This is a genomic window from Pseudomonas sp. 14P_5.3_Bac1, assembly GCF_025466135.1.
GTDB lineage: Bacteria > Pseudomonadota > Gammaproteobacteria > Pseudomonadales > Pseudomonadaceae > Aquipseudomonas.
In genome coordinates this window covers 1-53,929 of sequence record NZ_JANLOF010000073.1, presented here as the reverse complement: position 1 = coordinate 53,929, position 53,929 = coordinate 1, and the positions used below count along the sequence as shown (strand labels likewise).

Sequence of the window (53,929 nt, the reverse complement as noted above, 5' to 3'; positions counted from 1 at the left end):
GCATCCCTTACCGCTAAAGAGTGCGCAGAAGACCTGCTCACCGTCATGGAGGTCTGCTAATGACTGCTGTTCAACACCTCAAGCGCACCCTGATCGGCCTGTCCCTGCTGGGCCTTGCGGCGCACGCCAGTGCCCAGGTGCTGGTGACCGACGCGTGGGTTCGCGCCTCTGTGCCGGGCCAGCCGTCCAGCGGCGCGTTCATGACCGTGACCGCCGACACCGACAGCAAACTGCTCAGCGTGGCAACGCCGGTGGCCAAGGACGTGCAGATCCATGAGATGAGCATGAAGGACGACGTAATGCGCATGGGCCCGGTGGACTCGGTCGCGCTGCCGGCAGGCAAAGCGGTCAAGCTCGACCCCAACGGTTACCACGTAATGCTGATGGGCCTGACCGGGCAGATCAAGGAAGGCGACCAAGTGCCGCTGACCCTGACGGTGGAGAACGCCAAGGGCGAGAAGCAGTCGATTGAAGTCAAAGCGCCAGCCCGTGGGCTGGACGGTATGGACCACAGCACGATGCACTAAGCCACCGTGTGGCGAGCCGGGATTTTTGTAGCGAGCGGGCTTGTAGTGGCGAGCGGGCTTGCCCCGCGTTGGGCTGCGCAGCGGCCCCAGTCAATCCACCACAGTACATCAGTGAAAGCGCGGCGCCCTGGTTTCAGGGCCGCTTCGCGCCCCAACGCGGGGCAAGCCCGCTCGCCACTACAAGCCGGCTTGCAACACAAGCCCGCTCGCCACAACCGGCCCCTGCCAGCCCCCGCCAACGCCATATCCAAAAGCTCTGCCCTCATCACTTTCTCTATATCTGCAAACACACCCGATAGCCTGATTCTGCGCCGCGAAAGCGTGGTGTACTGCCGGATCAGCAACGCCAGCCCCAAGCTGCTGGCGCCGATGACCCTGGTGCGGCGCGCGTTCAACCCGTCGGCGCCGCTGCAGAACTTTATTGACCTGGCGCGGGCGTCTGCTGGGGTGTATCGCAAAGGGTGAGGCTCAATCCACGATAAACAGCTTCGCGCCGGTGTGGGTGAATGAGCGATGCCCTTCCATGTCATTGCCCACCTGGTAACTCATCCCGGCCGTCAGGGTGAACTCGCGGCCGTCTTCCAATTGCGTGTGCAATTGCCCTTCCAGACACAGCAACACATGCCCGCGCCAGCACCAGTGATCGGCCAGGTAACCGGGCGTGTATTCGACCATGCGCACGCGGGTGGTGCCGAAGTGGCAGGTGCGCCACAGGGCACTGCCGGTCACGCCTGGGTGCAGTTCGGGTTCGAGGGTGGACCAGTCGGTGATGGCAAACGGGACAGCGGTCAGTTGCATGGTGGGCTCGGTCGTCAGTTAACGTGGCTCGACCCTATCCGCCCGCCACGCGCAGCGATAGACACAGATCGCCGGCTTTTGTGGGATACAGGGGCTCGCGCTTGTTATCCTGCCCGCCCGGCTCTCATGGATGCGTGCTTATGCCGATCGACCCCGCTTTCATCCTTCACGACACCGAGCACTGGCGGCTCAATCATCACCTGGCGTCAACGCTGCCGGGCTACCTGATGCTGGGTGCCAAAGCGCCAATCGGCTCGCTCGCCGACATGCCGGAAGCCGCGCTGACTGAGCTGGGTGGCTTGCTGGCTAAAACCCAACGGGTGATCGAGGCGCAGCTGCAGCCCAAATGGCTGTACATCAGCCGCTATGGGCACATGCCCGGCTTCCCGCTGCACTTTCACTTCATCCCGGTGTACGACTGGGTCGAGCAGGCGTTTTGGCAGGACCCGCGCTACCGCGTGCTGAAAGGTTTTGGCGCGCAGGCGCCAGCACAGACGCTGACCGACGGCGCCGAGTTGACGCTGTTTGTGTGGCGCGAGTTTGGCGAAAGCCCAACGCCGCCGGCGGTTCAGGGGGACTCGGTTAAGCAGGTTATCGAGCGACTGCGCACGGCCTTCCAAGCCTGACCCCAATCCCCTGTGGGAGCTGTCGAGCTTTAGCGAGGCTGCGAAGGCGGCGGCACTGCTGAAATAGTTGTCGCCTGATCCACCGCTTTCGCAGCCTCGCCGGGGCTCGACAGCTCCCACACGGACCGCGCCCATGCCCAGACGCCGCAGAGGCTTCGTTTGATCCGCTGCGCACGCCCCTTCAAGCCCGCCCCCAATCCCCTGTGGGAGCTGTCGAGCTTTAGCGAGGCTGCGAAGGCGGCGGCACTGCCGAAACAATTGTTGCCTGACCCACCGCTTTCGCAGCCTCGCCGGGGCTCGACAGCTCCCACAAGGAGCGCGCCCGTACCCAGACGCCGCCGAGGCCTCAGTTGATCGGCTGCGCACACCCCCTTCAAGCCCGCCCCCGATCCCCTGTGGGAGCTGTCGAGCTTTAGCGAGGCTGCGAAGGCGGCGGCACTGCTGAAATAGTTGTTGCCTGACCCACCGCTTTCGCAGCCTCGCCGGAGCTCGACAGCTCCCAAAGGGATTGCCTGTGTTAACCGGAGCTAGTCGCGTCTTCAGCAATCAGTCGCTTGGTCATCGGTATACACGCCAGGGTCAGCCCCGACGGCGAGTGATACACCGCTTGTTTGTCGCCCACATAACCGCACGCTCTGTAGAAGCTCGCCGCGTTGAGCGTCGAATCCAGCACCACGTGCTCAATGGCCAATTCCCGCGCAACGTTTTCCAAGTGATCAAGCATCGCCTTGCCATACCCACGTCCGGCGAATTCAGGGAGCACAAACAGCGCGCCCACTTCGTGGTTATCCGGGTCGAGCATCCCGGTGACCACGGGCTCGCCATTCACCCAGCCCAGGTAAAACGGTTTGTCCATCAGCGCGCTGTAGCCGTCTTCGGCGCGGCCGCGGGTCCACAGCAGCATCTGTTCGCGGCTGTAAGCGCCGATGCATTGGCTGCGGATGGCCAACAGGCGAATGTCGAACGCCGCCTGGGCGTCCGCTTGGGTGGCGCGTTTAATCTGCAGCATGCTTCTCTCCGTCCATGACCTCATCGTGCCATTAGCACACTTGTGCTAATCGACCCCTTTGCCCGTCGGCGCTATATTCCACGGCACTTCCAACGCTCCCCCCGGCACCGCACGCCTGTTGCGCGAGGGTGCCTTGCGCGCTGGAAAAACCCTGACAATCCCAAGGAAGAAGCCTCATGAACCTGCACGCCCCCGTTACCCGTCTCACCCTGCTTGGCGCCCTGATCATCGGCATAGCCGGTTGCAGCAACGTCAAGCCCAATGAAGACCATCTCAAGACGCTGTCGGAAACCAACCTCGGTGAGCCGGTCAAGCGTATCTCCAACGTGCGCAATGACTCCATGACCACCTACTACATCGCCAGTACCGCGTCCGGTGATTACAACTGCACCGTGCCCAGCGGTGCCAGCGGCGGCTTGTTCACCGTGGCCAGCTTTGGCCTGATGAAACCCAGCGCCTGGTGCATGCCCAAAGGCGCCAAAGGCGGTCAGGCCGCACCGTTCATGCAGTGACGCTTGGCTGGCTGAGGTCACGCAGCGTGCCGCGTAGCTCTGCAGGCCGCACCGGTTTGGACAGAATCGCAATCTTGCGGTCATGCAGGGCAGCGTGGATTTTTTCCACGTCGTGCCCGGTCAAAATCAGCGCCGGCACCGCCCAGCCGCGTTGCTGGCGCAGGGCATCGATGCACTCGATGCCGGTGGCGTGGTTGCCCAGGTCATAGTCGGCGACGATGATGTCGCAGTCGCTGACCAGGCCCTGCCCGCTGGATTCGGCCTGCACCTCGCAGCCCCAGCGCTCCAGCAAGGCCTGGGTGGCCAACAGCACGTTGTGGTCATCTTCCACCAGACAGACTTTCAGACCCGTCAGCAAGCCGGCCTGGCGCGGGTCGTCTCGCGCAGCCGGTTGGCGCGGCACCGTCGCCAGTGCCAGGCCGTACAGGCTCACGGAGGTGCCATGGCCCAGCCGCGAACGCAGGCTCACGTGCACGCCCATCAACTGCCCCAACCGCTTGACGATGGACAGCCCCAGGCCCACGCCTTCGACGTCCTTGTCACGCAGTTGGCGCACCCGATAAAACTCCTCGAAGACCTTCGCCTGATGCTCATCGGCAATGCCCCGCCCCTGGTCATGCACCTGTACCGACACGCCGCCGTCGCGAACGCGCGCGCCGATCAGTACCGGCCGCTGCGCGCCATATTTGAAGCAATTGGAGAGCAGGTTTTGCACCATCGTCGCCAACATCGCGGGGTCGACCTGCACCCAATACGCACACGGCCGCAGGCGCAGTTCCACGCCGGCCCAGTGCGCCGCCTCGGCGTGCTGGTGCACCAGGTCGGCGAGGAATTCGCCCAGGTGAATCACTTGGTATTTGGGCAACAGCCGGCCGTTGTCGAGGGTGTAGAGGTCGAGAATCGAACGGAACAGCTGCGACACGTTGAGCAGCGAGCGGTCGATATTGTCCACCAACCGCTGTTCGTCATGCCCAAGCTTTGCTTCACGCAAACACGCCGTGAACAAACCGATGGAGTGGATCGGCTGGCGCAGGTCGTGACTGGCCTGGGCCAGGAACCGCGATTTTTCCAGGTTGGCCGCGATGGCTTCTTCAGAAGCCTTGCGCGTGCGTTCGAGCAAAATATGCGCGTACACCGGGATCACCGTGCTGGTGATCATCAGCATCAGCACCATGAACGGTTGCGCCTGCCACAGGGGCGTCAGCCGGTACACGATCAGCAGCGCGAGCAACGCCAGCCCTGTGGCAATCGCCAGGTAGCGCGAGCCGTAGCGCATGCCGTTGCCCAGGTTGACCCACACCATCACGGCATACAGCGGCAATGCCGCTTCACCGCCCACCACCAGCCCGAACGAGGTGCCGGTGTAGTCGTGGATCATGCCCAGCACCCGCCGCGCCAGGTAATGCCCGGGCCAGCGCGCGATGACCTGGCGCAGCGCGATGGAGGCCAGCAGGAACGCGACGATGTACAGGATCACCGGCACGTAGGTGTCCACCGACTGACCGGGAAAGAACCCCAGCGCGCCGATGTAGACAATCGCGATGGCGGCCACCACGATGCGCAGGTTGGCCTGATCGAGTTCGGAGTTGGTCTCATGACTCATGGATGACGTCCTTGTGCGGCAATCGATCTGTCCGGTACGCGCCAGCAGCGTCCCTGTGGCGCGGTGCTAAAGTAGCATGTCACAGCACTCTCTTGCCCAAGGAAGGCGCACACCATGACTGGCGGAATCATCATAGCCGACGACCACCCGATGTTTCGCGAAGGCATGCTGCGCACCGTGCAGCGCCTGCTGCCCGAGGCCGTGGTGCAAGAGGCCGGCGACCTGGACGCGGTGCACGCCTTGACCCGCGACAGCAGCGATGTCGACACACTGATCCTCGACCTGCGCTTCCCCGGCCTGACCTGCATGAGCCAGCTGGCCGAGCTGCGCCAGCACTTGCGGCGCACCACCTTGATCGTGGTGTCGATGGTGGATGACCCGGCGCTGATCGAGCAGGTGATGGCGCTGGGTGCCGACGGGTTTATCGGCAAGAACATCACCCCGGACGAAATCGGCCAGGCCCTCCTGGCGATTCGCGACGGCGAAGTGCTGGTCAAGTTCGCGCCCTCCGGCCTGCTGCCCTTGGGCACCCCCGCCCTCACCGCGCGCCAGCAAGAAGTGCTGCGCCTGATCGCCCAAGGCAAGACCAACAAGGAAATCGCCAAAGCCCTGGCGATCTCGCCGTTCACAGTGCGCATTCACGTGTCGTCGCTGCTGCGCAGTTTGAAGGTGCCCTCGCGCGCGGCGGCGGCCGTTAAGTACTCAGCAGAACTCTAGGCGTTTTCGTTGCCGGGGCGGGTGAAGGAGTAACGGTCGATGTCCGTTCGCAGCGTCCAGCCCTGCCCTTGCCAATACGCGGCGGCATGGGTGTTGGTCTTGAACACGTCGAGGTGGCATTTGCCGATGCCCAGTTGCTCCAGCGCATCGAGGCAGCGCTCGACCAGTGCCTGGGCGATGCCTTGGCGGCGATAGTCCGGCAGCACCAGCAGGTGTTGCAGGTAGCCACGCCGGCCATCATGGCCGCACATCACGCAGGCGATCACCCGGCCGTCAGCTTCAGCGACAAAACTCATCTCAGGGTTGCGCGCCAGGTAGCGTTCGGTGGCCTCGCGGGAGTCGGCATCGCGCAGGGAAATGCCAGGGGTGTTTTGCATGAGGGCGAGGACGGCGTCGTAGTCGGCAGGGGTCATTGCGCGAAGCGCGGGCATGGCATAAACCTTGTGGGAGCGGGCTTGCCCGCGATGGCGTTGGGTCAGATATGACGCTATCACCCGGCAGATTGCAATCGCGGGCAAGCCCGCTCCCACATTTGATCTGTGGGGTTACGCACACCGCTCTGCATCCGATATTTATGCTCTGTTCCCAGCTTAATAATATTTTATTAAAAATCGCCCTCCCCCTAGCCTTGACGCCATGCCCAAGCTGAATCCAACTGCATTACGCAAGGACAGACACATGACGCAAGCAATAACAAAAACAGACACCCTGGTCGTGGGAGCCGGTCAAGCTGGCGTGGCCCTGAGCGAGCACCTGAGCAAGCACGGTGTGCCGCACCTGGTGCTGGAGCGCAGCCGCATCGCCGAGCGCTGGCGCACCGGGCGGTGGGATTCTCTGGTGGCCAATGGGCCGGCCTGGCATGACCGTTTTCCAGGCCTTGAATTTGATGACGTCGCCGCCGATGGCTTCGCGCCTAAAGAGCGCGTGGCCGATTACTTTGAAGCCTATGCGCGCAAATTCAACGCGCCGATCCGCACCGGCGTGGAGGTGACCTCTGTGGTGCGCAATGTCGGCCGCCCGGGCTTTACCGTGCACACCAGCGAAGGCGTGATCGAAGCCAACCGCGTTGTCGCCGCCACCGGACCGTTCCAGAAACCGGTGATTCCAGCGATTGCGCCCAAAGACACCGCGCTGCACCAGATTCATTCCGCCGACTATCGCAACCCTGCGCAACTGCCCGCCGGTGCCGTGCTGGTCGTGGGTGCCGGCTCGTCCGGCGTGCAGATCGCCGATGAATTGCAACGCTCTGGCCGCCAGGTGTACCTGTCGGTCGGCGCTCACGACCGCCCGCCGCGGGCCTACCGCAACCGCGATTTCTGCTGGTGGCTGGGCGTGTTGGGCGAATGGGATCAAGCCGCGATGAAGCCTGGCCGCGAGCACGTGACCATTGCGGTGAGCGGCGCCCACGGCGGCAAGACCATCGATTTTCGCGAGCTGGCCCAGCAAGGCATGACCCTCGTCGGCCTGACCCAATCTTTCAACGGCAGCACCGCCACCTTCCAGGCGAACCTGGTGGAAAACCTGGCACGCGGCGATGAGAACTACCTGGCCCTGCTGGATGCGGCGGATGCCTACATCGAGCGCAATGGCCTCGACCTGCCGATGGAACCCGAAGCACGCCGCGTGTTCCCCGACGCCGAATGCATCAAACACCCGATCCTGGAACTGGACCTGGCAGAGGCCGGTATCACCTCGATCATCTGGGCTACCGGCTTTGCCGTGGATTACAGCTGGCTGAAGGTCGATGCCTTTGACGCCGCCGGCAAGCCGCAGCACCAGCGCGGCGTGGCCCCCGAATCGGGGATCTACTTCCTCGGTTTGCCTTGGCAATCGCGCCGTGGCTCGTCGTTTATCTGGGGCGTTTGGCATGACGCCAAGTACGTGGCCGACCACATTGCCATCCAGCGCCAATACCTTGAGTACCGTGAACCCGCACCGGTTGTTCAACCGTCACCTGTCAGCGCCTGATCACTTTTTTCTGGAGTTTTTTGATGCCTACTCACACTCGCATTCGCATGTTCAACACCAAGGAAACCTATCCCAACCAGAGCCTGGACAACGACCTGTGCCAGGCCGTGCGCGCCGGCAATACCGTGTACGTGCGCGGCCAGGTGGGCACTGATTTTGACGGCAACCTGGTTGGCCTCGGCGACCCGCGCGCGCAAGCCGAGCAAGCCATGCGCAACGTCAAGCAACTGCTTGAAGAAGCCGGTTCCGACCTGAGCCACATCGTCAAGACCACCACCTACCTGATCGACCCGCGCTACCGCGAGCCGGTGTACCAGGAAGTCGGCAAGTGGCTCAAAGGCGTGTTCCCGATTTCCACCGGGTTGGTGGTGTCGGCCCTGGGCCAGCCGCAGTGGCTGATGGAAATTGACGTGATCGCCGTCATCCCCGAATAAGGAGCCGCACATGACCTTTTCAATCGTCGCGCGCTGCGCAGACACCGGCCAGCTGGGCATCGCCATCAGCTCATCGAGTATCGCCGTGGGCGCACGTTGCCCGTGGCTGCGGCCCGGCGTGGGCGCGGTCTCGACCCAGAACATCACGCTGCCGGCCCTGGGCCCGGACGTGCTCGACCTGCTCGAACAAGGCCTCGCGCCGGCCGAGGCCGTCGACCAGGCCCTGACCCGCAACGGCTACAGCCAGTACCGGCAATTGACGGCGATTGATCACCTGGGCCGCAGCGTGCATTTCAGCGGCAGCGAAACCCTCGGCACGCACCACGCGGTGGCGGGCGAGCAATGCGTGGCGGCGGGCAATATGCTCGCTGACCGCGCGGTGATCGAGGCGATGGTCACGGCCTTCGAGCAAGGCGAAGGCCAACTCGCCGACCGCCTGCTGGCCGCCATGCACGCGGCCATCGCTGCCGGTGGCGAAGCCGGCCCGGTGCACTCTGCCGCGTTGGTGGTGGTGGGCGAACTGACGTGGCCGATCATCAACTTGCGGGTGGACTGGGCCGATGAACAGCCGATCGGCGAACTGCAAAAACTGTGGGACGCCTACCGCCCACAAGTGCAGGACTACATCGACCGCGCGCTCGCCCCCGACCGCTCGCCCGGCTACGGCGTGGCCGGGGACGAGCGATGAGCCCCAGCCGCCAATTGCTGCAGACGCTGGTGGGCTTTGACACCACCAGCCGCGAATCGAACTTGCAGTTGATCACGTTCGTGCGCGACTACCTGGCCGAATTCGGGGTGACCAGCGAGCTGGTCTACAACGCGCAGCGCAGCAAGGCCAACCTGTTTGCCAGTGTCGGCCCCACGCAACTGCCGGGCATTGTGCTGTCGGGGCACACCGATGTAGTGCCGGTGGATGGCCAGCCGTGGACCGTGCCGGCGTTTGAGTTGACCGAGCGCGACGGCAAGCTGTTCGGTCGCGGCACGGCGGACATGAAGGGGTACATCGCCTGTGTGCTGGCGCTGGTGCCGGCATTGGTGGAAGCCGACTTGCGCCTGCCGGTGCATATCGCCCTGTCTTATGACGAGGAAGTCGGCTGCCTGGGCGTGCGCTCCTTGCTGGCGGTGCTGGAGCAGCGGCCGGTGAAGCCGATGCTGTGCATCATCGGCGAGCCCACCGAACTCAAACCGGTGCTCGGCCACAAGGGCAAATTGGCGATGCGCTGTGATGTGCATGGCGAGGCCTGCCATTCGGCGTATGCGCCGTCTGGCGTGAATGCGATTGAGCATGCCGCCGAGTTGATCGGTGAGCTGGGGCGAATAGGCCAGCGACTACGCGAGCAGCAGGACCCGCGGTTTGATCCGCCGTTCAGCACGGTGCAGACCGGGGTGATTTCGGGTGGCAAGGCGCTGAATATCGTGCCGGCAGACTGTCGGTTTGATTTTGAGATTCGCGCCTTGCCGTCGCAGGACCCAGGCGACGTGGCGTCAGCGCTGCGGGCGTACGCCGAGCAGCAGGTGCTGCCGCGTATGCAGGCGGTGAGTGCGCAGAGTGCGATCCGGTTTACCGAGTTGTCGGCGTATCCGGGGCTGGTGACCGATGAGCGCAGCCAGGCAGCGCAGCTGATCGCAGCGTTCAGCGGTTCGCGGGATTTCGGCACCGTGGCGTTCGGCACTGAGGGCGGATTGTTTGATGCGGTGGGTATTCCCACGGTGGTGTGTGGGCCCGGGAGCATGGACCAGGGGCACAAGCCGGATGAGTTTGTCAGTGTGGCGCAGTTGCAAGGCTGCGACGCTATGCTGCAACGGATGCTGGACTCGATTCGCGCCTGAGCCGCCAGGCTGTCAAACCCGTACATTAACGGTGAGGGGGAGCAAGTCCCCTCTCACCCTCAAGGGTGTGTTCAATCCTGGCTTGGCGCCGCGCCCGTCGACTCGCGCTCAATGAGTTGCACCTCCAGCATCGGCGGCGCCTCACAGGCAAGCCCGGCAAGACGATCAATCAGGTACTGCGCGGCCATTTCGCCGATCTGCCGGTCGGGCACCTGAACGGTGGTCAAGGCAGGCCGACTGTGGGCCGCGATCTCGATGTCGTCGAACCCGCAAATGGACAATTGGCCAGGCACCGCAATGCCCAGCGCCTGGGCTTCCAGCAATGCGCCGATGGCAAGCATGTCGTTACCGCAAATGATCGCGGTGGGCGCCGGTTGTTGGCTCATGATGTGTTGAAGGCTGGCCCGGGCAAACGCGACGCGCCCTTCGTTCAGGCTCTGGGCGCGAATGGCCTGATGCTGAGGCCGCAGGGCCAGCCCTTGCTCGGCCAGGGTGGCGTGCACAGCCTGCAGCCGGGCCTGGATGCGGCCGTTGTCGGTGACCGACTGGAAAATGATGCCAAACCGCTGATGCCCCAGCGCCAGCAGGCGCCGGGTAATCATTGCGTAAGCCTGCCCATGGTCAAACCCGGCGCAGGGGTGCCGAGCACCGGCGCGCTTGCCAAAGGTGACCACATACGGCGTGCCTTTGGCATCCAGCTGATCAAATAACGCATCGGGGTAATCATCCCCGAGCAATGCCAGCGCATCGACGCCACGCGCCAGCATGCCTCTGGCCTGACGATAACCTTCGCCCGGGTCATACGCCGAGCAGGCGACAAACACCGCCAGCCCGTGAGCGCCCAAACGGTTCTGGAACGCCTGCAACTGCTGGTGAAATTTCTCGTGCTCCAGGGTCGGCACGATCACGCCGATGGTGTACGAGCGCCTGGAAACCAACGAACGCGCCGCCGCGTTGGGAACCCAGTCCAGTTGATCGATGGCCGCGCGTACCTTGGCGCGGGTTTTCTCACTGACACGTTGCGGCTCATTCAAATAGCGCGAAACGGTTGCGGTGGACACATTGGCGATCCGGGCGACATCGGCGAGCACCGGTTCCTGGGTACTGTGCGCATGAGGCGTGTCGCGGGGCGTGGTGGTTGCAGCGGGCATAGGTGGCTTCATGTCAAAAAGTAAGCGTTACGCACAACCTAAGCGGGCACCTCGGCACAGTCAATGAATCGTTGACAGCCAGCAAACTGAAAACCTAGGATGTAAGCGCTAGACAAAAAATAAACATTCTAAACGTCAGTGTTTATATCGGGCACTCTGCGTTAACGATTCGAGGGCCCAGGGACGATTTTTGTCAGGATGACAAACGATTACATAATGCTATGTGCTGCCACGTCAGCCGGGAAGCCGGGCCAACGTGCCGGGTCAGCGCACGCAGTCAAAAACAATAAAAAGAGACATCCATCATGAGTCAGACACCTGCACACCCGGTTGCGCCACCGCGCATTCGGCGCCAGCAAACCCTCGCCCTCAGCCTGCTGGTGCTCAGCGGCATCATCAACTACCTGGACCGCGGCACGCTGGCCGTTGCCAATGAGTTCGTGCGCGCCGACCTTGATCTGTCGCTGGGCGAAATGGGCATCCTGCTCTCGGCTTTTTCCTGGAGCTATGCGCTTTGCCAACTGCCCGTCGGCGCCCTGGTTGACCGCATCGGGCCACGCTGGTTGCTGGGCGGCGGCCTGGTGCTGTGGTCCCTGGCCCAGGCGGCTGGCGGCCTGATGTCTAGCTTCGGCTGGTTCTTGCTCGCCCGCGTGCTGCTGGGGATCGGCGAGTCGCCGCAATTCCCGTCTGCCGCGCGGGTGGTGAGCAACTGGTTTCCACTGCGCTCACGCGGCACGCCCACCGGCATCTTCAACTCAGCCTCGCCGCTGGGTATCGCACTGGCCCCGTTGTGCCTTTCGGCGCTGATCGCGGCACTCGACTGGCGCTGGGCGTTCTACCTCACCGGCGCCGCCGGGCTGTTGGTCGCCGTGGTGTGGCTGGTGGTCTATCGCGACCCGGTCAAGGACACGCTCACCGAAGAGGAGCGTCGCTACCTGTACAGCGATGAACCCCACGTCACCACTCCCAAGGTCACGTTTGCTGACTGGCGCGCACTGTTCTGCCACGCGACAACCTGGGGCATGATGCTCGGCTTCATGGGCTCGGTGTACTTGAACTGGGTCTACCTGACTTGGCTGCCCGGCTACCTGCGCAGCGCCCGGCACATGAGCCTGGAGATGAGCGGCGTGGCCGCTGCCATTCCGTTCCTCTGCGGATTTATCGGCGCGCTGGTCGCTGGCTGGGTGTCCGACCGCATCACCCGACGCAGCGAGACGGCGGTGCTGGGACGCCGCAACGCGATGGTCGTCGCGATGGTGGGCATGGTGATCTTCACCATCCCGGCCGCGCTGGTGGAGAGCAATGTCATCGCCGTGGCCTGCATTTGTGTGGTGATCTTTTTGGCCAACGCGTCCTCGGCGTGCGCCTGGTCTTTGGCCACCGCCGTCGCGCCAGCCAATCGCGTGGCTTCACTGGGGGCGATCCAGAACTTCGGTGGCTTCCTGGGCGGCGCACTCGCGCCGATCATGACCGGCTATATCGCCCAGACCTGGTCGTTCGTGCCCGCACTGCTGACCGGCGCCGCCATCGCCATGATCGGCGCCCTGTCGTACCTGTTCCTGGTACGCCACCCCATCCCCGATACCCCGCCAGCCTGCGCGGTCACCGCCGTGGCGGCTCACCCATGAACATTCATCCAGAGGACGCCTCTATGCCCCGCCCTGCCCAACCTGTCATCGAAGGCATCGTGCCGGTGATGCTCACGCCCTTTGACGAGACTGGCCACATTGACTTCCCCGGCGTCGACCGCTTGATCGAGTGGTACCTGGGCCTTGGCTGCGACGCATTGTTCGCCGTGGCGCAGTCCAGTGAGATGCAATGGCTCAGCCTCGACGAGCGCACCCAACTTGCCCGGCATGTGGTTGAGCGAGTGGCCGGGCGAGTGCCGGTGGCGGTGTCCGGCCATATCAGCGACTGCCTCGACACCCAGGTGCACGAGCTTAATGCGATGGCCGCCAGTGGCGCCGACGCAGTGGTGCTGGTGACCAACCACCTTGACCCGCAACGCCAGGGCAGCAAGGTGTTTCTCGATAACCTGCACACCCTGCTCGAACGCCTGCCCGCTGACGTGCCCCTGGGCCTCTACGAGTGCCCGGCGCCCTACCGGCGCTTGCTCAGTGACGAGGAACTGCAGGCCTGCATCGACAGCCAGCGCTTCATCATGCTCAAGGACGTGAGCTGCGACCTGCAAGTGGTCAAGCGGCGCGTTGCCTTGGCGCAGGGCTCGTCGCTGCGCATTCTCAACGCCAATGCGGCGATCGCCTGGGACGCCATGCAAGCCGGGGCCGCGGGCTTCAATGGCGTGTTTACCAACTTCCACCCCGACCTGTATCGGTGGCTGCGCCTGCATGGCGCACAACATCCGCTACTGGCGCAAGAGCTCGCGACCTTTCTGGTGCTGGCGGCTACCACAGAAGGCATGGGCTACCCGGCCCTGGCGAAAATCTACCACCAACGGATCGGCACCTTTGCGTCCATACGTTGCCGGGTGATCGACTACGACGTGCGCGAACGCCATTGGGCCCTGGACGCCGTGCTCGATAAAATCGTCGCAGGCACCGAACACTTTCGCGCCCGAATCCGCGCGCTCGATACCCCGCAGGTGGCACTGCCGGGAGAACCGCGCCATGGCGGATAACCGTGTCATCTGCGTGGGTTGCGCGCTGTGGGACACCATTTTCAGCGTCGATCACATCCCGTCGCGCGGTACCAAGATTCTCCCCCGCCAGGCGGTCCAGGCCGCATCAGGCATGGCCACCGCCGCCGCGGTCAGCATCGCGCGCCTGGGTGGCCCGGTTGCCCTGTGGGCGCGTATCGGCGACGACGCCACCGGCACGATGCTCATCGAGGACCTGAGCCAGTCCAGCGTCTGCACCGCATGGATTCGCCAGGTGCCTGGCGGGCGCACGCCGTTCTCGACCATCCTGGTGGACCGTGATGGCGAGCGGCTCGTCGTGCCGTTCATCGACCCCACACTGGAAGCCGACGCCGCCTGGCTGCCACTTGAGGACATCGCGGGCGCGGCGGCGGTAATGGCCGACATGCGCTGGCTGCAAGGGGCTCACGCAGCCTTCAGCGCCGCCCGGCGGCTGGGCGTGCCGACCCTGCTGGATGCCGATGTCGCCGCCGTGGAAGACCTTAACGCGCTGATCCCCCTGGCAGATCATGTGCTGTTTTCCGAACCGGCCTTGCAGTTGCTGGCTGGCAACGTCCCGCCCGAAGAGGCGTTATTGGCCCTGGCGTCGCGCTGCGAGGCCAAGGTGATCGGCGTCACCCTGGGCGAACGCGGCTCGCTGATCTGGCAGCGCGAAGGGTCGAGCACTGCGGTGCAGCACTTCACGACACCCCACATTCGCGCAATCGACACGCTCAACGCCGGGGATGTCTGGCATGGCACCTATGCGTACGGCCTGGCGCACGGCTGGACGCTGGCCGAGCGCGTGCGCGCCGCGAGCGTTGCCGCGGCGATCAAATGCGAAGTGTTTGGCGGGCACCGGGGCGCGCCGACCCTGGGGCAATTGGTGGCGCGCCTGGGCGCAGAAACGTCGCCGTGCTAAGCCAGCAACCGCGCGAGCTCTTCGCGGCAGTAGTCCACGAACAGTTGCACCGGCTTGGTCAGCGGCGCGCGACGCAGCCAGACTGCCGATAACCCTGAGCCGGTCACCGTCTCCGCCAACGGCACACACACCACCTTCTGGCCATCGTAGGTGTATTCGGTAAAGGGTTTGGTCACCAGAATCGAAAACCCGAACCCCCTGCCCACCATGCCCCGCACCATCTCGATCGACGGCGAGCTGAACACGATATTGGGCGTCAGCCCGCGCTCTTCAAAGATGCTCACGAAGTAGGTACGGCTGGGCAGCACATCCAGCAAGATCATGGGCTCCAGCACCAGGTCCGCCAGCGATACCCTGGCCTGCTGCGCAAAACGGTGATCCGCAGGCAGCAAGGCATACGGCTGTTGCGGCGGCATCAGCGGCGTGGTTTTAATCGTGCCGCCCAGGTCATGCTCGAACAGCATCGCCACATCGATACTGCCGGCCGTCAGGGCCTGCACCAGCTCTTGCTGCTCGCCATCACGCATACGGATTTCCACCCCGGGCCAGCGCGCCTTGAAGCCCGCGATCAAACGCGGCAGATACAAGGGCGCCACCGTTTCAAAGCAGCCGATATCGATCTGCCCCGCCACCACATCATTGTCGGCCAAGGCGTTCTGCTCGAACTCATGCGCGACCCGCAACAGCTCCAGCGCCTTGCGATAAAACCGCGCGCCGCTGGGCGTGAGTGAAACACCCTGGGCGTGATGGCGAATAAACAACTGCACGCCAAAGCTGTCTTCCAGCTGCTTGATCGCGGTGGAGACCGACGGCTGCGCGATATACAGCTTGCGCGAGGCCTCGGCGACGCTGCCGCACTCGGCCGTGGTCACAAAATATCTGAGCTGGCGCAGGTTATAGGCAGCCATCGGGACCTCCAGAAACGTGGGATTTCGCCACAAACAAGTGCGCAAAAATCGGCTTTTTCGCACGGCTTCAAGCCCCTGCAACATACCCGAGCAAAAAATCCGGCGAGATACTTTTTTTAAGGTCTATAGCAACAAACTTACTAATTTACCTCCCTGCGCCCATTGCAGATGATCACTCCAACAACAAAGCGTCGCCCACGCGTCGCACAGCGAAGTACGTCAACGTACTCACCTTGCCTTGGAGCTCGTCATGGTTACCACTGCAGCATCCTGCGCCCCGCTTATCGAAAAACACACGATTGGATACGTGCCTCCGGAAGATCGCCATGGAAAGGTAAGAGACCTGTTCACCCTGTGGTTCGGCGGCAACATCGCGCCGTTGCCCATCGTCACCGGCGCGTTGGGTGTGCAACTGTTCCACTTGAACCTGGTGTGGGGCATCGTCGCCATCCTCGTCGGCCACTTGGTCGGCGGCGTGCTGATGGCGTTGCACTCAGCCCAAGGCCCGCAGATGGGCATCCCGCAAATGATCCAGAGCCGCGCCCAGTTCGGCTCCCTCGGCGCACTGCTGGTGGTGGTGATCGCCGGCGTCATGTACATCGGCTTCTTCGCCTCCAACATCGTGCTGGCCGGTAAATCCCTGCACGGCGTGGTCGACAGCGTGCCCGTGCCGGTCGGCATCGTCATCGGCGCCATCGGTTCCGGGATCATCGGCATCATCGGCTACCGCTTCATCCACGTGCTCAATCGCATCGGCACCTGGGTGCTCGGCGCCGGCATCGTGCTGGGTTTCGGCTACATCTTCACCCACGTGCAGACCACGGACTTTCTGACCCGTGGCAGCTTCAACATTTCCGGCTGGCTGGCCACCGTGTCCCTCGCGGCGCTTTGGCAAATCGCCTTCGCACCCTACGTGTCGGACTACTCCCGCTACCTGCCGGCCGACGTCCCCGTGGCGTCCACCTTCTGGACCACCTACCTGGGCTCTGCCCTTGGCTCCAGCCTGGCCTTCATCTTCGGCGCCGTCGCCGTGCTCGCCACCCCGGTTGGCATGGACACCATGGACGCCGTCAAACTCGCCACCGGCGCCATCGGCCCACTGATGCTGGTGCTGTTTTTGCTCAGCGTGATCAGCCACAACGCCCTTAACCTCTACGGCGCGGTGCTGTCGATCATCACCTTGGTGCAGACCTTTGCGTATCGCTGGATTCCTACCGCCAAAAGCCGTGCGGTGATCTCGATTCTTGTCCTCGCTGCCTGCGCGATGGCGGCGGTGTTCGCCTCCAAAGACTTCATCGGCCACTTTGTCGACATGGTGCTGGTGTTGCTGGTGGTACTGGTGCCGTGGACGGCGATCAACCTGATCGACTTCTATGCGATTCACAAAGGCAAGTACGACATCGCCTCGATCTTCCGCGTGGATGGCGGGATTTACGGCAAGTACAACCCACAGGCGCTGCTGGCGTATGCCATCGGGATTGCAGTGCAGATTCCGTTTATGAATACGCCGCTGTATGTAGGGCCGATTTCCGCACACATCAATGGCGCGGATTTGTCCTGGGTGGTGGGGTTGGTGGTGACGTCGCCGTTGTATTTTTGGTTGGCGAGTCGCGACAGTGCGTATAAGCGACGCATGGAGGGGGGCAAGTTGGTGGGAGGGGTTTGAGGTAAAAGGCTGAAGTATTTTAGAGCACTGAATGGACCATCCCTATCGTGGCTTTGCGGCTGCGGTATGGGTGGTTTTTTCGTTTGGGCTGGGGCTGCAGGAATGAAGGCTGTGCAAGCGCGCTTGGGTGGCGTTTGATCAGCCCGTTGAGGGATGGTGGCCAACGATGACCTTAGTTCGATCCGATGGATGGTTCAGTCTGGCAACGCCGCTGAAACGGAGCGCGCTGCTTAGTCTGCTTTGGGCCATAAGTTGCCACTCGTGAGGGGTTCTTTCGACATAACAACGGCGACTGGCGCGACAACTTTCCATTTAACCCTAATGGCTCCCGAGCCGAAATGGAGTAGCATTCCCTCCATCAGCTTGGTTTAAACAGATTGTTTTTCGGATCAGGGTCGCATTGTGGAAAAGCTAAAACGCCTTCAAAGCGGAATAGAAGGGCTCGATGCTCTGCTCAAGGGCGGATTGGTCGAGGGTGCTTCATATATTATTCAAGGACGCCCAGGGTCTGGAAAAACGATCCTTGCCAATCAGCTTGGGTTCCATCACGCGAACAATGGGGGCCGGGTTCTGGTCGCCACGCTGCTGGCAGAGTCACATGACCGTCTTTTTCAATTTCTTTCTACGTTGAGCTTTTTTGATTCATCCAAAGTCGGTGCCGAAATTCAATTTGTCAGCGCCTTCGACACGCTGGAAAACGACGGTCTGGATGAAGTCGTCAAGCTGCTTCGGCGTGAGATAAGCCGCCAAAAAGCCACGGTGATGGTAGTAGACGGGCTGCTCAACGCGCGCTCTAAAGCCGACTCGCCCATAGACACCAAAAAATTCATTTCAGAATTGCAAGGGCACGCCGCCTTCGCCGGTTGCACGGTGCTGTTTCTGACCAGCTCCCGACTTGATGACGGAAGCCCTGAGCACACCATGGTGGATGGCGTCATCGAGATGGGCGAAGAGCTGTATGGCACTCGCTCGGCGCGTCGTATCCACCTGCGTAAAACCCGTGGCAGCGGAGCAATGACCGGTCTTCATGAGTGCGAAATTACCGAGCATGGCTTGGTGGTTTATCCCCGCCTCGAAAGTCTTTACAGCCACCCGTCCGCCCCCGACAGCGCCGACATGACGCGCATCGCCAGTGGCGTTGATTCACTGGATGGCATCTTGGGCGGAGGCCTTTACAGTTCCAGTGTGTCTCTTGTCATAGGGCCCTCCGGGATTGGTAAAACGACGCTGGGTCTGAAGTTTCTGTCCGAGTCGACGGTGGATATGCCAGGGCTGCATTTTGGCTTTTACGAGAGCCCACAACGGTTGCGGCTCAAGGGCCAATCACTGGGTATCGATATCAAAGCCATGGAAGACAGTGGCGCGCTGAGCATTGCCTGGCAGCCAACCACCGAAGGCCTGCTGGATGGGCTGGGCGCACGACTGCTGAGCATCGTTGAGGAAAAGGGCATCAAGCGCCTGTTCATCGATAGCCTCAGTGGCATGACGCGAGTCTCGACAAATCCGGCGCGGATTACTGACTTCTTCAGCGCCCTGATGAACGAGCTGCGGTCCAGGGGCGTGACGGTATTTGCATCCTGGGAAATGCGCGATCTGTTTGGCTCCGAGATCAGCGCACCGAGCTCTGACCTGTCCAGCATCGTCGATAACCTGATGCTGATGCGGTTCTCTGAGAATCGGGCTGAACTAAGCAGGACGTTATCCATTCTTAAGGTACGAGATAGCGCTTATGACCCCTCGCGATTTGAGGTCGTCATCCAAGATCAAAATGTTTTTCTGAGAAAGGCTTCAAGACATGAACCTTCAGTTATCACTGAGTCATCACCTGGTTCAATTTCTTAAGCTTTCGAGTGGGTTGAACTAACATGACCACCATTCTGGTCGTCGACGACGAGTATTTGATCGCTGATATTCTCAGCTTCGCGCTGGAGGATGAGGGGTTCATGGTGGTAACGGCCAGCAACGGCCGAAAAGCACTCGAGGTGCTGGACAGAGAACGCCCTGCCCTGATCATTACCGACTTCATGATGCCGGTGATGGACGGCCAGGAGTTCGCCACCGCTGTCCGCGCCCTTCCTTCAGCTAATCATTTACCGATCATTTTGATGAGCGGCGCTCAGGCGCACATTGGCATGCAGCGATCGGACTTGTTTGATGTTGTGTTGCCAAAGCCCTTCAATATCGATTTGATCATTGCCGAAGTCAGGAAGCTGTTGTCCTCTGATCAATCAGTCGTTCTGTGAGGCATGACGTGGGTGGGCATTGAACGTATTTGCCCGCCCAGTTGCCTTTAACTGAAGCTGACCATCGCACTGCAAGGTTATGAGCGGCGTAGAACGACACGCGGCAGGCCAGGTGAAGTCTGCGACGCTTTATCTGAGAACTTAAAATGGACTGTGTCGGCATGAGTTGTCAGGTGGCATCCGCCAAGTAGTAAAGGATGTACCCGCAATACATAAGGGCACCGGCCGCCACCTCTGCTTCAAAGCACGTTTTGAGTGCATCCTCATCAGCAAAACCGTACGCCGACAACTTGTCGCCGGCAAAATCAGCAAGTCGCCACACGTCGAAACCATCGATCTCACCGTGAGCCCCAAAGTCGAAGTCCACCGTACCGGTGGGGAGGCTGACCGCGCAGCCGTAGCCGTGCTTGAAGTAACGAATGCCGCCTTCAAGCTCGCCGTGCTGAGGAATGTTATTTACCACCCAATCCATATTCGTCGTGGGCAGCGGGATGCCAGACCGCTGCATCATGGCCACCGCGACGCCGACACTTGCCTGGTAGTCGCTGATCAAAATGGCGAGTTGATTATTCATACCGTCTCACTGTTATAGATGTCCGTGATGGCCAGAAAAATAGTTGGCCCGTTCGGTAGTGTTGGCGCTCGATAGCAACCCCGTGCGTTCAGGGTGTGACCCGCGCCCGAACTGTTCAAGTTTGACTTCACACTCATCAACCATCAGGGCATCTGCAGGTAATAAACCTGTTCAATAAGCTCGACGAGCATTTTCACCCATCACAGCACTTCCATTTGCCCTGTTCGATACCGGCAATCATCAGGCCGCGCTGAAAAACTTTCTTCAAGAAGCTCCATGCGCAGCGCCTTGATAGAGGATTCCAAGCGCCCGCATGCCTGTATCAGATCGGCCTGTCCACAACCCGTGCATTCCAGACGTCCCGATAGCGCTCGCGCCAACCCGGGCTGCCTTGATCCAGCCACGCCAATGTCGCCTCGATCGTATCCGCGCTGATGACGAAGTGATTGATATGCTCGGCAATCCGTTCCTGCGACAGGTGCAGCATGTCCAGGTAGGCATTGAAGCCGTCCGCCAACACCACGTACTCATCGCCTTGCTGGCGGCGCCCCGTCCATGCGGGTAAACCCGCGACCATCGCGCCCACCTCCTGACGCCCCTCGCGCAGGTCAAGCAGCAACAGGCTCGCACCGCCATCGCGGCCGATCGGCAACACCCCCGTAGCCGGGAAGCCAGGTTGCTTGCGCAGTTGCTCCAGTTCATAAGGGTTGGATTCATAGCCTTCGCCGGGCTGCAGCCCATACAGCGAAAAGCTCAGCAACTCCTTATCGCCATTACTCATAGTGGCCAGCACGTCGTAATCCACGGTGCCGCCGTTGCACACCTTGAGAAACTGCCGGTAATCGTCCGGCAGGCGCGCACCGAGCAGCGCCTCCAGGTGCGAGATGGCCTGCTCGGAGGCGCCTTCGCGGGTGTCGTCAAGAATCAATCCACGGTAGTCAGTCATCGAGGGCTCGCAAAACCTTAGTAAAAATCATAATAAAGTGCCCATTCACCGGTTTCGATGTGCTTCCAGAACATCAGGCTCCCACTGTGGACGACGTTCAAATTGATCTTTGCGTCGGACGAAATCTGGAACACAAACTCGAAGCCTTCACCCGGATCAACACCCGGCTGGCAGAACGAGGGGTAACCGCCGATCTTGTGTTCGTAGGTGTGGGTGACCAGGTCGTAATAGCTGGGCACCTCGCCCGCGCGTACCAGCGTAAGTATGGCTTGCTCAAGGTCGGCCGGCACACCGCCGCCATCCCACAGTGGAAAGTCCTCCAGCACCGCTTGCGCGTTGAGTGGGAAGGGTTTGAGAAATGAACCGTCCACCCGCAGCGCCTTGCGAACCAACACATCATCCGCCGCATATTCACGGATAACCCAGTTGCTCCCCATCGGCTCAAAGGGCTCGGGAAGCGGATTAGACATAAACACCGTCAACACACGAACCCTTTCCAGCAGGGGGCTGCTGAAGGGCATGGCGGGCAGAAAAAATTGCGCATAGGGAAGCAATGGCTGCCCCGCCTGATTGGTCGGCACGCCTTCATCAGGTCGGAACAGAAAGACATTACCCAGCCAGCTTTCTTCATCGGTGCCAGAGGGACGAAAGCCGCCAGCAACGAACTTCACCGCAGGCCGAGCCAGGCGTTGCTTGATAAGTTGAATGTCCATGGCGATGTAAACCGTCCTTTTTGCGACTCACGTGACAAGTGTAAAGGCCGCAGATTAGCAGTGTGAGCGAGTGGATGCCTGTGCAGTTTGTGAGCACGCTTGGACGAGTTGAGCGTGTTCGGGCATTGAATTTCGGCTGGTATTGGTTCGACATGAGACCGTCCCGGGTCATCGATAGGATAATCAGCACCTTGGGCGGGGCGATAGGCGTGTTGAATTAAAAGCCATTGGTTACTAGGGCTGACTACTGATCCCGTTCTCTTAGCAAGTGGGGGCAAGGTTCGGTTTTGGTGATGGCTGCCGTTCGCGATTGGCAGCTTGCGGCCAAAAGCGGACAGTGATAGAAAAATAAATCTGTCCCCTTTTCGCCGATGGCGCCCCCACTCCCCCTGATCAAAGGCCTGATAAAGCGAGAAAGCAGGCTGCGGCATGTCATTGGTCATGCCCACATCAACGATGGCAGCGATGAGCCCGTTCATAACGCCATCGCAGAACTCGTAAGTCAAAGCCCCTGCCAAGTAGCCTTCAGCAACCGCTATGGATAGCTCGTTCAGCAGATTGCGGGGGGCCACGCCGAATTCCTCGCAGGTGGCAGCAAGATCATTCAATGTTAAACCGTAGGCTTCGGCTTCAACCAAAAGCTTATTGCGTTGGTTCTTTGGCAACCTCCCGTCCACGGTTCCCTTCCACGTTGCGGATGTCGTACCCGTGTCACTCATAATACTTCCCAGCCAGCAAAATGGCCGCACAGCGATGCCAAACATTGGGTATCGACCTATCCTCTTGGGCAAGTCGTGAACTGGCGTCTGCCCACGAAGCTGCCGCATCGAAAAACGCGTCAACGGACACATTTTCCCAGCCTAGAGCACTTGGCCCATAGGCCGATGAAGGCGATGTCCTTTCAATTAAACGCCCGCTGGCGAAATCTACACCGAGGGCTTCGATAAATCGTATGAACGACGGTTCATCTCTGACGTGCGCCAACAACTCATGAAGATCTACAGGGCTATGCATAGGTTTCCTGGAAGCACTTAATGATTGATCACATGCTGCTGCACTGCATCGTGAACGGTCAACTCGGCTATCCAGGCTTTCAGGCCGAGGATGTGATGCGGAGTGACCGCTTCTGGCCGTTTGCGGCCGTTAACATTGACGAATCCTCGGCTATTTGCGCCCGATTGTGCCAGGAGTTAACCAGCCAGTTCCGCCAATAATGTGCGCAATCTTGCTGATAAACGTCGAAGAAAACGACTGACCAAATAGAACGCAAATGGATGAGTATAAAAGGTGGTCTGACCCCGTTTTTATGACCCCGTTTTTACGTATGGAAGGACGAGGATGGCTAACCAAGGGCATGGTCGCTAATCGCGCCAGAAGCGCAGGGTGAAATTTGGATTCAGTTTCCTGTCCAGAGGAAATTTTCGACATGCCCATAGAGCCAAGGGCTATTTATTGACATAAGAGATAATAATGCTTAGCTATTGAGTGCTGCTTGACTAACCCGAGGAAGCGCCATGACCGAACAGGGAGTTGAAATCGCACAAATATCATTTTTTCTCGCAAGAGAAAATAAAAAAGTCGATTCCATATTTGATCAAAAAAAAGACGTTTTAAAAAACTTGTCAGCAAGAAAATTTAGATTCTCAATCAATGAAACAGATTGTCAATTTATATACTTTGAAAGCTCAACCATAAAATCAAACCCACCATGGCTAAACTTCATAAACGAAAAACTTCCTACAGACGAAGCGCCACTCTTTAGTTCAAAAAGCAAGAGTCCAAATGGGATTTTATTTTTAACAGTGAATGGTAGGATTTTTGCTGCAACCTTTGGTCGGAGTGCCGTAAGCTATCTTGATCGCGATGCTTTTGAAGCGGATTTCGGTATAAAAACAGCGATGAATATGTGTGGCAACGAAGAAATACGCCAGACAAAAAGTGAGAGTCACGCAATAACACCAACTCATATTGACAGGCAGGTGAATAAGCCAATTGACTCTTTTGCTTTTGGCCTCAGTGAAGCGGAAGATTTGCGATACATTTCAGCCCACATGAAAGATCACAAAAATATAACCCTTCAAGGTCGAAACAATTTAACAATAAAAATTATTGGAAAAGAAAAATTGAGCTGGCAGGTACTCGTTGACTATTGTGAAAACTTCTTACTAGCTTATGCAAGTAAAGAGTACGCTAAATTATTTCCAAACTACAAGCATTTTGACGAGGCAACGGAGTCAGAAAGCAATACGCTAGACGAGATTTTAGTCACTCAGCTCCGTTTAAAAAATACGAGCAACATCAGTCTTGGAATACCAGAGGTTCTGATTGATCCAGACTATGGGTTCGCATATTCAAACCATAAAAAATCTAGTGATAGAACTTATGCATATTTAGATATCTGTCAAATATTCGAACACTTGGTACCTGAAAAAATAACATCTGCAAAACTTAAATCAAAATATATTTATGCGTATTCGTATGAGGAAGACCAGGTGCTAGGGTATAAAAAATGGCCCCTGTATAACTGTCTGTCTTTTGAGCTTAGCCTAGGAAGTAAATACTTTGTATTAAGCGACGGGAAATGGCTGGAGGTAGACAGTGATTTCTATACCGAAATAACTAATTTCACTAAAAATACGCTCCACGAAGAGGTTTGCGAGGAAATTTATAGGGGGATAGATATCAGTGATGACTTAAAAATGCAGAATAGAGAGAGCATATTTAACAAGAAAATTTGTGAAATACGCCCCTCATGCGTACTGTTTGATCAAGCAAAGCTTCAAATCGGCTCAGGCCGTAAAGATAAAGAATTTTGTGACGTGCTAGATCTTACCAACGAGAGAAAGGTTCGGATCATTCATTGCAAACCGTACAAGAACTCCTCTTCAACAAATTATCTATTTTCACAAGCTCAATTCTATTCTCATGCTTTCATTAACGATCAATTCTTCCTGGGCGAGATTAGGGACCATATAGGCTTGTCCACCAGCACAAAAAAGGCAGAATATTTAGATTACATAAAATCAGACATAGCGGACATACATGGCAAAGACTATGTAGTTTGCCTGTGGTTGCTATATGATCAACGCTCTGTCACTCCTATTAAAACTGACATACCACTCATGGCTCAATATGAGTTAAAACTGATGCATGAGCACTTGCGCAACACATGTAAATTTCACGATGTCATCGTGAGATTTATTCCAGTTATTAAGAAAAATTATGTCAAGGCTATTCCCCATCAGTAATGACTTGACAGCCGCTTCTGGCCGTTTGCGGCCGTTAACGTTGACGAATCCTCGGCTATTTGCGCCCGATTGTGCTAGGAGTCAACCAGCCAGTTCCGCTAATAATGTGCGCAATCTTGCTGACAAACTTCGAAGAAAACGACGGGCCAAATAGAACACAAATGGATGAGCACGCTCGTGATCCAGCCAAGACCTCCTAAATGATGGATGGGTGAAATTGGTGGCTCAGGTGCGACATATCCTCCGGGTTGCGCCCTAACCAGTGGCGCATTATAGTTCGGCCCGTCGTCGACCCAGGTCAGCGACAGGGTTTCGCAGCCCTAAAACTATTACCAGTACCGTCAAACCCGACGCAGTCGATTCACGTCTGCCTCTCGTTTTATGGCGGTTGTGCGTGGGAGGCCTTCGGGTCTGCCGGGTTATGGTAATAGTCCCCCGGTCTGCGAACCCGCGCACAGCTGCCACCCATTTGTTTCGCAGCATAAGGTGGCAATTTTTCTTTTTTAAGGACTATTACCATGACAACTCAACACCCGCCCCGCCGCTTCACCCCCATGTCCCAAACCGCAACCGAATACCCTGTCCTCCTCATCGACAGCGACGCCCCGCTCAGCGAGCTCCACGCTTGCGCCAGCGAACGACTCAACGCCGCCCTCGCCTACCTGCACCTGATGGCCTGCTCCAATGTGTCCGACTATGCCGAGCACGACATCAATACCGTCGCCAATACCGCCAGGATCATGGTGCAGGATGTGGCAGATGTGTTTTCGGTGATTGAGAAGCGCGGGTTTGATGTGCCTGCTGTGGCTTGACGAGAGGTGAGTTGTGAGAAAACCCGCTTCGGCGGGTTTTCTGGTTTTCGGCGGTCGGTTCAAGCCCACCTTTTTTTGTGGTGAGCGGGCTTGCCCCGCGTTGGGTTGCGCAGCAGCCCCGAAACCAGTCCCTCAATTTGCCTGGCGTACCGCGTTTGTTTTGACTGGGGCTGCTTCGCAGCCCAACGCGGGGCAAGCCCGCTCGCCACAATCCGTGTCAGGCAGTTGATGTTTCTTTATGATGTGGCCTTTCGCTTAACGTCCCAGGAAATACCCATGCCCGCCCTCACCTTCCGTAACGCCCTCCCCGCCGATGCCGCGCGCTGCTTTGAAATCGAAATCAGCGCTTACGAAGGCGATGAGGCCGCGACCCTGGAGAAAATCGCTACGCGCATTGCGCAGTACCCCGAAGGCTTTTTGATTCTGGAGGCGGATGGCGAGGTGGTGGGGTTTATCAACTCTGGCTGCGCCCATCAGGTGGTGATGTCGGACGAGGCGTTCAAGGAGTTGGTGGGGCATTCGGGCGAGGCGCCGAATGTGGTGATCATGTCGGTGGTGGTTGACCCGGCGCAGCAGGGCAAGGGCTATTCCAAGCGGTTGATGACCGAGTTTGTGCAGCGCATGCAGGCCATGGGCAAGCAGACGATTCACTTGATGTGCAAGGAGCAGCATGTGCCGTTGTACACGCGCATGGGTTACAGCTATGTGCAGCCTTCGCCTTCTGACCATGGCGGGATGGCGTGGCATGAGATGGTGATGGCGCTCTAACCAAGGGAGTTTGCGGTGATGACTGCTTTGCGTATTGAAATCAGCGACCAACCCAACCCCGACGCTGAGCGCCTGCTCGGCAACGGTCTCGCCGCGTTCAATGAAGCCATCGCCGGTGCCAACGACCGCCAGCCACTGACGGTGCTGGTCAGAGATCCGGACACCCGGCAGATCCTCGGCGGCATCACCGGCAAAACCTCTCTGGGCACGGCCTTCCTCGACCTGTTCCACTTGCCCGATGTCCTGCGCGGCTTGGGCCTGGGCAGCCAATTGCTGCAAGCCTTCGAAGACGAAGCCCGGCGCCGGGGTTGCTTGAGTGCGGTGCTGTACACCCTCAGTTTTCAGGCACCGGCGTTTTACCAGAAGCAAGGGTGGGTGCGGTTTGGCGAGGTACCGTGCATGCCTGCGGGCAGCAGCCGGGTGTTTTTGTCTAAGGCGCTTTGATGGCTTGCCAGTCGAGGCCGGCAAAGTGTTGCGTAAATTCGAGTAGCTCGCGGTCGATGGCTTCGGCATGCCCATGCACCCCGCTATCCGCCAGGCTATACGCGTCATCAAAATACCCGCACGCCTGCAGGGGGCCGGGTAAGTCGTAGCCTGACCGGACCCATAGGCGATAGATGCCCTCGGCCAGGCGTCGCCCGAAGGCGGGGTCGCGGAGAAGTCGGCTGTGCGCAACCGACAGCACATAAGGCAGCATTTCGTCTTCGGTCATGGCCGGCGCGGCGACTTGCAGGAGCTGGCCCATGACCGCCTCGCGACTCGACCTGGTCATGAGCGCGAGTTCTATCAGCGCATAGGGAGGGTGCTGCAGTGTCGCCAATGTCGCATCCGCCCATTGAATCACCGCAGCCACATCGATAACGCCGATGTCCAGGGCACCCCTGAGGTAGGCGACGGTTACACCAAAGGCGGCTTCAGCCTCGCTCATCATTCACCCGCCTGCGCTCAGGGCTTTACCAAACAACCGGTTCTCGTGGGTTTCCCCCTGGAACGTATAGGTCGGCGAGCCCAGCAGTTCGTAGCCGCGCCGCGGGTAAAAACCCAGTGCCCGTTCATTGCCGACCCACACCGTGGCCCACAGCAGTGAAGCCCCGGCCAGCGCCGCGTGTTGCTCGGCCGCTTGCAGCAGTTGATAGCCGATACCCCGGCCGGTAAAGCGCTCCTGGATGTACAGGCGTTGTAGCTCGGCAACGTTGGAGGATGGAAGCATTGCGTGCTCGGCGCGCAGTTTGACTTGAGCAAAACCGACGAGGTGGCCGTTGGTTTCTGCCACCACCAGGGCGCAGCCGGGTTCGGTCATCAGCCGCGAGATGGTAGCCGGCGCAAAGGCTTGCAGCGCTTCGGTGGCGATGGCGCTGCGAATGCCTTCGGTCGCGTAGGTGTCGAGAAATACCTGCATGCCCAGCACGCCGATGCATAAGGCATCCTGGGGGCTGGCAGCGCGAATCTGGATGGGCGAAGACGATGTCATGTGCGGCTCTAGGGCTGAAAACGGCGTGAGCAGGGTTTTAGCATAAATGGACCTCGGCCGGCGTATTCCATACGCCAATGGGACTTCCAGGCTGACGGCCCTGGCGGTCTGTGTAATGATCGCCCTTCGTTCCTCAAGGGATGGAGCCACCGCCATGTCGCTGAACACCTCTGCTGACCCCGCGCAAGCGCCGCGCTTCTGGCGTGATGAGCGTTTGCCGTTCATCGAAGCGCGGACCATCGCCGACGGGCGCAAGGTCACTTATACCCGTCACGCCCACGAGCATTTTTCCATCGGTGCGATTACCACCGGGCGCAGTTATTACCACTACGGCGCGCAGACGTTTGAAATCAGCGCCGGCACGGTGGTGTTGATGAACCCCGGCGATGTGCATGCGTGCAATCCGATCTACGACCAGCCTTGGTCGTATCACATGATTTACCTCGACACGCCTTGGCTGACCGACCTGCAATACCAGCTGGGTTTCAGTACCGATCAGGGCTATCGGCCGTTCAACACGCCCCACACCCGCGACCCGGTGCTGTTCAACGGTTTGATCGAGCTGTACGCAATGCTGTTGGATGAACACGCCGAACTGCTGCAAAAACAGAGCGCGCTGGTGAGTTTTTTCACCGAGGTGCAACAGCGTTTGAACCCTTCGTTGACGCCGGTGCGGGAGATCAACCACAAGCTGGAGCGCGCCGCCGAGTACATCCGCGCGCACTGCACCGAGGCGTTGAAGCTCGAAGAGATTTGCCTGGCGGCCGAGCTGTCGCCGTCGTATCTGATCCGTGCGTTCAAACAGTATTACGGGCTGACGCCGCATGCCTTTCTGGTCAACCGGCGTATCCAGTTTGCCCGGACGCAATTGCGCAACGGCGAGCTGATCGCTGACGTGGCGCTGGCGGCAGGGTTTGCCGACCAGGCGCATTTTCAGCGCGCGTTCAAACAGCATTTCGCTGCTACGCCGGGGCAGTACCGCGACTTGCTCAAGCCATCAGCAAATAACCCACACTGGCCACCAGCAACGCGGCCATTGAGCGGTTGAACAGGCGTACGCCTTGCGGGTTGCTCAGGTAGCGTCGCAAGAACGTACCGGCGTATGCCCAGCACGCCACCGACAGGTAGCAGATCACCAGGTAGAGCGCCGCAAACAGCCACACTTGGCCCGCGTCGCCGTCCGCCACAAACAACCCCATCCCTGCCACACAGGCCAGCCAGGCTTTGGGGTTGAGCCATTGCATGATCGCGCCGTAAAGCATCGACGGCGCGGTGGCGGTGCCGTCGGCGTCGAGCCGGCCATCGTCCACCGCCAGCTTCCAGGCCATGTACAGCAAAAACGCGACACCGCCCCACTGGATCAACTGGGTCAGGATCGGCCAGCGCACCAGCACTTCATGCAGGCCCAGGCCGATCAGCACCAGCAGCAGCGTGAAGCCGACGGCGGCGCCGAACACGTGTTTCTGGCTGGCGGCAAAGCCGAAGCGCGCGCCGGAGCTGAGCGCGACCACATTCACGGGGCCCGGCGTGATAGAGGTGGCCAGGGCGAAGGCGGCCATGGAGAGGATCAAGCTCATTGCGGTTCCTTTTTGTTATGCCAAGCGAAGATGGCACCACGGTAAACGACCCACTGAACGCGGTATTGAACAAAATGCCCCTGAGCCTTGGATGCATTGATCCATTAACCGCGGTGCAGGGCCCGGGTTTGTGCAATGCCGCACTGTTGGGCTTCCTCGACAGCAAATAGACCCTGTACCCTGTCGGCGCGCGCGGAATGCGCGCCCACAATGACCCGCCATCAGGACGCTAATGCCCAACCCCATTCCCCGCCGGCGCGATGCCGCCGTCACCCGCGAAGCCATTGTGTTGTCTGCGCGCAAAGCGTTTGCCCTATCCGGCTACGATGGCACCGGGCTGGGTGACATCGCCGCCGGCGCGCGGGTCACCGTGATGCTCGTCAACCGCTACTTCGCCTCCAAGGAGCAGCTGTTTGCCGAGGTGATCGCCCAGGCGCTGGCCAGCCCGTTTACCCTGACGCAAGACAACCTGAGCTCGGCAAATTTCGGTCGTACCCTGGCGACCGCGCTGGTCAGCATCACCGAAGCCGGCAGCACGCCGCTGGAAGGTTTCCTGATCATGCTGCAATCGGCGTCGAACAAACGCGCCGCCACGATTGGCCGCGAGCACCTGGAAAATGGCCACCAGGCAACCCTGGCCGCCACGCTCAAGGGCGCGCATCACCAGGAGCGTGCAGCGTTGATGCTGGCGCTGGTGTCAGGCGTTCAGGTGATGCGCCAGATGCTCGAGCTGTCGCCGCTGGCCAAGGCCGACCCGCAGGTGTTGATCGACTTGCTGACGCCACTGTTCCAGCAACTGGTGGATGGCCAACCCGCCTAGCTCACCTGCGTGACGATGTCGTCAACGCCTAGCGCTTCGACATGCTCAGGCTCGGTGCGCACTTCACCCCCTTGGGCCAACGTGACGAGCACCGGCATCAGCGCGCGTCCTTTGTCGGTCAGTTGATATTCACTGCGCGCGCCGCTGTCCACCGACAGCCCGGCCTACCTCACCCGTTGATCAACGAGAAGTGCGCGCCGACGCCGGCGCGTACGCCCTCGCCCACCGCCAGCGCCACGGAGCCGCCCGCCAGGGCGATATCACCACAGGCGAAGACGCCGGCCACCGAGGTCTGGCGCATGTCGTTGGTGTGCACATAAGCCCCGGTCGGGCCGTCGACCAACTCGCAGGCCAGGTGCTCGGCTAACGGGCTGATTCGAGTACGCGACTGGGTGAACAGGCCGTCCAGCGCAATGACCCGCCCGTCTGCCAGTTCCACATCGGCGCGTTCGCCGCTGATGCGCGCAACCTGTGCGCGCTCCACCGTCACGCCACGTCGATCCAGCTGCGCCTGTTGCTCGGCATCCGGGGTGAATACGCCGTTGGTGAACAAGGTGGTGGCGCCCCAATCCGGCAACATCAGCGCGTGATGCATCGCCAATGCCGAGGTGGCCAATACGCCGATGCGGCCTTGATCGAGTTCATAACCGTGGCAGTAAGGGCAATGAAACACGCGTGTGCCCCAGCGTTCCTGCAGGCCTTCGAGGGTGGGTAGCTCGTCGACCACGCCGGTGGCGAGGATCAGGCGTTTGGCCTTGAACTCGCCATTGCACTGGGTGCGCACACTGAAACCGCCCTGCTGCGCGACGGCCGTCAACACGCTGTCCTGCACCCAGGTTACCGTCGGGTACTCCATCAGTTGGCTGCGGCCCTCGGCTGCGATGACATCGGGTGACTGGCCGTCCTGACCGAGAAAACCGTGGGAGGTGGCGGCAAACCGATTGCGCCGCTGACCGGCATCGATCATCAACACCTTGCGCCGCGCTCGCGCCAATTGCAGGCCCGCGGACAGGCCGGCATAGCTGCCGCCCACAATAATGACGTCGTGCACCATGAACGTGACCTCGTGTGTTGCGCACAGGGTTATCCGTGCGCTTTCACGACACACCATAAGTTACGTAAAAATACCGCGTCAAGCGTCTCGCAACTTTTCAGGTTACGAACGATACTTTGCGCCGACTCGACTGGGGATTATTTGATGAGAAACGACACCCGCCTCTCGCGCATGCTGCATGTGCTGATCCATATGGGCCGCCATGAAGAGCGCGCCACCTCGGAAACCATCGCGCAGATGCTCGGCACCAACCCGGTGGTGGTGCGACGCACCTTGGGGTTGCTCAAGGAAAAGGGCTATGTGCGCTCGGAAAAAGGCCATCAGGGCGGTTGGACGCTGGGCAAACCCTTGAGCGACATCACCTTGCTGGATATTCACAACGCGCTGGGCACGCCGTCGATATTCGCCATTGGCCTGTCCACCGACCACCCGCAGTGCCTGGTGGAACAGGCCGTAAACGCGGCCCTGACGGACGCGTTCGACCAGGCGCAGGCGCTATTGATGGCGCGCTTGGGCGATGTAACGCTGGCGCAGTTGGCGGATGATTTTGACCAGCGCTACCGCGTCGCGATGGCGCCCTGAGCGCTTACAAGCCGCGATTGCGCAACCACTGCAAAAAGCCTTTTTTGACCGGCACCACCGGCGCTTCCTGGGTCATGGCCTGCGCTGCGTGCACGCGAAAATCCAGCAGCGCCTTCATCGCTTCGCTGATGTCATGCCGCGCGTCCAGGCAGGGTTTGAGGTATTCCTTCTCGATGCGGTACAGGGTGCAGAAGGTCTTGGCGGAAAAGTCCGCCAGCGTCGCCTGGTCGGACAGAATCCCCGCCTCGCCAATCACTTCGCCCGGCCCCATGCGCCCGGCTTCGAATTTGTGACCGCCCTTGATCAGCATCACCGAGACCACGCCGGACTCGACGATAAACAAATGATCGCTGACCTCACCCGCCGGCAGGATCATCTCGCCAGCGCGATAGGTGTGCAGCGTCATGTTCTGGCTGAAGGTGTCCTTCTCCTCCTGGCGCAGCGTGGAGAAAATCGACGAGCGCTCCAGCAACGCGCGTGCGCCGGACAACGCCGGCGGCGCGCCGCTTTCGGTTGCGGACAGCAACCCCACACCCGCCGCCTGCAGGTGCCTGAAAGCCAAATCGTAAAGCTGGTTGCGCACTTCGCGCTTGAGGGTCATGGCCGGCACAAAGCCGCTGATTTCGTACTCGACGCCGCCACTGGCGGAGGTCTTGAACGCCACGCTCGGCGCGGGGTTGGCCAGCAGCGGCCGGCACCCTTGCATGGCGCGCTCGAGCGCCTCGATCACGATTTGCGGGCGCGCATGCGGGCTGACTTGCAGGCTGACGGCCAGGCCGAACATGTCGGCGGGGCGTGAGAAGTTGATGATCTTGGCCTTGGCCGCCAGGGAATTGGGGATCACCGCCATGCTGCCCTGGGAGGTCTGCAGGCGTGTGGCACGCCAGTCGATATCGGTGACGCGGCCTTCGGTGCCGTCGATGGAGATCCAGTCATCCAGCTGATACGGCTTGGTGGTGTTGAGCACGATCCCGGAAAACACGTCGCTCAAGGTGCTTTGCAACGCCAGGCCGACGATGATCGCCACCGCGCCGGAAGTGGCGAGTACGCCCTTGACCGGCAGGTCGAGCACGTAGGCCATGGCGGCGATGATCGCAATCAGGAAAATCACCGCGCCCATCAGATCCTGCAGCAAGCGCCCGCCATGGCCGACCCGTTGCATCATCACCGCACCGAGCAATACCGTCAGGGTCCGTGCGGCGAACAGCCACCAGCCGATCTGCAAGGCAGTAGCCGCCAGGTGCAAGGCGGTGTTGTCGGAATAGGGTGCGAGTTGCATGGGGTTCATGCCGTCGTTGAACAGCACGGCGCTGTACACAGCAAAGATTGCCAACCGCGCCGCCAGCTTCCAGTTGGCGAGGTTGACGGAAATCAGCCGCCACACGGCAATGTCGATAAAGATCAGCGCCACGGCGCACAACATCGGGTGATCAGCGATAAATGAGGGCATCCAGGCGACTCCAGGGCGAATGCTCAGAAGATCGCATGAATCGGGAAGGCAGCAAACAAAATGTATTGGGAAGGGCTTGCTGTGGCGAGCGGGCTTGCCCCGCGTTGGGGCGCGAAGCGGCCCCGAAACCTGACGACTCAATTCAGCTGGAAAAAACGCGGTGACTGGTTTTGGGGCGGCTTCGCCACCCAACGCGGGGCAAGCGGGCTTGCCACAGCAAGCACGCTCCCACAGGGTTTGCGGTGTGCAATCAGGCGTGCATTTGCCCGAAACGACCGGACTGGTAGTCGACAAATGCCTGGTGGATTTCCTGCTCGGTGTTCATCACGAACGGGCCATGGCCGACGATGGGTTCATCGATCGGTTCACCGCTGAGCAGCAACACCTTGGCGTCATCATTGGACTCCAGGGTGAGTTGATCACCGTCGCGCTCGAACAACGCCAGTTGCCCCTGGCGTGCCACTTCCTCGCCATTGACCAGCACGGTGCCACGCAGGATCACCAGCGCAGTATTGCGCCCGGCGTGCAGGTCCAGCGTGACCGCTTTACCGGCGTTGAGTCGCAAGTCCCACACGTCTATCGGCGTGAACGTACGCGCCGGCCCTTGAGTACCGGAAAATTCACCGGCGATCAGGCGCAATTGCCCGGCGTCATTGGCCAACGGCAGCACCGGAATGTCGCCGTCAACGATGGTCTGGTAACCGGCGTCGGCCATTTTGTCCTTGGCCGGCAAGTTGACCCACAACTGCACCATTTCCAGCGCCCCGCCGCTGCGGGCAAAGGCTTCGGAATGGAATTCTTCATGAATGATGCCTCGCGCGGCGGTCATCCACTGCACATCGCCGGGACCGATCGTGCCGCCAGCGCCGGTGGAATCACGGTGCTCGACTTCACCGTCGTACACGATGGTCACGGTTTCAAAGCCGCGATGCGGGTGTTGGCCTACACCGCGTCGTTGTTCGGTGGGGCTGAAATCGGCGGGGCCGGCGTGGTCCAGCAACAGGAATGGGCTGATGTGCTTGCCCATCGCGTCGTAGGAAAACAGCGTGCGCACCGGAAAGCCGTCACCGACCCAATGGGCGCGGGGGCTGGTGTAGATGCCGATGATTTTTTTCATGGTGTACCTCCAAAGTGCCTACACCATAAGTCCGTCGGCCTCTGAACACTAGCCGGCAAAAGCAGCCCTGATCGTCCTACGTATAGGACAGCCCCTTGACCGGACGTTGGCGCAGCAGGTGGAACGCGACAAACGCCAACACCGCAAAGCTGGCCTCAATGACGATCATCGGCGTGGCACTGCCATCGCGCAAATGGCTCAGCAACAGGCCGCTGCAGGTCGCGCCAAACATCTGCGCAAACCCCATCAGCCCAGCGGCTAGGCCCGCACGGTGCGCGTTGGGCATTACCGCGCCCGTGACCGAGCCGGGGAGCACCAGGCCACCGCCCAGGGTCACCAGTGCCACCGGAAGGTCCAGGCCCAGCACCGACAGGCCGAACAGCTCGTAAATCAGCACCGCCGATAGGCCGCCGATGGCCACCAGTGTCACGCCCATCGCCACAATCCGCTGCGGCCCCAGGCGCATGATGTTGCGCCGGGTGTAGGTGGAACCGACGATCAGCATCGACACAATCACGCCAAAATTGATGCCGTATTCAAGGCTGCTGAAACCCAGCAGGTTGATAAACACTGCCGACGAACCCGCAATCACCGAGAACATCGCACCATAGGTGCACGCCAATGCCACGGCGTACGCCCGGTATTGACGGCCCTTTAGCAGATCCAGGTATTGCCCGCCGAGGGTACGCCAATGGCCGGCCGTGGGATCGAGGCAGTGGTTGCTCTCGCGAAAGAACAGCACAGCCAACACCAGCACCACACTGCCGATGATCAGGGCCAAAACAATTGGCGCGTGCCAGCCCAGCAGCTTGATCAGCAGCCCGCCGATCATTGGCGCGACGACAATGGCGTAGAGCATGCCGATCATGGTCAGCGCCAGGGCCGGCCCGGCTTCGGCTTGCCACACGTCACGCACCACGGTGCGCGCCAACACCAACGCGGCGCAGGCGCCGAGACCTTGCAACACGCGGGCGGCAATGAATTGGCCGATGTCGTTGACCAGCAGCATCGCCAAGGTCGCCAGCACATACAGCGCCAGGCCGCCGATCAGCACCGGACGACGGCCGATACGGTCCGACAACGGCCCGAACAGCAACTGCCCAAGGCCGAATGCAGCAACAAACGCCGACAACGCCATCAGCGCCGAACCGGCTGGCGCCGCCAGCGCCTGCTCGATGGCGCCAAGGCCTGGGATGATCAATTGAGTCGACACTTCACCCAGCGCCGTAAGGGCCACCAGTAAAAACAACAAGCTTCGCGAGGGGGCCGGGGCGTTTGCCATGGGGATTATCCGGGGGCTGGATTAATTTATATTTCGACCATAATATGCGTAAAAAATTATGTCCATAATTTTTTATTCACTGGTTATCCCGGAGCCCGTCATGACCCCTCTTCCCTTGCGTCTTCTCACGCCTTTAGCCCTGTTGATCCTCCTCGGCGGCTGCAACAGCAAGGCCGACACCGCCGCCGAAGTGCCGCCGCCCCGCCCCGTGCTTGCGGCCAAAGTCGAAGCCGCCGGCACCCAGCAAAGCGCCTACACCGGCGTGGTGGCCGCGCGCACAGAAAGCGACCTGGGCTTCAGGGTCAGTGGCAAGGTCATAGACCGCAAGGTCGACCCCGGCCAGCACGTCTCCCGTGGCGACACCCTGCTGGTGCTGGACATCGGCGACTTCGAGCTGGCCCTGCGCTCGGCCAAGAACCGCGTGAACGCGGCCCAGGCGCAAGTGCGCCAGCGCCGCGATGATGAAAACCGCTACCAGCGCCTGGCCAGCACCGGCGCCGTGTCGCGGCAGATTTTCGACCAGTCGGCGACCAATCTGCGCGTCGCCGAAGCCGAGCTGGCTTCGGCGCAATCGGACGCCAGCCAGATCGAAAATCGCCGCACCTACTCGGTGCTCAAGGCTGACGGCGACGGCATCATCACCGACGTGCGCGTGGACCGCGGCCAAGTCGTCGCCGAAGGGCAAATCGTCGCGCGCCTGGCCCATGACGGCGCTCGCGAAGCCATCGTCAACCTGCCGGAAAACCAACGCGACCAAGCCTCACAAAAAGCCTTGGCGTTCCCCTTCGGCGCGCCGGACCAGGCCGTGACTGCCACCCTGCGCGAGCTGTCCGCCAGCGCCGACCCGACCACCCGCACCTACCGCGCGCGCTACGTGTTGCACGGCGCCGTTGACCGTTTCGCCCTTGGCTCGACCATCACCGTCCGCCTGCAAGGCGATGGCCAGGCCCAGCAAACCCGCGTGCCCATCGGCGCGTTGCAGGACGCCGGGCAAGGCACCGGCGTGTGGCTGATTGGTGCTGATGACACCGTCAGCTTCGCCCCCGTCAAAGTCGCCAGTCTCGGCCAGGAAGACGCCCTGCTCGACAGCGGCCTCACACCCGGCCAGACCATCGTCGCCCTGGGCGCGCACTTGCTGCACAGCGGTGACGCGGTGCGCCTGCTGCCCGCCCAGGTACTGGCCCTCAATCGCAAACAGGACCACTGAGCATGCGCGGCATCAACCTCTCCGAACTGGCGGTGAAACACCGCGCAGTCACGCTGTTTCTGATCATCGCGATCCTCGCCGCCGGCATCTTCTCGTTCGGCCAACTGGGGCGCGCCGAAGATCCTTCATTTACCGTCAAGGTCATGACCATCACCGCCGCCTGGCCCGGCGCTACCGCACAGGAAATGCAGGAGCAAGTCGCCGACCGCCTGGAAAAGCGTCTGCAGGAACTGGACTACTACGACCGCGTCGAGACCATCGCCCAACCGGGTTTTGTATCGATGCGCATGACCTACAAAGAGTCCACGCGCCCCAGTGAAATCCAGGACCTGTTCTACCAGACCCGCAAAAAACTCAGCGATGAAGCGGCGAAACTGCCCAAAGGCGTAATCGGGCCGTTCTTCAACGATGAATATTCCGACGTGTATTTCGCCCTTTACGCACTGGAAGCCGAGCACCTGCCACATCGCCAGCAAGTGCAAATGGCCGAAGAACTGCGCCAGGGCTTGCTCAACCTGCCGGGCGTGAAAAAGGTCAACATCCTCGGCGAGCAGGCCCAGCGGATCTTTGTCGAGTTTTCCTACGAGCGCCTGGCTACCCTGGGCATCAAGCCCGATCAGATCTTCGCCGCCCTCGCCGCGCAGAACGCCGTAGCGCCATCGGGCTTCGTCGAAACCGCCGGCGCCCGCGCCTATATCCGTATCGACGGCGCCTTCGACAGCCTCGCGCTGATCGAAAACGTGCCGCTGGAAGTCAACGGTCGCGTGCTGCGCATTGCCGATGTGGCCACCGTGAGCCGTGGCTATGAAGACCCGCCCAGCTACCGGATTCGCCATCAGGGCGACCCGGCGCTGATGCTCGGCGTGATCATGGAAAAGCACTGGAACGGCCTGGAGCTGGACAAAAGCCTCAAGGCCCAGGAAGCCAACATTCAGGCCGATCTGCCGCTGGGCGTGAACTTCGCCAAGGTCTCCGACCAGGCAAAAAACATCAGCCTGGCCGTGAATGAATTCATGCTCAAATTCTTCGTCGCCCTGGCCGTGGTGATGGTCATCAGCCTGCTGGCGCTGGGCTTTCGCGTGGGCCTGGTGGTGGCCGCCGCGGTGCCGCTGACCTTGTCCGTGGTGTTTGTGATCATGCTGCTGACCGGGCGTGAATTCGACCGTATTACCCTGGGCGCGCTGATTATTTCCCTGGGTTTGCTGGTGGACGACGCGATTATCGCCATCGAGATGATGGTGGTGAAACTGGAAGAAGGCTTCGACCGGATTCACGCCGCCACCTTTGCCTGGAGCTCCACCGCCGCGCCGATGCTGACCGGCACGCTGGTGACGATCATCGGCTTTCTGCCGGTGGGTTTTGCGCGCTCGGGCGCCGGGGAATATGCCGGCAATATCTTCTGGATCGTCGGCTTTGCGCTGATTTCGTCGTGGCTGGTGGCGGTGGTGTTCACACCGTACCTGGGCGTGAAATTGCTGCCGCAGATCAAACCGGTGCCGGGCGGCCACGACGCCATTTACGCCGGCCGTTACTACCAGAAACTGCGTGGTGTGGTCCAAGCCTGCGTGCGCAGGCGCTGGTGGGTAACCGGCTTGGTGGTGGCGGCCTTTGTGCTGTGCGGCTTAGGGATGGGCGTGGTGAAGAAGCAGTTCTTCCCCAATTCCGACCGTTCCGAACTGATCCTTGAGGTGTACATGCCGCCCGGCAGCGCGTTCAAAAGCACCGAGGCGGTGGCGGCGCAGCTGGAGAAAGCCCTGCTGCAAGAGCCACAGACCAGCCTGGTCGACACCTATGTGGGCGGCGGCGCGCCGCGCTTTTTCCTGTCGCTGAACCCCGAGTTGCCCGACCCGGCGTTTGCCAAGCTGATTGTGCAAACCCCGGACTCGCATGCCCGTGATGCGCTGAAACTGCGCATGCGTGAGCGCATAGCCGCCGGTGAGTTTCCGGCTGCGCGCGTGCGTGTCACGCAATTGCTGTTCGGCCCGCCCGTGCCGTTTCCGGTGGTGTTTCGTGTGTCCGGGCCAAATGTGGATGTGCTGCGCGGCGTGTCCGAAGATGTGCGGCGCATTGTCGCCGCCAACACGCTGACCAAGGACGCCTTTCTCGATTGGGGCGAGCGCACCAGCGGCTATCGCCTGGTGCTGGATCAGGACCGCCTGCGCCTGCTGGGTTTCACACCTAACGAGGTCAAATCGCAGCTCAATGCCTTGCTCAGCGGCAACCCGATTACCGAGGTGCGTGAAGGCAATCGCACCGTCTCCGTGGTCGCTCGCGCTCAGGGCAACCAGCGCGAAGACCTCGGCAATCTCAACAATATGACCCTGACCAACAGCGCTGGCACCTCGGTGCCGCTGGCTCAGGTCGGGCATTTTCAGGCGGTCATGGAAGAGCCGATCCTCAAGCGCCGCAACCGCGCAAGCACCGTGGAAGTGCGCGCTGACATCATCGACGGCGTACAACCGCCCGACGTGGAAATGGCCGTGTACAAAGACCTGCAACCGCTGATCGCAAAGCTGCCGGCCGGTTACCAGATCGACATCGGCGGCCCGGTGGAAGAAAGCGCCAAGGCCAACGTCGCGCTGGCGGCACTGTTCCCGATCATGATCCTGCTGACCCTCACCGTGATCATGTTCCAGGTGCGCTCGTTCGGCGTAATGTTCATGGTCTTCGCCACCGCGCCCCTGGGCCTGATCGGCGCGGTGCCGACCTTGCTGCTGTTCAACCAGCCGTTCGGGTTTAACGCGATTCTGGGCTTGATCGGGATTGGCGGCATCCTGATGCGCAACACGCTGATCTTTACCGACCAGATCCGCCAGAACCAGGAGCACGGTATGGCGATTCACGAAGCGATTATCGAAGCAACCGTGCGCCGCGCAAGACCGGTGATTTTGACGGCACTGGCGGCGGCCCTGGCATTTATCCCGCTGACGCTGTCGGTGTTCTGGTCGTCCCTGGCTTATGTGCTGATTGGCGGGGTACTGGTGGGTACGGTGTTGACACTGTTGTTCCTGCCGGCGCTGTGCAGTCTGGTGCTTGGGCGAGAGAGGACAAGTACTACCGAAATCTCCCACGCAACACCCGGATAAGCTCTACAGATACCACCTGAAAACCTCGGCAAAGTCCTTCGCCTGATCACACAGTGCGAGGGATTGCAGATGGTTTTTTCCGTTAAAGCCCCCGTTATTGGGGCTGTCTTTTGATCGCCGCCACCCGCCAACACATTGGCCTTCTGGTACTGGCCGTGATGGATTCCGAGACGCGAGACGTCGAATCCGTTCTCAGCGATTTCAAACGCTGCCTCAATACCTACGAGCTCTGGGCCGAAAGCTACGTCAGCTTTTCGGCACTGGATGTCGATCAGGTATTCAAAGTCGGGAGCGAGCTTGCTCGCGTTGTGTTGCGCAGCGCAGCAGCAGCAGCAGCAGCAGCAGCCCCAACAAGGGCGACGCGGTTCTACAGCCAAGTCCGCGTCGCAAGTTTCGGGCCTGCTGCGCAGCCCAGCGCAGGGCAAGCCTGCTCGCCACAATAAGCCTGCTCATCACAATAAGCCGGTTCATCACAACAAACCTACTCACCCGATACCCAGGTTCACCCTCAAAAAATGAGTGAACCCGGCGCCCCGGTCACCGCTTCGAGAGCTCCATAATCATCCGGCTAAGCAAGTAAATTCGCGGCGCTACACTCTCCACTTCCGCATATTCCTCGGGGGTATGGATGTTGCCACCGACAATCCCGAACCCATCCAACGTCGGCGTGCCAACCCCGGCAGACAAACTGGCATCCGCTGCCCCGCCGCTGCCTTCGATGGTCAACTTACGCCCCAACTCCCCGTAAATCCCTTGGGCGATTGCGACCAACTTGTCCGACTCCGGCGTCTGCGGCATTGGCGGTAAACCGCGCAGCAAACTGGTTTTGACTTCGGTGTCCGGAATCAACTTATTCGCCGAAACACGGGCCAGGTCCTTCTCGATCCGGTCGAACTCTTCCGGCAATGCCGCACGTACGTCCGCCTTGGCCGTCGCTTGGTCGGGGATGACGTTGACGCGGTCGCCGGCCTTGAGCACGGTGAAGTTGATGGTGGTTTTCTTCTCTTCGTCGCCCAGTTTGCCCAGTTGCAGGATCTGGTGCGCCGCTTCCATCGCGGCGTTGCGGCCCAGTTCCGGGGCGACGCCGGCGTGGGCGGCTTTGCCTTTGACTTCGACCACGGCGGTGGCGCTGCCTTTGCGCCATACCACCAGGCCGTCGGCTGGGCGGCCGGGTTCGAGATTGAGGGTGACGTCGTGGCCTTTGGCGGTGGTGCGGATCAGTTCGGAGGCGGCGTCAGAGCCAGTTTCTTCGCTGGCGTCGAGCAGGAAGGTGATTTGTGCGTAGTCCTTGAAGCCCTGGTCTTTGAGCACCTTCAGCGCATAGATGCCAGCGACGATGCCGCCTTTGTCATCCATCACACCGGGACCATAGGCGCGGCCGTCCTTGATGTGGAACGGGCGTTCGGCGGCTGAGCCTTCCTTGAATACCGTGTCCATGTGGGCCATCAGCAAAATCTTGGCTTTGCCGGTGCCTTTGAGGGTGGCGATCACATGACTGTTGTTGGCGGCTTTGTCCGGCACCAGCTCGATGTTGAAACCAAGCTGCTTCAATTCTTCTACGGCGATGTCGCGCACTTGGGTCAGGCCGGGCTCGTAGCCGGAGCCCGAATCGATATTCACCAGGCGCTCGAGCAGTTTCAGGGCGGGGGCCTTGTACTGTTCGGCGCCGGCCTGGATCTGTTTATGGGGTTCGGCACTGTAGACCGGCGCAGCGAAGGACAAGGCCAGGGTCGCGGCCAGGAGGGTACGGGAGAAGGTGAAGAGCATGGACCGATCCTTGTTTTTTTGTTGAGAGGTGCGCCGCCACCCTACCCCACTAGACCGATCGCAACCAACTCCCTTGCACTGAACTCACACGGTTGCGCCCGCTGCTCTTGGCCTCATACAACGCCTGGTCGGCGTCGTTGAGCCAACTGGTCGAATCCGCATGCGCAGGTTGATACGGCGCCAGGCCAATGCTCAAGCTGGCGCGCAGTGTCGGGTCTTGGGTGTACGCCAAGGCGTTGAAGCGATCGCGCAAGGCGTCCATCACTTCAGTGGCGCGGTGCAGGGGCATGTCCGGCAGGATCACGCAGAACTCATCGCCACCATAGCGCCCGGCAAGATCGGCGGTGCGCAGGTTCTGTCGCAGCACTTTGCTCAGTTGGCGCAGCACGATATCGCCGGTGACGTGGCCGTAGGTGTCATTGATAGTCTTGAAATGGTCGATGTCGATCAGCGCAATGGCGGCGCCCACCTGCTCTGTGCGGCAGCGTTGAAACTCGATCTCCAGGTGGTCCTTCCAGGCACCGTGGTTTAGCAGGCCGGACAGGCTGTCGGTGCGGCTCAGCGCCAGCAACTCGCGTTTGTGCCGGGCGAGGGTCACGGCCTGGCGATAGCAGATCCAGCCCAGGGCCAGCGGGTACACCATCAGAATCGGCAAGCAGGCGTAAAGCTGGGTTTCAGTGGTGACGGCGATGAACGCCGGGGCGAACACCAGCAACGACGCGCCGACACCCAAGGCCTGCGCCACCCAGCCCGCCAGCATAAAGCGCGGCCCGCCAATGGCGACGTTGTTCATGGTCATCATCGACAGCGTGGTGACACTGGGCAGCGGGTTGAAGTGCATGGCACCGACCCAGAACCCGCCGCAAAAGGAATCAAACAGCAGGTTACGGCGCTCGCTGCGCAGTGAGTTGCTGGCGCGGCGCGACCACAGATAGGCCATGTGCGGCCAGACAAAGGCGTTGATCAGCATCCACGCCCAGACCCACAGCGGGGGATGCAGGGGAAACATGCCAAACACCACGCACACAAAGCCGAGCGTCAGCCCCAGCGTGCGCGACTTATACAACCGTGAAGCGAGCGGAAGTCCATTTCCTCCGGCGGTTGACATGGCTTGATGTGATCCTGGATGAATGCCTGGAGTCTATCAGGGCGACGTCAAATCGCCACTACCGCTCATAAGCCTGCGGGTAGCGCCCCTCAGTGCGAAAAACCGCGCGCCAGCATCAGCGCCACACCCAGCAACAGCACTGCCGTGACCCGTTGCAGCAACACCCGTCGCCTGGGGTTTTCCAGCACGTGCTTGATGCGCTGGCCGAAATAGCAATACAGGCAGCCGCTGGCAAACTGCAACGACAAAAAGGTAAGCCCGAGGATGGCGATATCTGCCGCGCGGCTGTGCCCTCCCGCCCCGGCAAACTGTGGGAACACGGCGCTGAACATGATGAGGGTCTTGGGGTTGGAAAACCCGGTCAGCAAGCCCTTGCCGAACAGGCTGCGCGCGCCCTGCGCGGCAGCGTCCCGGTTGATTGATACGCCGCTGCTGGTCCACTGTTTGTAGGCCAGGTAGAGGATGTAGGCCACACCCACAAACTGGAGGGTCTGGGTGATGGCAAGGTTGCCCTTGATCAATTCCGAAAAGCCCACGGCAAAGATCAGGATCGAGATCAGGTACGCCACACTGGCGCCGATCTGCGCCGGGATCGAGCTGCGCAGGCCGTCCTTCAAACCCAGGCTCAACAGCAGCAGGGTCATCGGGCCGGGGCTGAAGGTCATGGTGGCGCAAAACAGCAGAAAGTAGAGAAACGAAGAAAGCGTCAACGTACTTGTCATGAGCCCAAACCCGGATTGGAAGAAACAACGGCGAAGGCGCGCGCCAGGTCGGCCAGGGCGGCCTGCGCACTGTGGTGACAGGTTTCAAAGGCCACCAGGCCTTTCCAGTTCGTCTCGACGATAGCCTGCAGCACCTCGGCGTACGCGCAGTTGTCGGCGTGGTGCCCCTCCTTGTGATTGCTGAAGGAAATGCCCTTGATCAGCGCGGGGTACTTGCGCACCACTTGCGCGGGCAAGCCGCTGTCGAGGCGCGCGTGGCCGGCGTCAAGGAAGCAGTACACATTGCTGTGCGCTTGCAGGTGCTCGAACACAAAGGCGAATTGCGCTTCGTGGGTGAAAATCCGGTAGTTGACGTAGTTGGACAGACTCTCCAGGTAGATATCCGTCCCCTTGGCCTCGGCATATTGCGCCAGCTCCTTGACCGATTTGAGGTAATGCTCCAGGGCAATGTCCCTGGCCTCCAGCACCCTTTGCGGCCCGACGATGCAGCCGCCGTGGATGATCAACGGCGCGCCCAGACGGCTGGCAACGTCGACCTCTCGTTCCACGTACTCCACCGCCGCCGCACGAAAAGCACCGACATCGCTGCCCAGCGGCGCCTTGAAGTTACTGTGAAATATCGGCTGAACACTGCTGGCCGCGATCTTTTCCTGCAGGCGGGCGATGCGCGCATCAGTCCAGTCCTCGACCCTTTCACCTAACAGGCTGGCGTCGATGTACCAGTGGCTGTAGCCCCCTTCAATGGCGCTTTGCAGGCCCTTTTCGGCCCCCAGGTATTTATGCCGGGCCACCCCCAGGCAGAACGGCGCGCCGGGGTTGATCAGTTGGCTTTCCATCACGTAATCCCTGTCATTGATGGCCCGCAGTCTAGAGCGGCAGCCTTGCACAGGGCAGGTAAAGTGAGGCCTAATCCGACCGAACTTTACCGGTACCAATGGCCGGTAAAATCACCGGCAAATACCAGGAAGGTTTATGTTTGTATCCGCCATCGCCTTTGTTGACGGCACACCCAAGGTTCAGCAGATTGTCGACGCGTTCAGCCACGCCATCGAGCACGGTGAATGGGCGCCGGGCAGCAAATTGCCGTCGGTGCGTGAATTGACCCAGACCCTGGGCGTGAGCAAATTCACCCTCAATGAAGCGCTGGACCGCCTGCGCGGGCGCAACCTGCTGACCTCCAGCCAGGGCCGCGGCTACTTTGTGGCGATGGACAGCGCCCGCCCCGCCGCGATGACCTGGGTCGACCTGTTACCCCAAGACCTGCTCAGCGTGTTGCGCCGCCCCTTGGTCACCGCCGGCGGCGAGCTGCGCCCTGGCAGCGGGCACTTGCCGGAGGACTGGCTGAACAACGACGCCATCCGCCAAGCCCTGCGCAGCGTGGTGCGCGCGCCGTCGTTGCGCATCGCCGGGCTGGGCGCGCCGGCCGGGCTGTTGCCGCTGCGCCAGGCGCTGCAACAAAAACTGCACAGCGAAGGCCTGTCAGTGCCGGTGGAACAAATCATCACCACGCCCAACACCGTGCAAGGCCTGGACATGCTCATGCGTCTGCTCGCACGCTCCGGCGACACCGTGCTGCTGGACGCGCCGTGCTACTTCAACTTCCACGCCAACCTGGCCTTGCACGGCGTCAAAGTGGTGACCCTCGAGCGCCGCCCCGACGGCTTTGACTTCGCTGCCCTTGAGGCGCTGCTGGCCGAACACCGCCCCAGTCTGTACCTGACCACCAGCGTGCTGCATAACCCCACCGGCCACTCCTTCAGCCCCAGCCAGGCGTTTCGCCTGCTGCAACTGACTCAGCACTACCACTGCCATATCGTCGAGGATGACCTCTACGGCGACCTGCACCCCAACCCGCCACCGCGCCTGGCCGCCCTCGCCGGGCTGGACGAGGTCACGTACCTGTCAGGTTTCTCCAAGATCCTCAGCGCCAACACCCGCGTCAGCTATGTGGTGGCCGCACCGCAACTGGCGGCGAACCTGACCAACATGAAGTTGATGAGCGGCGGCGTGACCTCAGAGCTGTTCGAACAGCTGGTCTATCGCATGCTCAGCGAAGGCAGCTACGCCAAGCACCGCAAGCGCATGGTGCAACGGTTGACGGAGTGCGGCGGGCGCGTCGAGCAATGGCTCAAGCGTTGCGGGTGCGAGCTGCCGATGGCGTACGAGGGCGGGATGTTTATCTGGGCGCGGCTGCCGCAGGGAGTGGACGGCGAACTGCTGGCCCAGCACGCGTTGAAACACAGCATGGTTCTGGCGCCGGGCGCCTTGTTCGGTTACGACCCGGCGCACCTCAATTCGATGCGTTTTAATGTCGCCCACAGTGATGAACCACGCGCGCAGCAGCTATTCGAGACGCTGCTGCTCAAGGCCGTGTGCGCCCCTTGAGCATGCCGTGGTGGACTTGCCGGTGCCGGTCTCGCCATTGATCAACACCGGCGCTTCGCTGGGGCCGACGCGTTTCAAATAATCCAGCAGTTGCAACGAGCGCGGCTCGGAAAACACCAGGCCCTTGGCACGGACCGACCGCAGGTCTTTTTCGCCCTGGGGCAAAGTCAGGATCGGCGGTGCGCCAGCGACCTCACACAGCGATCCCCCAGGCTTTGCACGCCCTGCACCAGCACCACCAGAACGATGACCGTGACCACCATGATCTGGTTGTTGAAACGCTGATAACCATAACGAATCGCCAGGTCGCCCAGCCCGCCGCCACCGATCACGCCAGCCATGGAGGAAAAGCCGATCAGCATCACCAGCGTCAGCGTCACCCCGGCCACCAGCGCGGGCAAGGCTTCCGGCAGCAACACTTTGAGGATCACATGGCGCGCATCACCGCCCATGGCAACGATGGCTTCTATGCGCCCCTTGTCCACTTCATCCAGGGCGGTCTCGACGATGCGCGCAAAAAATGGAAAAGCGCCAATCGTGATCGGCACCACGGCCGCCGTACTGCCCAATGTGGTGCCGACGATCAGGCGCGTCAGTGGGATCAACGCGATCAGCATCACCACAAACGGCAATGACCGTCCCAGGTTGATCACGGCGCCCAACGCCCGGTTGAGCCGTGGCAAAGGCAACAAGCCGCCGCGTCGGCTGATAAACAGCACCACGCCCAGCGGCAAGCCGATCAACAGCGTGAACATGCCCGCCAGCAGCACCATGTACAGGGTTTCGCCGGTGGCGTTGAGCAGCAGTTGAACAATCTCGTTCCAGTCGGTTTTCATACGGCCCTCACCACCGGCAGGCTTGGCGCCAGCGAACGGCCCAGGTGCGATGCCGGGTCGGCTTGCAATTGCAGCAGCGTGCCGCTTTCCACCACGCGTCCATCGGCCAGCGACACCGCGCTGTCGCAGATGGCCTTGACCACCTCGAGTTCATGGGTGATCAACACGATGGTCACGCCCAGCTGCCGGTTGATGTCGCGCAACAACTCAAGAATCGACGCGGTGGTTTGCGGGTCAAGCGCGCTGGTGGCCTCATCCGACAACAGATACGCCGGACGCGCCGCCAATGCACGGGCAATGCCCACGCGTTGTTTCTGCCCGCCGGAGAGCTGCGAAGGAAACGCCTCAGCCTTGTCACTCAAGCCTACCAACGCCAGCAACTCGGCCACCCGCGCCGCGCGCTCAACCTTGGGCACCTTGGCGATTTCCAGCGGCACCGCGACGTTGCCCGCCACCGTGCGTGAATGCAGGAGGTTGAAGCCCTGGAAGATCATGCCGATGCGCTGGCGTTGCTCGCGCAGTTGCCTGTCGCTCAGTTGGGTCAGGTCCTGGCCGTCCAAAAGGATGCGCCCGGAGGTGGGCCGCTCCAGCAGGTTAAGGCAGCGCAGCAAGGTACTTTTACCCGCCCCGCTACGGCCGACAATGCCAAAAATCGACCCGTCGTTTATCCGCAACGACACGTTATCCAGGGCCGCCGGCTGGCCGTCGGCGTAGGTTTTGCTGACGCCCTCGACGACGATCATTCGACCGCCACCGGGATCACCGAGCCCGCGTATTTTTCGTTGATGAACTTGGCCACTTCCGGCGAGCGCAGGTCCTTGGCCAGTTGCTTGATGCGCGGGTCATCCGCGAGTTTCGGCGTGGTCACCAGGATATTCGCGTAAGGGTTGCCCTCGGCTTTCTCCAGGCCCAAGGCGTCTTTGGCCGGCACCAACCCGGCTTCCAGGGCGAAGTTGCCATTGATCACCGCCAGGTCCACATCGTCCAGCGCGCGCGGAATTTGCGGCGACTCGATCTCCAGAATCTTCAGATGCTTGGGGTTCTCGGCGATGTCCTTGGGCGTGGCCTGCTCCCTGGACGCGTCATTGAAACCCGGCTTGAGCGTGATCAGGCCATTGGCTTGCAACAGGTACAGCGCGCGGCTGAGGTTGGTGACGTTGTTCGGCACTGCCACCGTGCCTTTGTCCGGCACCTGGGCGAAGCCGGTATGGCGATGGGAGTAAATGCCCAGCGGTTCGATATGCACCGTAGCAGCCACCGCGAACTTCTGCCCGAGCGCCTGCTCCTGAGCATTGAGAAACGGCAGATGCTGGAAGTAATTGGCGTCGACATCACCATGGGCCAGCAACTCGTTGGAGTTCACGCCGCTGGGAATTTCGATGATCTTCAAGTTCAGGCTCGGGTCGAGCTTCTGCACGTATTCGAGGATCTGTGCATGGGGAATCGGGTCGGCGGCGACGCGCAACGCATCGGCGGCCGACACGCCCAATGAGGCCAGCAACGCCGCCAGGGTAAGTGCAGATGTCTTCAGCATGGTGATCTCCTGATCAGGCGGACAGTGCGTGGGGAAGTGTGGCGTCGGCATAGAAACGTTGGGCGACATCCGGGTGCGAGCGCAGACGGCCCTTGAGGTAATTCCAGCCGACATCGCGCAGCAACGGGTTGCGCGGGTCGCTGGTCGGCCCGTGGGCATCGCGCAGCAGTTCGGGTGCCAAGTCATACACCGGCACCACCGCATCCAGCTGCGCACCGAGAAAAAACGCCAGGGACAAACGCTCGCTGCCCACCGGCGGCGACACCACGCGGTGCACGGTGGCGCGCAAATAACCGTTGCTGGCCAACTCGAGCAGTTCGCCGATATTCACCACCAGCGTGTCGGGGCGCGGCGACGCGTCGATCCAGCGGCCCTCCTCCACCTCCACCTGCAAACCGGCCTGCTCGTCCTGCAGCAGAAAGCTCAAAAAGCCGGAGTCCTTGTGTGCGCCCACGCCCTGGCGACTTTGTTGCGCGTGGCGGCCGGGGTAGCGGATCAGCTTGATGTGCTCGTTGGGTTGGTCACCGTACAGTGCGTCAAAGGCCTGCTCGGGCAACGACAAGGCCTGGGCGAAGGCGCGTAGCAAGCGCAACGACATTTGCGTCATTGCCTGCTGCCAGGCCAGTACCAACGGCTTGAGTTCGGGCAAGGCGACAGGCCATTGGTTCGGGCCTTGCAGACGGGCCCACGCGGCCGGGTGTTGATCCGCGTTCAGTGGCTCGCGTTCGGCGCCGACATCAAACTGTTCACGCAGGTCTGGCTGGCCGCGGGTGATCTCCGAAGCGGCGCGGTTGTAGCCGCGAAAGTGTGGCGAGTTGAGCATGCCGACCGCCAGTTTGTCGGCCTCGGGCAAGGCAAAAAATGCGCGCGCCTGCTGCTGCACCTGAGCCAGCAGCGCCGGGTCGATGCCGTGGCCGGTCAGGTAGAAAAAGCCGATCTGCCGCGCGGCAGCGCGCAACGCATCGAGAAATTCGCCGCGTTGCTGAGGCGTGCCGTCAAGCTGCGACAGATCCAGCAGCGGCAAGGTGGTGACTGATTGCAGCATCGGCGGCTCACTCCATAAGCGTCTTGGGTTGGAGCAACCAAGCTAAACGATCTTAAAAAACCTTAATAAATACCTTTTTGGCATTAGCTTAGGCACGCAGGTGAACGACGCCGGACGCTGGCCTGTCGGTTTTTTTGCCTCGCTGTGTATCTCGTTATCGCCAGATACACTGCAATACAAAGGGCACAAGGCAAACCCTGCGGCGATGGCTAGACTGCGGCCCATGAGCATTTAACGAGGAACGCAGCATGGACCATGTCGACCATATCCTGATCGTCGATGACGACCGCGAGATCCGCGAGCTGGTGGGCAATTACCTGAAGAAAAACGGCATGCGCACCACAGTGGTCGCCGATGGCCGCCAGATGCGCAGTTTCCTCGACACCACCCCGGTTGACCTGATCGTGCTGGACATCATGATGCCCGGCGACGACGGTTTGCAGCTGTGCCGCGAGTTGCGGGTGGGCAAGCACAAAGCCACGCCGGTGCTGATGCTCACCGCGCGCAACGATGAAACCGACCGCATCATCGGCCTGGAAATGGGCGCCGATGATTACCTGGTCAAACCCTTCGCCGCCCGCGAACTGCTGGCGCGGATCAACGCCGTGTTGCGGCGCACGCGCATGCTGCCGCCGAACCTGGTGGTGAGTGAAACCGGGCGGCTGATTCGTTTTGGCCGTTGGCGCCTGGACACCACCGCCCGCCACCTGCTCGACGAAGACGACACGCTGGTGGCCTTGAGCGGCGCCGAATACCGCCTGCTGCGGGTGTTCCTCGATCACCCGCAGCGCGTGCTCAACCGCGATCAATTGCTCAACCTGACCCAGGGCCGCGACGCGGATCTGTTTGACCGTTCCATCGACCTGCTGGTCAGCCGCCTGCGCCAACGCCTGTTGGATGACGCACGTGAACCGGCGTATATCAAGACCGTGCGCAGCGAGGGGTATGTGTTTTCCCTGGCGGTGGAAATCCTTGGAGCCACGCGATGAAATGGCGCTTGGGCTGGCCGCGCACGCTGGCGTCGCAGCTGTCGCTGATCTTCCTGATCAGCCTGGTGTGCGCCCATGGGTTGTCGTTCAGCGCGCAGTTCTACGAGCGCTATATCAGCGCGCGCACCGCGATGCTCGGCAACCTGGAGAACGACGTGTCGACCTCGGTGGCAATCCTCGACCGCCTGCCCGCCAACGAGCGCGCCAGTTGGCTGCCGCGTATCGACCGCCAGAACTACCATTACCTGCTCAATGCCGGCGAGACCGGTGAGCCGATGAGCAGTGACGACGTGCCGATGGCCGCCACCTCGATTGCGGATGCGCTGGGCGAGCAGTACGCGCTGACCTTTCGCACCATTCCCGGCCTGCAGAAGCACTTCCAGGCGCACCTGACCCTGGCCGACGGCACCCCGATCACCCTCGATGTACGCCCGGCCGCCCTGCCCGTGGCCTATTGGTTGCCGGTGGTGCTGATCCTGCAATTGGCGCTGTTGCTCGGCTGCACCTGGTTGGCCGTGCGCCTGGCGATTCGCCCGCTGACGCGCCTGGCCCGCGCGGTGGAAACCCTCGACCCGAACGCTCATCCGACGCCGCTGGACGAACACGGCCCGACCGAAGTGGCCCACGCAGCGGCAGCGTTCAACCAGATGCAACAACGCATCGCCGAATACCTCAAGGAACGCATGCAGATCCTTGCGGCGATTTCCCACGACCTGCAAACGCCGATTACCCGCATGAAACTGCGCGCCGAGTTCATGGAAGATTCTGCCGACCGCGACAAGCTCTGGAGTGACCTGGGGGAAATGGAACACCTGGTGCGCGAAGGCGTGGCCTACGCGCGCAGCGTGCACGGCGCTACCGAAGCCAGTCATCGCATCAACCTCGACGCGTTTCTGGACAGCCTGGTGTTTGATTATCAAGACATGCACAAGCAGGTCAGCATCACCGGTAAAAGTGCGCTGGTGCTCGACACCCGCCCTCACGCCTTGCGGCGAGTGTTGGTGAACCTGCTGGATAACGCGCTGAAATTCGCCGGCAGCGCAGAACTGGCAGTCGGCTCGACGCCAACCGGGCAGCTGTCGATCAGCGTATTGGACCGCGGACCCGGGATTGCCGAGGACGAACTGGTGCACGTCATGCAGCCGTTTTATCGGCTAGAAAGCTCACGCAATCGCGGCACTGGCGGCACCGGGCTGGGCCTGGCGATTGCGCAGCAGCTGGTGGTGGCGATCGGTGGCTCGCTGACCTTGAGCAATCGCGCGGGCGGTGGGCTGTGTGCGCAGATTCGTCTGAGCCTGTAGCTCACCGCTTAATGCACGTTACTAATAAATAAACCGAATAATAATTCAATATTTTAATACTTAGGTTAGAACCAACAGGCATTTTACAGACCCGACTCCTGCCCTTACTTTTGAGCCGAGTGACCGACCCCACGCCCGGAGGAGGTGTTGATCCCGTACCTGACAAGGACTGACCATGAGCATTGAATTTATCGGCTACATCGGCGGCCATCACGCCTCTGAGATCCACCCGCGCAGCGGGCCGACCCTGCAACCGGACTACGTCGAAACCGTGGCCCGCGCCCACGAAGAGGCCGGCTTCGACCGCGCCCTGGTGGCCTTCCATTCCAACAGCCCGGACAGCACGCTGATCGCCGCGCATGCCGCCAGCGTGACCCAAAAGCTGCAGTTCCTGATCGCGCACCGCCCCGGTTTCGCCCAGCCCACGCTGGCTGCGCGCCAGTTCAGCACCCTGGATGTTTTCAACGGCGGGCGCACCGCCGTGCACATCATCACAGGTGGCGATGACCGCGAACTGCGCGCCGATGGCAGCCACATCGGCAAGGACGAACGCTACGCGCGCACCGACGAGTACCTCAGCGTGGTGCGCCAGGAATGGACCAGCGAGCAACCCTTCGATTTCGCGGGTACGTACTACCAGGTGCAAGGCGCGCACTCGACGGTGAAGTCGCCGCAGCAGCCGCACATTCCGCTGTATTTCGGCGGCTCTTCCGCGGCAGCAATTGCGGTGGCGGGCAAACATGCCGACGTGTATGCGCTGTGGGGTGAAACCTATGAGCAAGTGCGCGAAGTGGTGACTCAGGTGCGCGCCGAAGCGGCCAAGCATGGCCGCACGATCCGCTTCAGTTTGTCGTTGCGCCCGATCCTCGCCGAGACCGAAGAACTGGCGTGGGCGCGCGCCGAGACAATCTTGCAACAGGCCACGGCGCTGGCTGAGAAGAACGGATTCGTGCGACGGGAACCGCCGAACGAAGGCTCACGCCGCTTACTGGCAGCAGCGGCGCAAGGCCCGCGGCTGGACAAGCGGTTGTGGACCGGGATTGCCGGGCTGCTTGGTGCCCAAGGTAACTCCACCTCACTCGTGGGCACCGCCGAACAAGTCGCTGAAGCCCTGTTGGATTACTACGACCTGGGGATTACCACCTTCCTGATTCGCGGCTTCGACCCGCTCAATGATGCAATCGACTACGGCAAGCGCTTGATTCCACTCACCCGCCAATTGGTCGCAGAGCGCGAGCAGGCCCAGCAGGTCGCGTAAACACAGCTCCCACAGAAAAGCGAAGCACTGCGGTTCTGGCAGTTAAACTCGGTCAAATTGTGGGAGCGGGCTTGCTCGCGAAAGCGGTGTATCAGTGACACATGAGCTGACTGAACCACCGCATTCGCGGGCAAGCCCGCTCCCACATTTGGATCTCTGTGCGCCAGGTAGATGGGTGTCGTTTGTACTCGGTCAAAGGTGGGAGCTGGCTTGCTCGCGAATGCGGTGTGCCAGTGACGCATGAGCTGACTGACCCACCGCATTCGCGGGCAAGCCCGCTCCCACAGAAAGGCAAAGCCGTGCGGTGTTGGCGGCTGCACTCGGTCAAATTGTGGGAGCGGGCTTGCTCGCGAAGGCGGTGGGCCAGTGACACATGAGCTGACTGACCTACCGCATTCGCGGGCAAGCCCGCTCCCACATTTGGATCTCTGTGCGCCAGGTAGATGGGTGTCGTTTGTACTCGGTCAAAGGTGGGAGCTGGCTTGCCTGCGATGGCATCAACCCGGTGTACCTGATGGACCGAGGTGCCTGCATCGCAGGCAAGCCAGCTCCCACAGAAAGGCAAAGCCGTGCGGTGCTGGCGGCTGCACTCGGTCAAATTGTGGGAGCGGGCTTACTCGCGAATGCGTTGTGCCAGTGACACATGAGCTGACTGAACCACCGCCTTCGCGGGCAAGCCCGCTCCCACATTTGGATCTCTGTGCGTCAGGTAGATGGGTTTCGTTTGT

General features: G+C 60.9%; 58 protein-coding genes (1 of these 58 cut by a window edge). 31 read left to right on the top strand and 27 right to left on the bottom strand.

The window, feature by feature from the left end; all coding sequences use genetic code 11:
- From NTD89_RS19190 to NTD89_RS19180, 3 genes are all read left to right on the top strand, one after another.
- Positions 1-60, top strand: the 3' portion of a protein-coding gene (locus NTD89_RS19190; RefSeq protein WP_119735385.1) for an SCO family protein. 549 nt of this gene lie to the left of the window's left edge; 60 of the gene's 609 nt are visible here — the last part of the coding sequence; the start codon falls outside the window, past its left edge; its stop codon occupies positions 58-60.
- Entirely contained in the window at positions 60-527 is a 468-nt protein-coding gene (locus NTD89_RS19185; protein WP_145165772.1) for a copper chaperone PCu(A)C, read from the top strand. The genes NTD89_RS19190 and NTD89_RS19185 overlap by 1 nt, the downstream gene beginning before the upstream one ends.
- A gap of 324 nt (positions 528-851) precedes the next feature.
- Positions 852-992 carry a hypothetical protein gene (locus NTD89_RS19180; protein WP_262209121.1) on the top strand — a complete coding sequence of 47 codons (141 nt, stop codon included), beginning with the start codon at positions 852-854 and terminating at the stop codon, positions 990-992.
- A 3-nt stretch (positions 993-995) separates the two neighbouring features.
- Here the strand turns inward: NTD89_RS19180 and NTD89_RS19175 are convergent, their stop codons facing one another.
- Positions 996-1,325, bottom strand: a complete 330-nt coding sequence (locus NTD89_RS19175; RefSeq protein WP_262209120.1) for a DHCW motif cupin fold protein — start codon at positions 1,323-1,325, stop codon at positions 996-998.
- Between the two features lie 140 nt (positions 1,326-1,465).
- Here NTD89_RS19175 and NTD89_RS19170 point away from each other — a divergent pair, with 140 nt between their 5' ends.
- Complete coding sequence (locus NTD89_RS19170) at positions 1,466-1,951, top strand: HIT family protein (RefSeq protein ID WP_262209119.1); 486 nt, start codon at positions 1,466-1,468, stop codon at positions 1,949-1,951.
- Between the two features lie 517 nt (positions 1,952-2,468).
- On the opposite strand, the gene NTD89_RS19165 is transcribed toward NTD89_RS19170, so the two are convergent.
- Positions 2,469-2,960 carry a GNAT family N-acetyltransferase gene (locus NTD89_RS19165; protein WP_262209117.1) on the bottom strand — a complete coding sequence of 164 codons (492 nt, stop codon included), beginning with the start codon at positions 2,958-2,960 and terminating at the stop codon, positions 2,469-2,471.
- Between the two features lie 176 nt (positions 2,961-3,136).
- Between NTD89_RS19165 and NTD89_RS19160 the strand changes: the two genes are divergently transcribed.
- Positions 3,137-3,472, top strand: coding sequence for a hypothetical protein (locus tag NTD89_RS19160; protein WP_262209116.1), 336 nt, complete (start codon positions 3,137-3,139; stop codon positions 3,470-3,472).
- Here NTD89_RS19160 and NTD89_RS19155 read toward each other — a convergent pair.
- Complete coding sequence (locus NTD89_RS19155) at positions 3,462-5,075, bottom strand: hybrid sensor histidine kinase/response regulator (protein WP_262209114.1); 1,614 nt, start codon at positions 5,073-5,075, stop codon at positions 3,462-3,464. The genes NTD89_RS19160 and NTD89_RS19155 overlap by 11 nt on opposite strands.
- A 114-nt stretch (positions 5,076-5,189) precedes the next feature.
- Between NTD89_RS19155 and NTD89_RS19150 the strand changes: the two genes are divergently transcribed.
- Positions 5,190-5,792, top strand: coding sequence for a response regulator transcription factor (locus tag NTD89_RS19150; RefSeq protein WP_262209112.1), 603 nt, complete (start codon positions 5,190-5,192; stop codon positions 5,790-5,792).
- Here the strand turns inward: NTD89_RS19150 and NTD89_RS19145 are convergent.
- Positions 5,789-6,223: a GNAT family N-acetyltransferase gene (locus tag NTD89_RS19145; protein ID WP_262209110.1), complete on the bottom strand. Its 435-nt coding sequence runs from the start codon at positions 6,221-6,223 to the stop codon at positions 5,789-5,791. The two genes, NTD89_RS19150 and NTD89_RS19145, sit on opposite strands and share 4 nt — an antisense overlap.
- 205 nt (positions 6,224-6,428) lie before the next feature.
- Between NTD89_RS19145 and NTD89_RS19140 the strand changes: the two genes are divergently transcribed.
- Genes NTD89_RS19140 through argE form a run of 4 tightly spaced genes read left to right on the top strand, consistent with a single transcriptional unit; the run spans position 6,429 to position 10,024 of the window.
- On the top strand, positions 6,429-7,760 hold the full coding sequence (locus NTD89_RS19140; RefSeq protein ID WP_410017222.1) for a flavin-containing monooxygenase: 1,332 nt from the start codon (positions 6,429-6,431) through the stop codon (positions 7,758-7,760).
- A 23-nt stretch (positions 7,761-7,783) separates the two neighbouring features.
- Positions 7,784-8,194 carry a RidA family protein gene (locus NTD89_RS19135; RefSeq protein ID WP_010171793.1) on the top strand — a complete coding sequence of 137 codons (411 nt, stop codon included), beginning with the start codon at positions 7,784-7,786 and terminating at the stop codon, positions 8,192-8,194.
- A 10-nt stretch (positions 8,195-8,204) separates the two neighbouring features.
- A complete protein-coding gene (locus tag NTD89_RS19130; protein WP_262209106.1) occupies positions 8,205-8,882 on the top strand; it encodes a DUF1028 domain-containing protein in 678 nt (225 codons plus the stop codon).
- A complete protein-coding gene (argE, locus tag NTD89_RS19125) occupies positions 8,879-10,024 on the top strand; it encodes an acetylornithine deacetylase (protein WP_262209105.1) in 1,146 nt (381 codons plus the stop codon). Before NTD89_RS19130 ends, argE begins: the two co-directional genes overlap by 4 nt.
- 71 nt (positions 10,025-10,095) lie before the next feature.
- Here the strand turns inward: argE and NTD89_RS19120 are convergent, their stop codons facing one another.
- A complete protein-coding gene (locus NTD89_RS19120; RefSeq protein WP_262209103.1) occupies positions 10,096-11,175 on the bottom strand; it encodes a LacI family DNA-binding transcriptional regulator in 1,080 nt (359 codons plus the stop codon).
- A 305-nt stretch (positions 11,176-11,480) separates the two neighbouring features.
- Between NTD89_RS19120 and NTD89_RS19115 the strand changes: the two genes are divergently transcribed.
- From NTD89_RS19115 to NTD89_RS19105, 3 genes are read left to right on the top strand one after another with little or no spacing between them, the layout of a single operon-like run.
- Entirely contained in the window at positions 11,481-12,803 is a 1,323-nt protein-coding gene (locus tag NTD89_RS19115; protein WP_179677771.1) for an MFS transporter, read from the top strand.
- A gap of 23 nt (positions 12,804-12,826) precedes the next feature.
- On the top strand, positions 12,827-13,813 hold the full coding sequence (locus tag NTD89_RS19110) for a dihydrodipicolinate synthase family protein (RefSeq protein ID WP_262209100.1): 987 nt from the start codon (positions 12,827-12,829) through the stop codon (positions 13,811-13,813).
- On the top strand, positions 13,803-14,732 hold the full coding sequence (locus NTD89_RS19105; RefSeq protein ID WP_262209098.1) for a PfkB family carbohydrate kinase: 930 nt from the start codon (positions 13,803-13,805) through the stop codon (positions 14,730-14,732). Before NTD89_RS19110 ends, NTD89_RS19105 begins: the two co-directional genes overlap by 11 nt.
- Here NTD89_RS19105 and NTD89_RS19100 read toward each other — a convergent pair.
- Entirely contained in the window at positions 14,729-15,640 is a 912-nt protein-coding gene (locus NTD89_RS19100; RefSeq protein WP_262209096.1) for a LysR substrate-binding domain-containing protein, read from the bottom strand. The genes NTD89_RS19105 and NTD89_RS19100 overlap by 4 nt on opposite strands.
- A 250-nt stretch (positions 15,641-15,890) precedes the next feature.
- Between NTD89_RS19100 and NTD89_RS19095 the strand changes: the two genes are divergently transcribed.
- The 3 genes from NTD89_RS19095 (at position 15,891) to NTD89_RS19085 (ending at position 19,549) form a co-directional block, all read left to right on the top strand.
- Positions 15,891-17,306, top strand: coding sequence for a purine-cytosine permease family protein (locus NTD89_RS19095; protein WP_262209094.1), 1,416 nt, complete (start codon positions 15,891-15,893; stop codon positions 17,304-17,306).
- A gap of 402 nt (positions 17,307-17,708) precedes the next feature.
- Positions 17,709-19,148, top strand: a complete 1,440-nt coding sequence (locus NTD89_RS19090; RefSeq protein WP_262209092.1) for an ATPase domain-containing protein — start codon at positions 17,709-17,711, stop codon at positions 19,146-19,148.
- 23 nt (positions 19,149-19,171) lie between these two features.
- Complete coding sequence (locus NTD89_RS19085) at positions 19,172-19,549, top strand: response regulator (RefSeq protein WP_145165790.1); 378 nt, start codon at positions 19,172-19,174, stop codon at positions 19,547-19,549.
- Positions 19,550-19,718: 169 nt separating this feature from the next.
- Here NTD89_RS19085 and NTD89_RS19080 read toward each other — a convergent pair whose 3' ends face one another.
- The 4 genes from NTD89_RS19080 to NTD89_RS19065 form a co-directional block, all read right to left on the bottom strand.
- A complete protein-coding gene (locus tag NTD89_RS19080) occupies positions 19,719-20,123 on the bottom strand; it encodes a DUF6896 domain-containing protein (RefSeq protein ID WP_262209090.1) in 405 nt (134 codons plus the stop codon).
- A 322-nt stretch (positions 20,124-20,445) separates the two neighbouring features.
- Complete coding sequence (locus tag NTD89_RS19075) at positions 20,446-21,069, bottom strand: SMI1/KNR4 family protein (protein WP_262209089.1); 624 nt, start codon at positions 21,067-21,069, stop codon at positions 20,446-20,448.
- Between the two features lie 17 nt (positions 21,070-21,086).
- Positions 21,087-21,782: a hypothetical protein gene (locus tag NTD89_RS19070; protein ID WP_262209088.1), complete on the bottom strand. Its 696-nt coding sequence runs from the start codon at positions 21,780-21,782 to the stop codon at positions 21,087-21,089.
- Complete coding sequence (locus NTD89_RS19065; protein WP_262209087.1) at positions 21,737-22,447, bottom strand: hypothetical protein; 711 nt, start codon at positions 22,445-22,447, stop codon at positions 21,737-21,739. Before NTD89_RS19065 ends, NTD89_RS19070 begins: the two co-directional genes overlap by 46 nt.
- Before the next feature lie 369 nt (positions 22,448-22,816).
- Between NTD89_RS19065 and NTD89_RS19060 the strand changes: the two genes are divergently transcribed.
- From NTD89_RS19060 to NTD89_RS19040, 5 genes are all read left to right on the top strand, one after another.
- A complete protein-coding gene (locus NTD89_RS19060) occupies positions 22,817-22,996 on the top strand; it encodes a hypothetical protein (RefSeq protein WP_262209086.1) in 180 nt (59 codons plus the stop codon).
- 300 nt (positions 22,997-23,296) lie between these two features.
- Positions 23,297-25,030, top strand: coding sequence for a DUF6119 family protein (locus tag NTD89_RS19055; protein WP_262209084.1), 1,734 nt, complete (start codon positions 23,297-23,299; stop codon positions 25,028-25,030).
- Between the two features lie 518 nt (positions 25,031-25,548).
- Positions 25,549-25,842, top strand: coding sequence for a fructose-bisphosphate aldolase (locus NTD89_RS19050; protein WP_200625150.1), 294 nt, complete (start codon positions 25,549-25,551; stop codon positions 25,840-25,842).
- 276 nt (positions 25,843-26,118) lie between these two features.
- Positions 26,119-26,610: a GNAT family N-acetyltransferase gene (locus tag NTD89_RS19045; protein ID WP_262209082.1), complete on the top strand. Its 492-nt coding sequence runs from the start codon at positions 26,119-26,121 to the stop codon at positions 26,608-26,610.
- Between the two features lie 18 nt (positions 26,611-26,628).
- A complete protein-coding gene (locus NTD89_RS19040; RefSeq protein WP_262209080.1) occupies positions 26,629-27,054 on the top strand; it encodes a GNAT family N-acetyltransferase in 426 nt (141 codons plus the stop codon).
- Here the strand turns inward: NTD89_RS19040 and NTD89_RS19035 are convergent.
- Both NTD89_RS19035 and NTD89_RS19030 read right to left on the bottom strand, forming a co-directional pair.
- Positions 27,041-27,538, bottom strand: a complete 498-nt coding sequence (locus NTD89_RS19035; protein ID WP_262209078.1) for a hypothetical protein — start codon at positions 27,536-27,538, stop codon at positions 27,041-27,043. The two genes, NTD89_RS19040 and NTD89_RS19035, sit on opposite strands and share 14 nt — an antisense overlap.
- Before the next feature lie 3 nt (positions 27,539-27,541).
- Positions 27,542-28,081 carry a GNAT family N-acetyltransferase gene (locus NTD89_RS19030; protein WP_178119754.1) on the bottom strand — a complete coding sequence of 180 codons (540 nt, stop codon included), beginning with the start codon at positions 28,079-28,081 and terminating at the stop codon, positions 27,542-27,544.
- Positions 28,082-28,235: 154 nt separating this feature from the next.
- On the opposite strand from NTD89_RS19030, the gene NTD89_RS19025 reads away from it, so the two are divergent.
- Positions 28,236-29,129, top strand: a complete 894-nt coding sequence (locus tag NTD89_RS19025; protein WP_262209076.1) for an AraC family transcriptional regulator — start codon at positions 28,236-28,238, stop codon at positions 29,127-29,129.
- On the opposite strand, the gene NTD89_RS19020 is transcribed toward NTD89_RS19025, so the two are convergent.
- Positions 29,071-29,658 carry a LysE family translocator gene (locus NTD89_RS19020; protein WP_145165802.1) on the bottom strand — a complete coding sequence of 196 codons (588 nt, stop codon included), beginning with the start codon at positions 29,656-29,658 and terminating at the stop codon, positions 29,071-29,073. The two genes, NTD89_RS19025 and NTD89_RS19020, sit on opposite strands and share 59 nt — an antisense overlap.
- 232 nt (positions 29,659-29,890) lie before the next feature.
- Here NTD89_RS19020 and NTD89_RS19015 point away from each other — a divergent pair, with 232 nt between their 5' ends.
- The gene (locus NTD89_RS19015; RefSeq protein WP_262209074.1) at positions 29,891-30,478 is read left to right on the top strand and encodes a TetR/AcrR family transcriptional regulator; all 588 of its coding nucleotides are present in this window, start codon (positions 29,891-29,893) and stop codon (positions 30,476-30,478) included.
- Here the strand turns inward: NTD89_RS19015 and NTD89_RS19010 are convergent.
- Together NTD89_RS19010 and NTD89_RS19005 are read right to left on the bottom strand one after the other, a co-directional pair.
- Complete coding sequence (locus tag NTD89_RS19010; protein WP_262209073.1) at positions 30,475-30,630, bottom strand: winged helix-turn-helix transcriptional regulator; 156 nt, start codon at positions 30,628-30,630, stop codon at positions 30,475-30,477. The two genes, NTD89_RS19015 and NTD89_RS19010, sit on opposite strands and share 4 nt — an antisense overlap.
- A 17-nt stretch (positions 30,631-30,647) precedes the next feature.
- Positions 30,648-31,532 (bottom strand): NAD(P)/FAD-dependent oxidoreductase, encoded by an 885-nt coding sequence (locus tag NTD89_RS19005; RefSeq protein ID WP_262209072.1) that lies wholly within the window; start codon positions 31,530-31,532, stop codon positions 30,648-30,650.
- 144 nt (positions 31,533-31,676) lie between these two features.
- Here NTD89_RS19005 and NTD89_RS19000 point away from each other — a divergent pair, with 144 nt between their 5' ends.
- A complete protein-coding gene (locus NTD89_RS19000) occupies positions 31,677-32,114 on the top strand; it encodes an Rrf2 family transcriptional regulator (RefSeq protein ID WP_119735419.1) in 438 nt (145 codons plus the stop codon).
- 4 nt (positions 32,115-32,118) lie between these two features.
- Here the strand turns inward: NTD89_RS19000 and NTD89_RS18995 are convergent, their stop codons facing one another.
- From NTD89_RS18995 to NTD89_RS18985, 3 genes are all read right to left on the bottom strand, one after another.
- Positions 32,119-33,564, bottom strand: a complete 1,446-nt coding sequence (locus tag NTD89_RS18995) for a mechanosensitive ion channel family protein (RefSeq protein WP_145165805.1) — start codon at positions 33,562-33,564, stop codon at positions 32,119-32,121.
- A 250-nt stretch (positions 33,565-33,814) separates the two neighbouring features.
- Positions 33,815-34,681: a pirin family protein gene (locus NTD89_RS18990; RefSeq protein WP_262209070.1), complete on the bottom strand. Its 867-nt coding sequence runs from the start codon at positions 34,679-34,681 to the stop codon at positions 33,815-33,817.
- 76 nt (positions 34,682-34,757) lie between these two features.
- Positions 34,758-35,963, bottom strand: a complete 1,206-nt coding sequence (locus NTD89_RS18985) for a multidrug effflux MFS transporter (protein WP_262209068.1) — start codon at positions 35,961-35,963, stop codon at positions 34,758-34,760.
- Positions 35,964-36,063: 100 nt separating this feature from the next.
- Between NTD89_RS18985 and NTD89_RS18980 the strand changes: the two genes are divergently transcribed.
- The 3 genes from NTD89_RS18980 (at position 36,064) to NTD89_RS18970 (ending at position 40,699) form a co-directional block, all read left to right on the top strand.
- Positions 36,064-37,170, top strand: a complete 1,107-nt coding sequence (locus NTD89_RS18980) for an efflux RND transporter periplasmic adaptor subunit (protein WP_262209066.1) — start codon at positions 36,064-36,066, stop codon at positions 37,168-37,170.
- A 2-nt stretch (positions 37,171-37,172) separates the two neighbouring features.
- Positions 37,173-40,256: an efflux RND transporter permease subunit gene (locus NTD89_RS18975; protein ID WP_262209064.1), complete on the top strand. Its 3,084-nt coding sequence runs from the start codon at positions 37,173-37,175 to the stop codon at positions 40,254-40,256.
- A gap of 110 nt (positions 40,257-40,366) precedes the next feature.
- Positions 40,367-40,699, top strand: a complete 333-nt coding sequence (locus tag NTD89_RS18970; RefSeq protein WP_262209062.1) for a hypothetical protein — start codon at positions 40,367-40,369, stop codon at positions 40,697-40,699.
- Positions 40,700-40,793: 94 nt separating this feature from the next.
- Here NTD89_RS18970 and NTD89_RS18965 read toward each other — a convergent pair whose 3' ends face one another.
- From NTD89_RS18965 to NTD89_RS18950, 4 genes are all read right to left on the bottom strand, one after another.
- The gene (locus NTD89_RS18965; protein ID WP_262209061.1) at positions 40,794-42,023 is read right to left on the bottom strand and encodes a M20/M25/M40 family metallo-hydrolase; all 1,230 of its coding nucleotides are present in this window, start codon (positions 42,021-42,023) and stop codon (positions 40,794-40,796) included.
- Between the two features lie 49 nt (positions 42,024-42,072).
- On the bottom strand, positions 42,073-43,131 hold the full coding sequence (locus tag NTD89_RS18960) for a diguanylate cyclase (protein ID WP_145165811.1): 1,059 nt from the start codon (positions 43,129-43,131) through the stop codon (positions 42,073-42,075).
- 89 nt (positions 43,132-43,220) lie between these two features.
- On the bottom strand, positions 43,221-43,853 hold the full coding sequence (locus NTD89_RS18955) for a LysE family translocator (protein ID WP_262209058.1): 633 nt from the start codon (positions 43,851-43,853) through the stop codon (positions 43,221-43,223).
- The gene (locus NTD89_RS18950) at positions 43,850-44,689 is read right to left on the bottom strand and encodes a sugar phosphate isomerase/epimerase family protein (protein ID WP_262209056.1); all 840 of its coding nucleotides are present in this window, start codon (positions 44,687-44,689) and stop codon (positions 43,850-43,852) included. The genes NTD89_RS18955 and NTD89_RS18950 overlap by 4 nt, the downstream gene beginning before the upstream one ends.
- Before the next feature lie 136 nt (positions 44,690-44,825).
- Between NTD89_RS18950 and NTD89_RS18945 the strand changes: the two genes are divergently transcribed.
- The gene (locus NTD89_RS18945; RefSeq protein WP_262209054.1) at positions 44,826-46,238 is read left to right on the top strand and encodes a PLP-dependent aminotransferase family protein; all 1,413 of its coding nucleotides are present in this window, start codon (positions 44,826-44,828) and stop codon (positions 46,236-46,238) included.
- On the opposite strand, the gene NTD89_RS18940 is transcribed toward NTD89_RS18945, so the two are convergent.
- From NTD89_RS18940 to NTD89_RS18920, 5 genes are read right to left on the bottom strand one after another with little or no spacing between them, the layout of a single operon-like run.
- Positions 46,197-46,403 carry a sigma 54-interacting transcriptional regulator gene (locus tag NTD89_RS18940; RefSeq protein ID WP_315975615.1) on the bottom strand — a complete coding sequence of 69 codons (207 nt, stop codon included), beginning with the start codon at positions 46,401-46,403 and terminating at the stop codon, positions 46,197-46,199. The two genes, NTD89_RS18945 and NTD89_RS18940, sit on opposite strands and share 42 nt — an antisense overlap.
- A gap of 2 nt (positions 46,404-46,405) precedes the next feature.
- Complete coding sequence (locus tag NTD89_RS18935) at positions 46,406-47,074, bottom strand: methionine ABC transporter permease (protein ID WP_262209052.1); 669 nt, start codon at positions 47,072-47,074, stop codon at positions 46,406-46,408.
- Positions 47,071-47,817, bottom strand: a complete 747-nt coding sequence (locus tag NTD89_RS18930; protein WP_242197846.1) for a methionine ABC transporter ATP-binding protein — start codon at positions 47,815-47,817, stop codon at positions 47,071-47,073. Before NTD89_RS18930 ends, NTD89_RS18935 begins: the two co-directional genes overlap by 4 nt.
- Positions 47,814-48,608 carry a MetQ/NlpA family ABC transporter substrate-binding protein gene (locus NTD89_RS18925; RefSeq protein ID WP_262209050.1) on the bottom strand — a complete coding sequence of 265 codons (795 nt, stop codon included), beginning with the start codon at positions 48,606-48,608 and terminating at the stop codon, positions 47,814-47,816. The genes NTD89_RS18930 and NTD89_RS18925 overlap by 4 nt, the downstream gene beginning before the upstream one ends.
- A gap of 13 nt (positions 48,609-48,621) precedes the next feature.
- Positions 48,622-49,653 (bottom strand): isopenicillin N synthase family dioxygenase, encoded by a 1,032-nt coding sequence (locus tag NTD89_RS18920; RefSeq protein WP_262209049.1) that lies wholly within the window; start codon positions 49,651-49,653, stop codon positions 48,622-48,624.
- Between the two features lie 248 nt (positions 49,654-49,901).
- Between NTD89_RS18920 and NTD89_RS18915 the strand changes: the two genes are divergently transcribed.
- The 3 genes from NTD89_RS18915 to NTD89_RS18905 all read left to right on the top strand — a co-directional run bounded on the left by NTD89_RS18915 (position 49,902) and on the right by NTD89_RS18905 (position 53,201).
- Positions 49,902-50,642, top strand: a complete 741-nt coding sequence (locus NTD89_RS18915) for a response regulator (RefSeq protein WP_262209048.1) — start codon at positions 49,902-49,904, stop codon at positions 50,640-50,642.
- Complete coding sequence (locus tag NTD89_RS18910; protein WP_262209046.1) at positions 50,639-51,943, top strand: ATP-binding protein; 1,305 nt, start codon at positions 50,639-50,641, stop codon at positions 51,941-51,943. Before NTD89_RS18915 ends, NTD89_RS18910 begins: the two co-directional genes overlap by 4 nt.
- Positions 51,944-52,118: 175 nt before the next feature.
- Positions 52,119-53,201, top strand: a complete 1,083-nt coding sequence (locus NTD89_RS18905) for an LLM class flavin-dependent oxidoreductase (RefSeq protein ID WP_262209045.1) — start codon at positions 52,119-52,121, stop codon at positions 53,199-53,201.
- The last annotated feature ends 728 nt before the right edge of the window (positions 53,202-53,929 follow it).

Excerpts from the sequence above, each read along its gene's own strand:
- NTD89_RS19185 (WP_145165772.1), top strand. The coding sequence starts at position 60 with ATGACTGCTGTTCAACACCTCAAGCGCACCCTGATCGGCCTGTCCCTG.
- NTD89_RS19175 (WP_262209120.1), bottom strand. The coding sequence starts at position 1,325 with ATGCAACTGACCGCTGTCCCGTTTGCCATCACCGACTGGTCCACCCTC.
- NTD89_RS19170 (WP_262209119.1), top strand. The coding sequence starts at position 1,466 with ATGCCGATCGACCCCGCTTTCATCCTTCACGACACCGAGCACTGGCGG.
- NTD89_RS19165 (WP_262209117.1), bottom strand. The coding sequence starts at position 2,960 with ATGCTGCAGATTAAACGCGCCACCCAAGCGGACGCCCAGGCGGCGTTC.
- NTD89_RS19160 (WP_262209116.1), top strand. The coding sequence starts at position 3,137 with ATGAACCTGCACGCCCCCGTTACCCGTCTCACCCTGCTTGGCGCCCTG.
- NTD89_RS19155 (WP_262209114.1), bottom strand. The coding sequence starts at position 5,075 with ATGAGTCATGAGACCAACTCCGAACTCGATCAGGCCAACCTGCGCATC.
- NTD89_RS19150 (WP_262209112.1), top strand. The coding sequence starts at position 5,190 with ATGACTGGCGGAATCATCATAGCCGACGACCACCCGATGTTTCGCGAA.
- NTD89_RS19145 (WP_262209110.1), bottom strand. The coding sequence starts at position 6,223 with ATGCCCGCGCTTCGCGCAATGACCCCTGCCGACTACGACGCCGTCCTC.
- NTD89_RS19140 (WP_410017222.1), top strand. The coding sequence starts at position 6,429 with ATGCCCAAGCTGAATCCAACTGCATTACGCAAGGACAGACACATGACG.
- NTD89_RS19135 (WP_010171793.1), top strand. The coding sequence starts at position 7,784 with ATGCCTACTCACACTCGCATTCGCATGTTCAACACCAAGGAAACCTAT.
- NTD89_RS19130 (WP_262209106.1), top strand. The coding sequence starts at position 8,205 with ATGACCTTTTCAATCGTCGCGCGCTGCGCAGACACCGGCCAGCTGGGC.
- argE (WP_262209105.1), top strand. The coding sequence starts at position 8,879 with ATGAGCCCCAGCCGCCAATTGCTGCAGACGCTGGTGGGCTTTGACACC.
- NTD89_RS19120 (WP_262209103.1), bottom strand. The coding sequence starts at position 11,175 with ATGCCCGCTGCAACCACCACGCCCCGCGACACGCCTCATGCGCACAGT.
- NTD89_RS19115 (WP_179677771.1), top strand. The coding sequence starts at position 11,481 with ATGAGTCAGACACCTGCACACCCGGTTGCGCCACCGCGCATTCGGCGC.
- NTD89_RS19110 (WP_262209100.1), top strand. The coding sequence starts at position 12,827 with ATGCCCCGCCCTGCCCAACCTGTCATCGAAGGCATCGTGCCGGTGATG.
- NTD89_RS19105 (WP_262209098.1), top strand. The coding sequence starts at position 13,803 with ATGGCGGATAACCGTGTCATCTGCGTGGGTTGCGCGCTGTGGGACACC.
- NTD89_RS19100 (WP_262209096.1), bottom strand. The coding sequence starts at position 15,640 with ATGGCTGCCTATAACCTGCGCCAGCTCAGATATTTTGTGACCACGGCC.
- NTD89_RS19095 (WP_262209094.1), top strand. The coding sequence starts at position 15,891 with ATGGTTACCACTGCAGCATCCTGCGCCCCGCTTATCGAAAAACACACG.
- NTD89_RS19085 (WP_145165790.1), top strand. The coding sequence starts at position 19,172 with ATGACCACCATTCTGGTCGTCGACGACGAGTATTTGATCGCTGATATT.
- NTD89_RS19080 (WP_262209090.1), bottom strand. The coding sequence starts at position 20,123 with ATGAATAATCAACTCGCCATTTTGATCAGCGACTACCAGGCAAGTGTC.
- NTD89_RS19075 (WP_262209089.1), bottom strand. The coding sequence starts at position 21,069 with ATGACTGACTACCGTGGATTGATTCTTGACGACACCCGCGAAGGCGCC.
- NTD89_RS19070 (WP_262209088.1), bottom strand. The coding sequence starts at position 21,782 with ATGGACATTCAACTTATCAAGCAACGCCTGGCTCGGCCTGCGGTGAAG.
- NTD89_RS19060 (WP_262209086.1), top strand. The coding sequence starts at position 22,817 with ATGATTGATCACATGCTGCTGCACTGCATCGTGAACGGTCAACTCGGC.
- NTD89_RS19055 (WP_262209084.1), top strand. The coding sequence starts at position 23,297 with ATGACCGAACAGGGAGTTGAAATCGCACAAATATCATTTTTTCTCGCA.
- NTD89_RS19050 (WP_200625150.1), top strand. The coding sequence starts at position 25,549 with ATGACAACTCAACACCCGCCCCGCCGCTTCACCCCCATGTCCCAAACC.
- NTD89_RS19045 (WP_262209082.1), top strand. The coding sequence starts at position 26,119 with ATGCCCGCCCTCACCTTCCGTAACGCCCTCCCCGCCGATGCCGCGCGC.
- NTD89_RS19040 (WP_262209080.1), top strand. The coding sequence starts at position 26,629 with ATGACTGCTTTGCGTATTGAAATCAGCGACCAACCCAACCCCGACGCT.
- NTD89_RS19035 (WP_262209078.1), bottom strand. The coding sequence starts at position 27,538 with ATGAGCGAGGCTGAAGCCGCCTTTGGTGTAACCGTCGCCTACCTCAGG.
- NTD89_RS19030 (WP_178119754.1), bottom strand. The coding sequence starts at position 28,081 with ATGACATCGTCTTCGCCCATCCAGATTCGCGCTGCCAGCCCCCAGGAT.
- NTD89_RS19025 (WP_262209076.1), top strand. The coding sequence starts at position 28,236 with ATGTCGCTGAACACCTCTGCTGACCCCGCGCAAGCGCCGCGCTTCTGG.
- NTD89_RS19020 (WP_145165802.1), bottom strand. The coding sequence starts at position 29,658 with ATGAGCTTGATCCTCTCCATGGCCGCCTTCGCCCTGGCCACCTCTATC.
- NTD89_RS19015 (WP_262209074.1), top strand. The coding sequence starts at position 29,891 with ATGCCCAACCCCATTCCCCGCCGGCGCGATGCCGCCGTCACCCGCGAA.
- NTD89_RS19005 (WP_262209072.1), bottom strand. The coding sequence starts at position 31,532 with ATGGTGCACGACGTCATTATTGTGGGCGGCAGCTATGCCGGCCTGTCC.
- NTD89_RS19000 (WP_119735419.1), top strand. The coding sequence starts at position 31,677 with ATGAGAAACGACACCCGCCTCTCGCGCATGCTGCATGTGCTGATCCAT.
- NTD89_RS18995 (WP_145165805.1), bottom strand. The coding sequence starts at position 33,564 with ATGCCCTCATTTATCGCTGATCACCCGATGTTGTGCGCCGTGGCGCTG.
- NTD89_RS18990 (WP_262209070.1), bottom strand. The coding sequence starts at position 34,681 with ATGAAAAAAATCATCGGCATCTACACCAGCCCCCGCGCCCATTGGGTC.
- NTD89_RS18985 (WP_262209068.1), bottom strand. The coding sequence starts at position 35,963 with ATGGCAAACGCCCCGGCCCCCTCGCGAAGCTTGTTGTTTTTACTGGTG.
- NTD89_RS18980 (WP_262209066.1), top strand. The coding sequence starts at position 36,064 with ATGACCCCTCTTCCCTTGCGTCTTCTCACGCCTTTAGCCCTGTTGATC.
- NTD89_RS18975 (WP_262209064.1), top strand. The coding sequence starts at position 37,173 with ATGCGCGGCATCAACCTCTCCGAACTGGCGGTGAAACACCGCGCAGTC.
- NTD89_RS18965 (WP_262209061.1), bottom strand. The coding sequence starts at position 42,023 with ATGCTCTTCACCTTCTCCCGTACCCTCCTGGCCGCGACCCTGGCCTTG.
- NTD89_RS18960 (WP_145165811.1), bottom strand. The coding sequence starts at position 43,131 with ATGTCAACCGCCGGAGGAAATGGACTTCCGCTCGCTTCACGGTTGTAT.
- NTD89_RS18955 (WP_262209058.1), bottom strand. The coding sequence starts at position 43,853 with ATGACAAGTACGTTGACGCTTTCTTCGTTTCTCTACTTTCTGCTGTTT.
- NTD89_RS18950 (WP_262209056.1), bottom strand. The coding sequence starts at position 44,689 with ATGGAAAGCCAACTGATCAACCCCGGCGCGCCGTTCTGCCTGGGGGTG.
- NTD89_RS18945 (WP_262209054.1), top strand. The coding sequence starts at position 44,826 with ATGTTTGTATCCGCCATCGCCTTTGTTGACGGCACACCCAAGGTTCAG.
- NTD89_RS18935 (WP_262209052.1), bottom strand. The coding sequence starts at position 47,074 with ATGAAAACCGACTGGAACGAGATTGTTCAACTGCTGCTCAACGCCACC.
- NTD89_RS18930 (WP_242197846.1), bottom strand. The coding sequence starts at position 47,817 with ATGATCGTCGTCGAGGGCGTCAGCAAAACCTACGCCGACGGCCAGCCG.
- NTD89_RS18925 (WP_262209050.1), bottom strand. The coding sequence starts at position 48,608 with ATGCTGAAGACATCTGCACTTACCCTGGCGGCGTTGCTGGCCTCATTG.
- NTD89_RS18920 (WP_262209049.1), bottom strand. The coding sequence starts at position 49,653 with ATGCTGCAATCAGTCACCACCTTGCCGCTGCTGGATCTGTCGCAGCTT.
- NTD89_RS18915 (WP_262209048.1), top strand. The coding sequence starts at position 49,902 with ATGGACCATGTCGACCATATCCTGATCGTCGATGACGACCGCGAGATC.
- NTD89_RS18910 (WP_262209046.1), top strand. The coding sequence starts at position 50,639 with ATGAAATGGCGCTTGGGCTGGCCGCGCACGCTGGCGTCGCAGCTGTCG.
- NTD89_RS18905 (WP_262209045.1), top strand. The coding sequence starts at position 52,119 with ATGAGCATTGAATTTATCGGCTACATCGGCGGCCATCACGCCTCTGAG.